The following is a 57241-nucleotide window of genomic DNA, read 5'->3' on the forward strand; positions in this document are numbered from 1 at the left end:
AGTGGCTTGAACACACTGAACGTTCAAACCAATCGCTGCTAGAAACAGTTGTTCGCGTCCCTGTGTGGTTCCCAGAAAACAACTGGGCTCCGCTATGAAGTGAATATCCGAGCTTTGACGGCTCGAACGAGACTTGCCAACCCGGTGTTTCAGGGTTGTGCGTTGATCGTTCGGTGGTTATGGCGAGGGGGAAACACCCGGTCCCATCCCGAACCCGGTAGTTAAGCCCCTCAGCGCCGATGGTACTGCATGGGAGACTGTGTGGGAGAGTAGGACGCCGCCGGACATATATTGGGTGAGGCCCCGCCAGAAATGGCGGGGCCTCACTACTTTTTTATGGGCCCCGCCACTTGTGGCGGGGCCCTTTTTGCTTGTGGGGCGTTCGGAGTTATTGGTAGGTGGGGATCAGCCAGCGGGCTCGGTAGTAGGCGGTCTTCGTCCTGTTCGGGGTGTACCGGACGGGACGCCAGCCGGGTGGGGAGTAGAGGGTCGCGTAGGGCGTCGTCCAGCTGTGGTAGCCAGGGGCCGAGGCCGGATAGGTGAGCAGGACGCGTCCGGTGGCGGGGTCGTTTCCGATGGATTTCGGTTGGCGGCGGTAGCTGCCCACGTGGTCCGGGGTCGGGTTACCGGCGTTCAGGGTGGCTGTGCCGGGGAAGTCGTTGCAGTAGCGGCGGCCCGCGCCGTCCAGGCCGGGACGGGGCCACTTCACCGCGGTGGGGACGAGTCGGCAGGGCTTGGCGGCGGTCTTGGAGAACTGGGTGATTCCGTTGCTCGTGACGATCCAGAGGCGGTCCTTGCGGCCGTAGACGGGCTGGACGTCGTGGCCGAAGGACGGGACGTTCCTGGACGCCGGATAGGCGGACGAGCGTGGGAGCTTGTAGACGACCGGGGCGCCGAGTCCGCCGGAGCGGTACGGGTACCTGGTCAGTCTGTCGCTGCCGATGGCCCACAGGGCGCGCAGGGACGGGTCGTAGAGCACCTCGTGTGCGCCCGGGAAGGTCCGTTGTGTGAGGACCTTGGCGGTCTTCCGGGCGAAGATCTTGATGCTGCCGCCGCCCGCGCCCGCGGAGTTGGCGATGGCGACGTTGCCGTCCGGCAGGAGTTCGACGCCGTGGACGTTGGCGGTGCGGGTGCCGCCGACGTACACCGACCACTTCCGCTGCAGGCCGGGGTAGGTGTAGATGCCGACATAGCCGGACGCGCCGTCGGCGATGGCCAGGACACGGCCGCCGTACGAACCGCCGGGACGGAGCCTGGCGTCCACCCCGCGGCCCCAGGACGAGACCGGACGCCAGCGCTTGGCCGGCTGCCACGCCCTGCCGGGCTGAGGGGACGGATAGAACTCGATCGACTTGGTGGCCTCGTTCACGGCCACGACGGGCGTGCCTGTGGCGTCCTCATTGAAAGGGGACGCCCAGGCCAGGCCGTCCACGGAGGCCAGGAACGAGGCGGAGAGGGTGGCGGTGATCGCGGCGCGGGCCAGCCCGCGTGGCGGACGGACGCCGCCGTGGCGGCCGAAAGAAGGGGGCATGGACGCTCCTCCCGAACGACGACGAGAGAGCGCCCATGGTCGCGATCAGCGGTGCGTGATGTCGAGCCTGTAGGGGTTTTTCCTCGACATCTGAAAAGGAGCGGGGGAAGGAATCGGCCTTAGATGTCCTCGCCTGACAAAACGGCGTCCGCGTCGACGATCCGGTAGGCGTATCCCTGCTCGGCGAGGAAGCGCTGGCGGTGCGCCGCGTAGTCCTGGTCGAGGGTGTCGCGGGCGACGACGGCGTAGAAGCGGGCGCCCGCGCCGGACGCCTTGGGCCGCAGGAGCCGTCCGAGGCGCTGGGCCTCCTCCTGCCGGGAGCCGTACGCGCCGGACACCTGGACGGCGACCGTGGCCTCGGGCAGGTCGATGGAGAAGTTGGCGACCTTGGACACGACCAGGACGTTCTGCTCGCCGGAACGGAACGCGTCGAAGAGCCGCTCGCGTTCCTTCACCCGGGTCTCGCCCTTGATGACCGGGGCGCCGAGGAGCTCGCCCAGCTCGTCCAGCTGGTCGATGTACTGGCCGATGACGAGCAGCTGCTCGCCCTCGTGCCGCTTGACCAGCGCCTGGACGAGGCGGGTCTTGGTGTCGGTGGTGGCGCAGAAGCGGTAGCGCTCCTCCGGTTCGGCGGTGGCGTAGGCGAGCCGCTCGGAGTCGGTGAGGGTGACGCGGACCTCGACGCAGTCGGCGGGGGCGATCCAGCCCTGGGACTCCATGTCGCGCCAGGGGGCGTCGTAGCGCTTGGGGCCGATCAGGGAGAAGACGTCACCCTCGCGGTTGTCCTCGCGGACGAGCGTGGCGGTGAGGCCGAGGCGGCGGCGCGCCTGGAGGTCGGCGGTCATCCGGAAGATCGGCGCGGGCAGCAGGTGCACCTCGTCGTAGACGACCAGGCCCCAGTCGCGGGCATCGAACAGCTCCAGGTGCGGGTACACGCCCTTCCGGCGGGTCGTCATGATCTGGTAGGTGGCGATGGTGACCGGGCGGATCTCCTTCTTCGCGCCGGTGTACTCGCCGATCTCGTCCTCGGTGAGGGTGGTGCGGCGGAGCAGCTCCTGCTTCCACTGGTGCGCGGAGACGGTGTTGGTGACCAGGATCAGCGTGGTCGCCTTGGCCTTCGCCATGGCCGCGGCGCCGACGGTGGTCTTGCCGGATCCGCAGGGCAGGACGACGACGCCGGAGCCGCCGTGCCAGAACGCGTCGGTGGCCTCGCGCTGGTAGGGGCGCAGCTCCCAGCCGTCCTCGTCCAGGTGGATGGGGTGGGCCTCGCCGTCCACGTAGCCGGCGAGGTCCTCGGCGGGCCAGCCGAGCTTGAGCAGGGCCTGCTTGAGGGCGCCGCGCTCGCTGGCGTGGACGGCCACCGCGTCGTCCCCGATCCGGTCGCCGATCATGCCCTTGATCTTCTTGGCGCGCAGCACCTCCTCCAGCACCGCGCGGTCGGACGAGGAGAGCACCAGGCCGTGGACGGGGTCCTTCTCCAGGCGGAGGCGGCCGTAGCGGGCCATGGTGTCGGCGACGTCCACGAGCAGGGCGTGGGGGACGGGGTAGCGGGAGAACTTCAGCAGCGCGTCCACGACCTGCTCGGCGTCGTGCCCGGCGGCGCGCGCGTTCCAGAGCGCGAGCGGGGTCACCCGGTAGGTGTGGACGTGCTCGGGCGCGCGTTCCAGCTCGGCGAACGGCGCGATCTCCTGCCGGCAGGCGTCGGCCAGCTCGTGGTCGACCTCCAGCAGCAGCGTCTTGTCGGACTGGACGATCAGCGGCCCATCGGTCACGAGAACGGTGCCCCCAAGCTCATCGGACGGCGGGTGGGACGGGGTCGGCGGGCGGACGCGTCGTCCGCGCCGCTGCCCGCGCGCATGGGACGTCCACGGCGGGACGGTCTGCGCACGTTACCCCGAGAACACAACGTTCCGGCACCTCCGGGCTCTTCCCGAGGGTGTCCGCTGTGACGTAGCGGACACCCCCGGTCGCCGAGGAGGCGCGCAGATCAGGCGCGCAGATCAGGCGGGCTTGATCAGGGACCCCTGCCCCAGGGGCTATTCGGGGGCGAGTTCGGTGACGCCGGTGATGCGGTGCAGGGCGAAGCGGTGGACGGCCGCGCGGGTCGCGTCGAAGCCGGTCAGGAAGCCGCCCTCGACGCGGATCGGCTCGACGATGCGGCTGGACGCCTGGCCCTGCTGGTCGAGGTAGCCGATCCAGACGCGGACGCCCTTCTCGACCGCGCCGCGCAGCAGCTCGACGGTCGCGACGGCGGGGGATCGGGGCGGCTCGCCGTCCGGGCGTCCGGCGGCCTGGCGGGCCGCGCCGAGCCGGGACGCCTCCTCGCCCGCGCGCAGCGCCCGGACGGTCGCGATGATCACCGAGTCCTCGGCGGCGTCGGCCGGACGCAGCCGGACGATCTCGGTGGACGGCGGGGGCTCCGCGCGCCGGGCGTCCGGGCGGGTGACGATCACGCCGCCGCCCGGGGACTCGGCGACCGGGGCGAGGCCGAGCCCGCGCAGCCCGGTCAGCAGGTCGGCGCGGCCCAGCCCGGACGCGAGGACGGTCGGCGCGAGCCGGTGCAGGCGCAGCGGGTCCGCGCGGCGGTCGGCGAGGATCTCGTCCAGCGTGGCCGGGTTGTCGGCGCGGACGTAGGAGACCAGGGACCCGACGCGGAGCTGGCCGTGCCTGCGCGCGACGTCCTCGACCAGGTAGGCCAGCGGCTGCGGGACGGGCGTCGCGGAGTGCCTGGTCAGCATGTCGAGCAGGTCGGCGGCGGAGCGTCCGGCGTCCAGGGCGCGGCGGACGGACTCGGCGGTGAACCGGTAGACCGTCGCGCCGCCGGTCGACTCGACGTCGGCGGTGAGCGCCAGCTCGCGGCCGAGGTCGGTGACGAGGGGGCCGGGCGCGACGGCCGTCAGGTCGGCCTGGATGAGCACCTTGTCGCCGGGCTCGGGGAGGTGCTTGGCGAGCGTGGGCTCGGGGTCGGCGCCGTCCAGCAGGTCGCGGGCGAAGGGGGCGAGGACGCCGTAGCCGGTGAGGCCGAGGACGGCGGCTTCGCGCAGCGTCCAGTCCACGAGCCGGTCGCGGAGCGGGCCGCCGCGGCGGGGCTGGAGCCAGTCGAGCCGTTCGCGGACGGCCGTCGGGGTGACCGGGATCCCGGCGGGGGCGTCCGCGAGGATCGCCAGGGCCGCGTGCCGGGTCGTGGGGGCGCTGCCGTGCCGGGCGGACTCGCTGAGCGCGTTGACCAGCCGGTCGCGGTCGTCGCGCTCGCCGACCAGGCCGGGGACGCGGTCGGTGCGCAGCCAGCCGTGCGCGAGCTCGGTCCAGCGGCCGGCGATGTCGCGGCGCAGCCACAGGTCGTAGGCGGGCGTCGGCAGCCACTCGCCGTCCAGGTCGCCGGACCGGGTGAGCAGGCCCGCGGCCTGGGCGATCTCGGCGAGCAGCGCGGCCCGCCACTCCGGGACGTCCAGCAGGGTGGCGGCGGCGCGCAGGTCGCGGACGGCGAGCCCGCCGCTGCGCAGTACCGGCGGCGGCTCCAGGCTCCAGCGCTCCAGCAGCTCCTCGATCTCCCGGACGACCGTGAACGCCTCGCCCGCCGCGCCGCGCACGACGGTGTCCTCGGCGCGGGCGCGCGCGTCCGCGCCGAGCGCGGGCGGGTCGGCGGCGAGGTCGCGGAACAGGTGGCCGCCGCGCAGGTGGAGGGCGACCTCGCGCGGGACGGTCACGGTGCGGTCGTCCTCGGCGGCGAGCAGGCCGCGCGCGAGGAGCCGTTCGACCGGGGTCTCGGCGGTGTCGAGGCGGACCGGACGGCGGGCGTCGGCGACGCGTCCGACCGGCGGGCCCCAGGCGAGCCGGTCGAGGGCGGCGCGGGCCTCGTCCCCGGCGTCCGCGATCAGGCCGGACGGGTCGGCGAGCCGTTCGGCGACCAGGGCGATCAGGCGGCCCGCGTCGGTGAAGCCGCGCGGGACGTCGCCGTCGAGGTCGGTGACCAGGGCGGTGAGCCGGTCGACCGGGTAGGAGGCGAACACCTCGGCGGCGGGCGGGCCGAGGCCCGCGGGGTGCGGCAGGGCCTGCCGGACGCCGGGCGCGGCCCGGGACGTCCGGGGGCCCCAGACCAGGGCGTCGCGGCGCAGCGTGGCGAGCGCGGCCGACACCGCGCGGCGCGGCGCGGGCAGCGCCGCCGCCAGGTCGGCGACGCGGACCGGGTCCGGCAGCACGAGGACCCCGGCGAGGACGGCCAGGGAGAACGCGTCGAGCCGGTCCAGGGCGCGGGACACCGCGGCGGGCGTCCCGGCCCGGGCGGCGAGCGCGGTCAGGTCGGCGGGGACGGGCGCGACCAGCTCCGGGCGCGCCGCGAGCAGGGCCCGCAGCTCGTCGTCGTCGCGGGAGCGCAGCCAGTCCGCGAAGCTGTCCACCATGGCCCGGGACGCGGCCTCAGGAGGAGGCGGGCGTGCGGTCCAGGTTGACCAGGCCGAGGCCGAGCCGGGCCCAGCCGTCCACGAACCGCTTCTCGTCGATCCGGGTCGGCGGCTCGTACATCGACTCGTTGGCCAGCCAGTAGTTCACCACCGCGCCGCCGAGGATCGAGGCGATCGCGGCCCAGTCCTCGTCGGAGTCCGCGAACTCGGGCTGCTGGGAGAGCCAGGTGGCGATGCCGTCGTAGAGCGGGTTGACGATGCCCTCGCGCATCTCCGCGACCAGGTTGGGGAACTGGTCCAGGTCGCGGAACAGGACGCGGATGAGGTCCTGCTCCTCGCGCATCTTGGCCAGCCCGGCCTGGCAGGTCATCCGGAGCCGGACCTCGAGCGGCCGTCCCTCGTACTGGATGGCCTGGTCGAGGACGTCGCTGACCTGCTGCCGGGTGCGCTCGATGTGCTCGCGGATCGCGGCCGAGAGCACCTCCTCCTTGGATCGGAAGTGCCGGTACAGCCCGCCCGCGCCGGGCGACAGGCCCGCCGCGGCCTCGATCTCGGCGACCGACGTCGCGGCGTAGCCCCGGTCGGCGAAGAGCCGGAGCGACTCGGCCACGATGCGCTCGCGCGTAGAAGTCGTCATGTTTGTGTGTTCCCCTCCGTAAGAAGGCTAAGGCATCCGGGAGCGGCCATGCCTCAGGCCCACTCGGCGCGCGCCCGAAAACCCGATCTCCGCGTTCGGCCGGGCCGCCTGGGGCTAGAGTCGTTGGCTTCGCGCCCGTCGCCGGGAGGGGCCGGAACCGGGAAGGGGCGTCGATGGCGATGTCGCCGCGGACGGGAGGCCGGGCGGCCTTCCTGCCCGAGGATTTCGTGGTCCCCACGCTGGTGGCCGGCCAGGGTTTCCGGATCCGTCCGATCACCGTGCACGACGCCATGCGCGACTACTTCGCGGTCATGGACAGCCTGGACGCGCTGCGCGAGCGCTTCCACGCCGAGTGGGGCTGGCCGCATCCGGACCTGACCGCCGAGCAGGCCCTGGTGGACGTGGCGTGGATGCAGAAGGAAGGGCAGCTGCGCCGCCAGTTCACCTACGTGGTGACCACCCCGGACGAGGAGCGCCAGCTCGGCCGCATCCACGTGCTGCCCGCCGAGCGGGACGCCGAGGACGGCGCGCAGGCCGTCCTGCTGTTCTGGGTCCGCTCCGGCGGTGACCATCCCGGCCTCGGCAAGGAGCTGGCCGAGTTCGTCCGGCACTGGGTGGACGCGTCGTGGCCGTTCGAGGCCGTGCGGATCCTGGACCCGGACGGCGGGCCGTCCGAGCTGGTCGAGTCGTCCCCGCTCGAGGCCTTCTGACGTTCCGGGGCGCCCTGGCCTTCGGGGCGCGGCTACCGGACGCGGCGGACGAGGGCGACCAGGATCCGGCCGATCACCAGGTAGACCACGGCGGCGAGGCCGTAGTTGACGGCCACCTCGGCCTTGTGGTTCTCCGGCTGGAAGACGTCCCTGAACTGCCAGGCGAGGTCGTCGGCCCAGCCGCTGATCCGGTGCACCAGCGCGTTGCCGGTGTTGGCGTCGAACGCCACGAAGACGATGTGGACGGCCAGGATCAGCACGACCACGGTCGTCACGATCGAGATCAGCGTCACGATCCAGGCGACCGCGCGCTGCCGGGCGGCCCCCAGCCCGCCGCCGTCGCCGGACGGCCCGAGGCGTCGGGTCCGGGACGTTCCGCCGGGCTCGGTGCGGGAGGCGGAGTCTCGCTCTTGCGTCATGGCACCCTCCTTGGGCCGCGCATGGGACTTTCGAGACCGGCGTTTTCCCTGGTGGCGAGGTTGGTGCAGGGGGCGGCGGGGATAACTCCACCAGGCACCGCCACAACACCGCACCGGAGTGACACCGGCCGCGTACACAGCTCCCGCGCTCTCCTACTCGGATCCCGTCGCATCGCCACTACCGGGAGAGCGCGGGTACGCGTGTTCCGGGTGCGTTGTGTCGGGCGGAAGGGTGGGCGGCCGGTGGCCGCCACCGGCGGAACCGTCATACCCTCCCCTTTACCCTTTGGGACGTGCCTTACCAAGAGCCCTTCGCCATCGGATTCGACCTCGACCTGACCCTGGCCGACACGCGGGAGGGGATCGCGGCCGTCTACCGGGCGCTCTCCGAGGAGACCGGCGTCCCGATCGACACCGGCGCGGTCGTCCGGCGGATCGGGCCCCCGCTGGAGGTGGAGATCGGCCACTGGTTCCCGCCGGAGCGGGTTCCGGAGATGGCCGCCCGGTACCGCGCCGTGTACGCGGACATCGCGATCCCGGCGACCGCCCTGATGGCTGGGGCGCGCGAGGCGATCGACGCCGTCCGGGCCCTCGGCGGACGGGTCGTCGTGGTGTCCGGCAAGAACCAGGCCGACACCGAGCGGACCGTCCGGTACCTCGCCCTGCCGGTGGACGCGGTGGTCGGCGGGCTCTTCGGCCCTGACAAGGGCGCGGCGCTGCGCGAACACCAGGCGTCCGCGTACGTGGGTGACCACATCGGCGACGTGGACGCCGCTCGCGCCGCGCAGATCACCTCGGTCGGCGTCGCCACGGGCTCGTTCGACGCCGCGGCGCTCGCCGACTACGGCGCGGACGTCGTCCTGCCCGACCTGCGCGCGTTCCCGGATTGGCTGACCCGCCGTTACGGGGACCGAAACCCGAACGGTCATCAGGAAGGGCGTCCGGACGGATATTCGGATGCCGTCCCGGACGTTCGCAGGTAGCTTCGGCCCGTGCCCCGCAAGGGTTTCCGGCGTCCCGCGCGTGTTCTCCGGCAGTCGGTGAGGCACTAATCTTGAGGGCCAACCAGAAGCGAGCTAGACGAGGTTCCCGTGCCCACTGGCAAGGTCAAGTGGTACGACGCCGACAAGGGATTCGGCTTCCTCACCCGCGATGACGGCGGCGAGGTGTTCGTGCACTCCTCGGCGCTCCCCGCCGGCGTGACGACGCTCAAGCCCGGCCAGCGCGTCGAGTTCGGCGTGGTCGAGGGCAGGCGCGGCCAGCAGGCCCACCAGCTGCGCGCGCTGGAGACCCTGCCCTCGGTGGAGAAGGCGATCGCCCGGCAGAAGCGCAAGAAGCCGGACGAGATGGTCATGATCACCGAGGACCTCATCAAGCTCCTGGACGGCATCTCCAACACCTACCGGCGCGGCAAGCACCCGTCCCCGGCGGAGGCCAAGAAGATCGCCACCGTGCTGCGCGCGGTGGCCGACGACCTGGCCGCCCCGTAGCCGGGTCCGCCCTCTAACCGGAGCGGCGGTGGGCCCTGGAACGGCGGATCAGCAGGACGGTCAGGGCCACCGCCAGCGCCGCCGCGACCAGCAGCAGCGCGACGCGGCCGTCCGCGACCAGGGACAGGGCGAGGCCGAGCAGCCCGCCCGCGACCCAGACCAGCTGGTGCAGGGTCTCCGACACCGCGAAGGTGGACGAGCGGACCTCCTCGCCGATCTCGCGCTGGACCACCGCGTCCAGGGAGAGCTTGCCGAGGGTCTGCCCGGCCGCGCCCGCGAACGCCACGGCGAGCGCCGCCCACAGCCCGAACAGGACGGCGCTCACCACGGCGACGGTCGTGGCGAACCCGAGCGTGGAGTACAGGATGACCTGCGGGGCGCGGGCCTTCATCCACGCGCCGAGCGCCGTCCCGGCGAGGCCGCCCGCGGCGGCGCACGCCGCGAGCAGCCCGAGCGCCACGGTGTGCGGGACGGGATCGAACCTCTCCTGCCGCAGCACGAAGGCCAGGTAGATGATCAGGAAGCCGGAGAACGCGCGGAGCACGGCGTTCGCCTGCATCGCCTCGGCGACGACCGGGCCGACCTTGAGGAGCGTCCGCCGGCGTCGCCGCACGGCGGTCCCGGTCGTGGACGGCGGGCGGGCCGCGTCCGGGTCGTCCACGTGGGCGGGCAGGCGCAGGACGAGGACGACGCCGAGTGCGAACACCAGCGGGGCGAGCCGCAGCAGCCAGTCCGCGCCGATCAGCAGGTTCAGGCCGGCGCCGACCGGGGCCGCGACGGCCGCCGCCAGCAGGCCCGCGAACGACAGCCGCGCGTTGGCCGTGACCAGGGTGATCGCCTCCGGCAGGACACGCGGTGTGACCGCCGCCCTCAACACCCCGAACGCCTTCGACAGCACCAGAACCCCGAACGCGGCGGGTCGCCCGAGCCACGCGGCGCGCCCGCGCCGACACGCCGGGCGGCGCGACGGGCCACGCTCCGGACGCGCTCCGCGCCGTCGTCGGCCGTCCGCGCGCCACGCCGGAGCCGTGCGAAGACTCCGGCCGGGCCCGCGCCGGGCGTCGCGTGCGCGCCGTCATCGGCCCTCCGCGCGACCCGCCGGAGTCGTGCGGAGATCCCGGGCGGGCCCGTGCTGGGCGTCGTGTCCGTGCTGCCGGGGGAGGTTGGTGCTGAGTTTGTGGCCGAGGTGTGACCCGCGTTCGCGCGTGTTGTCCGGGGGCCGCGCTGATCGCGGTCCTCAGCGGGATGACCTGCGGATTCGGACATCTGGGCCGGGCGCGCTCCTCGGTCATGGCCGATCGGCTGGGGGCCTGTGACGAGGGTATGTTCCCGGCGGGGCGGCGATTGACCCTCCGGGGGCCGGGCGCGTGCCCGGCCATGCCCTTCCATGGGCGAGAATTGGAGGGTGAGCCCAACCCGTCAGTCCAGCACCGCGCGTTCCACGGGGTCCCGGTCCGGCGCCGCAGCCGCCACCGGCGCCGCCGCGGGCGGGACGCGGCGCAGCCGTCCGCCCGCCCTCGACGCCGCCTGCGCCGAGGCGGTCGAGCTCGCCCGCGCCGCCGCCGAGGAGACCGCCGCGCCCGGCGGGGTCGGCGACCACCTGGGGCTGAGCCCCGATGCCGAGCGCGTCGTCACCCACTACTTCGCCTGCCTCGACCCCGGGTACAAGGGCTGGCACTGGGCGGTCACCGTCGCGCGCGCCTCCCGCGCCCGGACGGTCACGGTCGACGAGTGCGTGCTGCTGCCCGGCGACGACGCGCTGCTCGCCCCGGCCTGGGTGCCGTGGCTGGAGCGGCTGCGTCCGGGCGACCTCGGGCCGGGCGACCTGATGCCGACCGCGCCGGACGACCCGCGGCTCGCGCCGGGATTCACCGCCGTCGAGGACGAGGGCGAGCGGCAGGTCCAGTGGGAGCTGGGTCTCGGCCGTTCCCGCGTGCTGTCGGCCGAGGGGCGGGGCGACGCCGCCGAGCGCTGGTACGACGGTGTCGCCGGGCCGCGCGCCCCGATCGCCGCGTCCGCGCCCGCGCAGTGCGCGACCTGCGGTTTCTACGTGACGCTCGGGGGCGGGCTACGGCGGCTGTTCGGGGTCTGCGCGAACGAGTACGCGCCCGACGACGGCCGCGTCGTCTCGGCCGACCACGGCTGCGGCGCGCACTCCGAGGCGGTGAACCTCCCGGCGGCGTCCGAGCACGGCCCGCCCGTCCTGGACGAGCTGGACTTCGAGGTCGTCTCGGACGTCCCGGCCGAGCAGGACGAGCAGGCCGAGGCGGAGGACGGCGCGCACGTCGAGGCCGAGGTCACCGAGGTCGAGGCCGAGGTCGAGGAGACCAAGGTCAAGAAGGCGTCCGGCAAGCGGGCCCCCGCCAAGCGCGCCCCGGCCAAGCGCGGTGGCGCGAAGGGCAGGACGGCCAAGCGCGGCACGGCCAAGAGCAAGAAGGACGGCTCCGGGGACACCGAGGCCGGCGACGGCTGACGCGGCTGTGGACGATTCGTTCGGGACCGGCGAGCTGCGGGCGCGTGTCCTGCGGGCTTGGGCCGAGTCTCCGGCGCGGTTCCGCGCCGACGCCAACACCGAAGAGGACTTCGCCCTCGGCGGCTACCGCGACCGGGTCGTGGTCGAGCTGGCGCAGAACGCGGCCGACGCCGCGCTGCGCGCCGGCGTTCCCGGGAGGCTGCGGCTCACGCTGCGCGGGGACGTGCTGGCGGCGGCGAACACGGGCGCGCCGCTGACGGCGGACGGCGTGGAGGCCCTGTCCACGCTGCGCGCCTCGGCGAAGCGGGACGAAGCCGGATCCGTTGGGCGGTTCGGCGTCGGCTTCGCGGCCGTGGTTTCGGTCAGCGACGAGCCGTCCATCATGTCCGCTTCGGGCGGTGTCGCGTGGTCGCTGGAGCGTGCGCGCGCGGCGGTCGCGGACGTCCCGGAGCTGGCGTCGGAGCTGGCCGTCCGGTCGGGGCACGTGCCGCTGCTGCGGCTGCCCTTCGGCACGGCGGCCGACGGCGTTCCCGAGGGGTTCGCGACGGTCGTCCGGCTGCCGCTGCGGGACGGGACGGCGGTCGAGCGCGTCCGGGGGCAGCTCGGCGAGGTCGGACCGGCCCTGCTGCTCGCCCTGCCCGCGCTGGAGTCCGTCGAGATCGACGTGGACGGGGACGTCCGCGAGGTCCGGCTCGGGGAGTGGCGGACGGCCGAGGCGCACGGCGAGATCCCGGCCGAGCTGCTGGCGGATCGTCCGACCGAGGAGCGGCTGCGCACCGGCTGGCAGGTCCGCTGGGCGCTGCCCGCGGACGCCGGGCGCGTCCTGTCGGTGGAGAAGGTCGGGGTTCCGGCGGTGCTGCACGCGCCGACGCCCTCCGACGAGCGGATCGACCTGCCCGCGCTGCTGATCGCGTCCTTCCCGCTCGCCCCGGACCGGCGGCACGTCGCGCCCGGCCCGCTGACCGACTTCCTGGTCGAGCGCGCCGCCGACGCCTATGTCGACCTGCTGCGCGGCCTTCCCGTCGGGCCCGAGGTGCTCGGGCTCGTCCCGGGGCCGGTCGGGGCCGGGGAGCTGGACGCGAAGCTGCGTCGCGCGATCCTGGCCCGCCTGCCCGAAACCCCGCTGCTGCCCGGCCCGATACGCGGCCGGGACGCCGTCGCCGTGGACGCGCCGCCGCCGTTCCTCGACCTCATGGCCGACGTCATGCCCGGCCTGCTGCCGCCGGGCTGGCCGGTCCGGAGCCCGGCGCTCGACGCGCTCGGCGTCCGGCGCATGGAGCTGGCCGACGTCGTCGACGCGCTGGTCTCCCTCGAACGGCCGCCGAGCTGGTGGAAGTCGCTGTACGCGGCGCTGTCGGGGGCGTCCACGGACGGCCTGGGCGCGCTGCCCGTCCCGCTCGCCGACGGACGGCTCGCGCGCGGCCCGCGTGGCACGCTGATCACGACCGGGGACACCACGGCCCTGGAGCCGCTCGGCCTGCGGATCGTCCACCCCGAGGCCGTCCACGCGCTGCTGACCAGGCTGGGCGCGATCGAGGCGGGGCCGCGCCAGCTGCTCGCCGACGCGGCCGTCCGGGCGGCCGTCGAGGAGTCCTTCGACGACGACGACCCGGACGCGCTCGCGGGCGCCGTGCTGACACTGGTCCGCGAGTCCCGGCTCGACCCGGGCGACGAGCCGTGGCTGGAGCACCTGGCGCTGCCCGCCGACGACGGTGATCTCTACGCGGCAGGTGAGCTGCTGCTCCCGGACAGCCCGCTGCACACGATCATGGCGGACGACGCGCCGTTCGCGACCGTCGCCGCCGAGCTGGTCGAGCGGTTCGGCTCCGAGGCGCTCGCCGCCGTCGGTGTCCTCTCCGGCCTCGCGACCGTCCGCGCCGAGGACGTCAACGTGATCGGCCTCGCGGACGCCGCCGACACCCTCCACCTGGACGGCGAGGACCTCTGGGCCGAGGACGTCCTGCGCCGCACCGGCGACCAGGACCTGCCGCCCCTCGTGCCCGAGTTCACGGCCGTCCGCGACCTGGAGCTCGTGGACGACTGGCCCGCCGCCCTCGGTCTGCTGGCCCGCCCTCCGCTGCGGGCCGCCGTCGTCGAACCGGCCATGGTCAGCGTGGACGGCGGTCGCCGGGTGACCGCGCCGTCCTATACGGCGTGGTGGCTGCGGAGGCATCCCGTTCTGTCCGGCCGCCTGCCCGGCCAGTTCCGCATGCCGGACGGCTCGGACCTGCTGAGCGGTCTGTACGACGAGGCCCCGGACGGCCTGGACGAGGGGTTCCTGCTCGCGCTGGGCGTCCGCACCACCCTGGACGATCTTCTCGACGAGCCGGGCGGCGCGGCCGAACTGCTCGCCCGGATGGCCGATCCCGGCCGCGTGATCTCCCGCGAGCACCTCGGCGTCCTGTGGACGGCCCTGGCCGCCGCGGCTCGCGACGTCGAGCCGCCCGAGGCCGTGCGGGCGATCGTGGACGGCCGGGTCGAGGTCGTGGACGCCGCCGACGCGCTCGTCCTGGACCGTCCCGACCTGCTGCCGCTGCTGACGGGCCAGCCGCTGGTGATCGCCTCGGCGGACGCCGCGGGCGCGCTCGCCGAGCTGCTCGACCTGCCGCGCGCGAGCGAAGAGGTCACGGGCGAGGCGTCCGGGCCGGGGACGCCGACGGCGGTTCCCGAGGTGGTCAGGGCCGTCCTTCCGGACGCTCCGGACACCTACCTGGCGCACGACCGGCTGACCGTGGACGGCGTGGACGTCCCCTGGTGGGTGGGCGACGGGGAGATCCACGCGACCGGCCCGTCCGGGCTGGCGCGCGCCCTGGCCTGGACGTCCGGCGCATGGCCCGACCGGCACCTCGCCGAGGCCGTGCTGCGCGCCCCTGAGGACACGGCGACGCTCCTGGCCGAAGCCGACCTGGAGCACTGACCCTCTCCGACTGGGCGGTCCGCGGCAAACTCCGCGCGGCGGGCTATGGAAAGCGGGCTCGGGGCGATCTAGGATCCCGCCCAAACCCGTTCCGGAAGCGGGCTAGGAGCCCTGCTTGGCCGCGCGTTCGGCGGCGAGGCGGGCCCGGGACGCCTGGAGGCGCGGGACGTACCAGATCGCGAAGAGGCCGATGCCGGTGCCGACGGCGCACACCCCCAGCCACCAGCGTTCGTCCGACGGGAGGCCGACGAGCAGCAGCACGACCAGCGCGACCGCCCAGGCGACCGTCCCGGCGATCGCGATGTGGACGTCGTTGGTCGCGAGCGGCTGCGGATCGGGACGGCGCGGACGGCTCATGCGTTCAGCCTAAGCGCAGCGGGCCCCGCCTCGGCCGCCGCCCCCGGTTCGAAACCGGCGCCGACGTGGGACGATGGAGACAGGGACAGCAGGGGAAGGGCATCTGACGTTGGACACCACCACCGCCGGCCTGGCCGAGGAGCTGCGGATCTCCGTGGCACGCCTCTCGCGGCGCCTGCGCACCCTGCGTCCGGCCCGTCCGGAGGACGCCCGGCCGCCGCTCACCCTGACCCAGTTCGCCGCCCTCGCGGCCCTGGCCCGGCACGGTTCCATGACGCCGCGCGAGCTCGCCGACCATGAGAAGGTCCAGCCGCCGTCGATGACCCGGGTGATCGCGTTCCTGGAGGACCAGGGCCTGCTGGAGCGCACCCCGCACCCGACGGACGGGCGGCAGGCCGTCCTGGTCCCGACCGACGCCGGGCACACCCTGCTCGCCGAGGAGCGGCGGCGCAAGGAGCAGTGGCTCGCCCGCCGTCTGAACGAGCTGAGCGACGAGGAACGCGACATCCTGCACCGGGCCGCGCCCGTGCTGGACAAGCTCAGCCGCGCCTGAGGCCCGCTTCCCCCCGTACCACCACCTCTCGCCCGTATGGCGGAATACCGAACACGGGCATATCGTTAGCAATGTAAAAGACTTTGTGGTGGCGGAGGTGTGTCTGCGTGGGGGTGGCCCTCGGGACCGGAACGGCGACGGAGACGACGAACACGACAACGACGATCACGACGACGGAAGTAGAAGTAGAGGTCGAGACCGGGCGGACCGAGGGGCCCGGTGAGGAGGGCGAGGCGCGGAACGGCATGTTCCGGTCGCTGCGGAACAGGAACTACCGGCGGTACGCCGGCGGGCAGGTCGTGTCCAACACCGGCACCTGGATGCAGCGGGTGGCGCAGGACTGGCTCGTCCTCGAACTGGCGCACGGCACCGGCGGCACCGCCCTCGGGATCACGACCGGCCTCCAGTTCCTGCCGCTGCTGCTGTTCGGGCTGTGGGGCGGCGTCATCGCCGACCGGTACCCGAAGCGGCGCGTCCTGATGCTCACCCAGACCGCGATGGGGCTGCTCGCGCTGGTGCTCGGGGTGCTCGCCGTCACTGGGACGGCGCAGGTCTGGCACGTCTACGTGCTGGCGTTCCTGCTCGGCCTCGCGACCGTCGTGGACAACCCGACCCGGCAGGCGTTCGTGGTCGAGATGGTCGGACGCGAGGACCTGCCCAACGCGATCGCGCTCAACAGCGCCACGTTCAACGGCGCCCGGCTCATCGGGCCCGCGGTCGCCGGAGTGCTGATCGCGGCGATCGGCACCGGCCCGGTGTTCTTCGTCAACGCGGCCTCGTTCGGGGCCGTCCTGCTCAGCCTTTACCTGATGCGGACGGACGAGCTGAACACCGTGGCGCCCGTCGCGCGGGCCAAGGGCCAGCTGCGGGAGGGCCTGCGGTACGTCCGCGGACGCCCCGACCTGATGCTGGTCCTCGTCCTCATCGGGGTCGTGTCGATGTTCGCGATGAACTTCCAGATCACGGTCGCGCTGATCTCCCGGCAGGTGTTCCACTCCGGGGCGTCCACGTTCGGACTGGCGAGCACGATGATGGCGGTCGGCGCGCTCACCGGGGCGCTGCTGGCGGCCCGCCGCGCGGCCCGGCCGCGGTTCCGGATGCTGATCGGCGCCGCGCTGGTCTTCGCGGCCCTCGTCACGCTCGGCGGGCTCATGCCGACCTTCTGGTCCTACGTGCTGTCCCTGGTGCCCGCCGGGATCGCGATGATGACGTTCACGACGGCGGCGAACGCGACCATGCAGCTGGGCGTCGAGCCCGAGATGCGCGGCCGGGTCATGGGCCTCTACATGCTCGTCTTCCTCGGCACCAACCCGCTGGGCGCGCCGATGGTCGGCTGGATGTCGCAGACGTTCGGCCCGCGCGCCACCGTCGTCGTGGGCGGGCTCGTGGCCCTCGCCGCAACGCTCGCCGTCGCGGCCGTGGCCGTCCCGCGCGCGGAGATCCGGCCGCGGCTCACCAAGCTGATCGAGGCGACCGCGGGACGCTGACGTCGCACGTGGGAGGGCATCTGACGTGACAAGGACGGGTCCGGGCTGAGAGGCTGACGGACGTGGCACCCCGGACGTACGCATGAGATTGTTCGTCGCGCTGTTGCCCCCGCAGGAGGTCCTGGACGAGCTGGAGGCGTTCGTCGAACCGCTGCGGGGGATCGTGCCGGAGCTGCGCTGGACGCGCAGCGAGCTGCTGCACGTCACGCTCGCCTTCTTCGGCGACGTCGACGACCGGACCCTCGAGAAGCTCCTGCCCCGGCTCGAACGGGCCGCCGCGCGCCACGACCGGCTCTCGCTGTCGCTGGCGGGCGGCGGGGCGTTCCCGGACGGCGGCGCGCACGCGCGGGTCCTGTGGACGGGCCTCTACGGCGACCGCCGCGACCTGGCGGCGCTCGCGTCCTCGACCGCCGCCGCCGGACGCCGCGCCGGAACCCCGCCGGACCGCCACAGCACGTTCCGCCCGCACCTCACGCTCGCCCGCAGCCGCCACCCCGTGGACGTCCGGCCGCTGCTGGAGCCGATGTCGTCGTTCGCGGGCCAGCCGTGGACGGCCGAGGCCGTCCACCTCGTCCAGAGCCGGCTGCCCGCCAAGGGGCGCACGCAGGTCGAGTACGAGTCCCTGGAGTCCTGGCCCCTGCGCGCGCCCCGCCCGGAGGCCGGGCGCCCGGACGGCGGGCGCTTGGACGGCGGGGGTTAGAGCTCCGGGGGCGGGGGCGTGGGGTGGTCGGCGTCCGGCGGGCCCCAGGGGAGGCCGTAGCGTTCGCAGGCGCGGCGCAGCTCGGCGAGGTCGGGCGGGAAGGTGACCTGGCGCAGGACGCGTCCGGTCGGGCTCCACACGACCAGGCGGGGCATGCGCTCGGCGGCGTGGTCGATGCCGACGCCCGCCACGCGGTCGCGCGCCAGCTCCCAGCGGACGCGTCCGCGCCGCGTGACGACGGCCAGGCCCGCCGGGGACACGCGCAGGCGCGGCCGGTCGCGGTCGTGCAGCCAGTAGCCGCCCACGCCGACCAGAAGCCCCGCCGGGACGGACCAGCTCGCCGTCGCGGCGAAGCCGCCGAGGTCCGGGCCGAGCCAGGCGGCGCCGACGAGCGCGACGATCTCGGCCAGCAGCAGGCTCATCCCATAGGTGCCGAGCCGGGACCGGCGCGTCGCGTCCAGCAGGACGCCGGGCGCGTCGGCGGGGGACGGCGTGGCGAGCCCACCGTGGACCGTCCCGGGCTCGACGCCGGAGGTCAGGGCCAGCGCGCCGTCGGCGTCCGCGTCCGCATCGGCGTCCGCGTCGGTGTCCGCATCTGTGTCCGCGGTGCTCGCGGGGAGCGTCAGCGTGGAGACCGCCGAGTGGAACGCGGCGCTCAGGTACGCGTCGTACTCGGCATCGTTCACCGGCAGGCCCTCGCGGCGGGCGGACTCGCGCAGGTCGGTGCGCGAGATGCGCAGCGCCGACAGCGGCGCGGCGAAGAACTCGTCCCCGTCGGAGTCGTAGAGCCGGACCCAGGCGTGCCCGGCGATGGTGAGCAGCTCGATGCCGCCGAGCCGGTCCTCGGGCATCCGCAGGACGACCTCACCGGCGGCGTCGGCCCAGCCGAGCCCGCCGTCCTCGACGACCAGGCGTCCGCCGGGCACCCGCGCGAAGATCTCCGGCAGCCCCTCCAGGCCGTACTCGGGGGAGCGCGGGGCCCGCGCGCCCGGGGTGACGACGCGGTAGCCGCGGTCGGCGAGGGCGTGCGCGAGCTGGAAGGCGTCCAGGCCGTGGGCGGGCAGCCGGGCCACCAGCCGCAGCCGGTGGTCGAACGCCAGCACGGACAGCTCGCTGCGCCGGGGCCGTCCGGTGAGCGAGTCGGCGCGGAGACCGGGCCCGAGGACGAGCGCCGCGATCGCGGACGCCGGGACGCTCAGCGCCCCGCGCGCCGGGACCACGCCGCGCTCCTCCGCGCCCGGCACGTCGCCGCGGGCTTCGGATTTCGAGGTCCAGGACTCGGCGAGGGCCTCGGCGGCGCGGTGCGGGCGCTGCGCGCGCCTCCGGCGCGGACGGCGCGAGACCTCGATGACGTCGCGGTCGATCGTCCAGACCGTCCGGGTGGAGACCGTGGAACGGCGGCGGGACGCGTGGACGGCGGTCAGCGACGCCAGCACCCAGCACGCCGCCGCGACCCGGACGCCGAACCCGGCGGACCCGTCGACCGCCAGCCGCACCACCATGACCACGCCGAGCGCGCCGGAGAGCCAGCCCAGCAGCAGGAGGCGGCGGCGGGACGGCACCGGGTCGGCGGACGCGAGCACGGCCGGCCCAGGCGCCGGGGACGCGGCCTCGGCGGCGTCCTCGTGCGCGGCGGCGAGCAGCGCGGCCTCCTGGTCGAGCAGCCGCCGCTCGGCCGCGAGGTCGCGGGACGGGCCGAGCGGGATGACCAGCTCGGCGTCCTCGTCCCCGGGCTCGCCCGGTGGAGGGCCCGGCTCGTCCAGCGCGGGGTCGAGCAGGTCGGAGACCTCGCCGTGCACCAGCCGGATCGGGACGCCGAGCCGCCGCGCGGTCACGAACAGCGCCAGCGGCTCCAGGCCGAGCTGCGGCAGCGGCCCGATCGCCGCGGTGCCGAACTTGTGCTGGACGACGAGCACGCCGTCCGCGGTGGTGACGCCGAGGCCCTCGATACGGTCGCGCTCGTAGCTGGACAGGACGGCGCCGTCCGGGCCGATCTGCTCCAGGCCGCGTTCGGACAGCCGCCAGTAGGCCGGGTCGCGGTGCCGCGCCGCCCAGGGCAGGACGGCCGCGACCGCGCCCGCGAGCCACGGCCCGGAGCCGAGGACGAGCACCAGCGCCGCCCACAGCCAGCCGGGACGCACCGGCGCGAGCGCCGCCGCCACCGTCAGCAGGACGAACGGCCCCGGCGCGACCGGGCGAAACCGGCCGCCGAACCCGTGCAGGCCGACCAGCTCATGTTCCACAGACCGCATCCTCTCGCGGGAACCGCCGGGCACGTAGCCTCCTTTTGCCATCCGCTGGCCGTTCTGACGGTCGTGGGGGTTTTGCGGGTTTCACCGGCGGGGGTTCACCGGTGGGAGTTCAGCGTCGCCGCCGGACCAGCCCGTAGCCGACGAGCCCGGCGATCCCCAGGACCAGGACCAGCGCCACCCGCCGTCCGCCGGTGTGTCTCAGATGACCCTGGTCATGATCGTCCTTGCCCGGAGGGGTGCTGGTGAGTCCCTTCGGGTCGGGCGGCGGGGACGCGCCGGTCACGGCGTCCGCACCGGTCAGCGGGACCTGGAACACCGCCTGCGCGTCGCCCTCCGAGCCCGTCAGCAGGGACGATCCGTCCGGCGTGAAGGTGATCGACTCGCCCTGCTCCTGCGAGGGCAGCGGGATCGAGTGGGAGTCGCCGGGGGTGCCGTCCGGCTTCATGGCGTAGACGCGCGCGCCGAAGTAGGTGCGGATGACGAAGTGCCGGCCGTCGGGGGCGAACGCGCCGTCGGTGGCGAAGGGCGGGGCGTCGCCGATCTTGCGCAGCTTGTTGAACCCGCTGGTGGAGAGCTTGGCGGGCGCCTCGTACAGCGCTCCGGAGAACAGCTTGCTCGCGACGTAGAGCCGGTTCGTGCGCGGGTCGATCATCATCGTCTCGGCGTTGCGCGGGCCGCCCGCGTACTTGAACCGGAACGCGGTGGGCTCGACGGTCTGGCTGCGCAGGACGTCCGGCTCGGTGATCCGGTACACGGTCGCGTAGGGCCAGGCCCCGCCGAGGTTGTCGCCGATGTCGGCCACGAAGATCGCCGGACGGCCCCGGTCGTCCCGGCCCATCGCGACGGCCTCCCAGTCGCGGTTCTTCGCGCCCGCGAGGGTCAGCACGGCCCGCACGCCGCCGTCCGGCCCGACCGCGAAGATCTGCGCGGTGCCGCCGGAGTCGTTGTGGGTGTAGATGACGCCGGGATGCGCGGCGCTGGCCGCCAATCCGCTCGACTCGGTGATCCGATCATCGTCGATCTTGAACGCGACCCTGGCTCCGGCTGTTCCCGGCGAACCGGACGGAACGGGAGAGGGGGACGGGGCGGCGGTGGCCGGAAGCGGCCAGAGGGCGAACGCGACGGCGAGCGCCAGGGCCAGCGCGGCGACCCGGCTCAACGCAGCACGGAGCCGACGACCACGGCGAGCACGAGCGCGGTCAGCACGGTCGGGAGCAGCCATCGGGGCGCGCGGTTCACGTTCCGAGCTTATTCGGCTCCGGAGCGGGCTCGAACCGGCCGGTCATGAGATACGTCTCATCGAGCATGTGCGGATTGTTCGGGCTGCTGCGCGCGCCCGACGCGGCCCATCCGGACCGCGCCTCGGACGTCGTGGTCACCCTGGGAACGCTCGCGGAGGAACGCGGCACCGACTCGGCCGGCCTGGCCCTGCTGACGGGCCGTCCCGCCGGACGGGACGCGGCCCCGCTCTCGGGCGTGGCGGACGACCGGAGCAGCGACCTCGTCCACGACGGCTGCCGCGTGGTCAAGGGACGCGGCACGTTCTCGGCCGTGTGGCGTCCCGACCTGCTGTCCGAGCTGGACGGCGCGCCCGTCGTCCTCGGCCACACGCGCTGGGCCACGCAGGGCACCCCGCACTCCCTGGACAACGCCAGCCCGCTGGTCATCGGGGGCGGCGAGGCCGTCGGCCCGCACGCCCTCCTCGCCGCCGGGATCGTCGCCACCCACAACGGCGACATCGAGGCCGGGGCCCTGCGCGCCCGCTTCGCCCCGCCGGACGCGACGGGCGGCACCGACTCCGAGCCGGTCTTCCAGGTCCTCGCGGGCCGGGCGTCGGTGCCCGACGTCCTCGCCGTCCTCACCGCCCTGGTCGGACGCGCCGCCCTCGCCTGGGTCGACCGGGCCCGTCCGGACGTCGTCCATCTCGCGCGCGCCGCCTGCAGCCCCCTCACGGTCGCCGTCGACGACGAGCAGAACCTCTACTGGGCGTCCAACCCCAAGTGGTTCCGCCTCGCCGAACGCCACACCAGCGTCCGCTTCGCGACGATCGTCATGCTCCGCGAGGGCACCTACCTGCGGCTCGGCCCGCCCCGCCCCGGCGCCCGTCCCGAGGTCCTCACCGGAGCCGGGTTCACCCCCACCGCCCGCGCCTACGACCTCGACGACCGCGTCTGGACCGGTTTCACCCCGTCCGACGCCGCCCGCGACCGGGCCGCCCTCCGCCACCGCGTCGCCCCGCTCCTCCCGTCCGCGCCCGCGGGCCGCGCCCCGACCCCGCCCGCCACCGTCGCCTGACCCGGAACGCGAAAGGGCGGGACACGTGCTCGTGTCCCGCCCTTTCAGCGTCAGGTCAGAGGTGCTCGACCACGTACTCGATGCAGTGCGTCAGAGCCTCGACGTCCGCCGGGTCGATGGCCGGGAACATGCCGATGCGCAGCTGGTTCTTGCCCAGCTTGCGGTAGGGCTCGGTGTCCACGATGCCGTTGGCGCGCAGCGCCTTGGCGACCGCCGCGGCGTCGACCTCGTCGGTGAAGTCGATCGTGCCGACGACCTGGGAGCGCTGGGCCGGGTCGGCGACGAACGGCGTCGTGTAGGAGGTCTTCTCCGCCCAGGTGTAGAGGCGCTGGGACGAGTCGGCGGTGCGGGCGGTGGTCCAGGCCAGGCCGCCGTTGGCGTTCATCCACTCGATCTGCTCGGCGAGGAGCAGCAGGGTGCCGACGGCGGGGGTGTTGTAGGTCTGGTCCTTGGCGGAGTTGTCCGCGACCGTCTTCAGGTTGAAGAACTCCGGGATGTACCGGTCGGACGCGGCGATCTCCTCGATGCGGGCCAGCGCCGCCGGGGAGGCGAGGCCGATCCACAGGCCGCCGTCGGCCGCGAAGCACTTCTGCGGCGCGAAGTAGTAGACGTCGGTCTCGCTGACGTCCACGGGCAGGCCGCCCGCGCCGGACGTGGCGTCCACCAGGACGAGCGCCTCGTCGGCCGAGGTGCCCGCGGGACGCGCGATCGGCATCGCGACGCCGGTGGAGGTCTCGTTGTGGGTGAGGGCGTAGACGTCGATCCCGTCCTCGGCGCGGGCCGTGGGGTGGGAACCCGGGTCGGCGGAGATCACCGACGGGTCGTCCAGCCAGGGCGCGCCCTTGGTGACCTTGGCGAACTTGCTGGAGAACTCGCCGAACGCCAGGTGCTGCGACCGGTTCCGGACGAGCCCGAACGCGGCGGCGTCCCAGAAGCAGGTGGTGCCGCCGTTGCTGAGCAGCACCTCGTAGCCGTCGGGCAGGGAGAACAGGTCGGAAAGGCCCGAGCGGACGCGTCCGACCAGGGACTTCACCGGCTTCTGGCGGTGCGAGGTGCCGAAGTAGGTGTCGCCGGACTCGGCGAGGGCGGCGAGCTGCTCGGGACGGACCTTGGACGGCCCGCAGCCGAACCGGCCGTCGGCGGGCTTCAGGTCGGCGGGAATGACAAGGGAAGGATTCGCGCTCTCGGTCACCTCACGAAGGGTACCGACCGCCCTCCCAAGATCGCCGGTCGGACCACATGCCGAGACGCTTCTCACCTGTGGGGGAGCGCGATCACCGGCCGCGGCCCCGGTCCTGGCCCCGGTCCTGGCCCCGGTCCTGGCTCCGGCCCCGGCGGCGTCGCCGGAGGGCCAGGGAGACCAGGAGCACGACGCCCAGCGCGCACAGCCCGGCGTTCACGGCGGGCGGGTAGACCCAGTCGTCGCCGCGCTGCCGCGCCTCGTGCGCCGTCCGGGCCGAGTCGTAGGCCAGGAACGCCAGGAAGAGCGACAGCAGCCAGAACGCGACGCGTCCGGCCGCCGCGTTCGTGCGGCGCCGCCGCTCCTCGCGCTCGTCCTCCAGCCGCCGCAGTTCGGAGGCGACCGTCATCGGCCCGCCGGACGCGCCGGGGCGCGGCCCGTCCGGCTCGGGCGCGTCCCTGAGGACGGGCGCCGCCGGGCCGATGTCGCCGTCGAGGGGTTCGTCGTCCATGGACGGAGAGGGTAGGCACGAACAAGGCCCCTGGAGAACCAGGGGCCTCACGTGTCGTGCGATCCGTCCGCGATCCGACGTCTGATCCGCTGGGGATCCGACGTGCGATCAGGGTGTGCGGGTCAGGCCGCGTAACGCTTCTGGGCGTCGGCGGCGCCGGTCACGTCGTTGATCGAGCGGGTGCCGGGGCCGGTGTAGCGGGCCGAGGGGCGGACCAGGCGGCCGGTGCGCTTCTGCTCCAGGATGTGCGCGGCCCAGCCGGCGGTGCGTCCGCAGGTGAACATCGCGGGCATCATCGCGGTCGGGACCTCGGCGAAGTCCAGGATGACCGCGGCCCAGAACTCGACGTTGGTCTCGATCGCGCGGTCCGGACGGCGCTCGCGGAGCACGGCCAGGGCGGCGTCCTCCAGCGACTTGGCGGCCTCGAAGCGCGGCGCGTCCAGCTCCTTGGCCGTGCGGCGCAGCACGCGGGCGCGCGGGTCCTCGGCGCGGTAGACGCGGTGGCCGAAGCCCATCAGCCGCTCGCCCGAGTCGAGGATGCCCTCGACCACGCGGCGGGCGTCGCCGAGCTGCTCGACCTGCTCGATCATCGGCAGCACGCGGGCCGGGGCCCCGCCGTGCAGCGGACCGGACATCGCGCCGATCGCGCCCGAGATGGACGCGGCCACGTCCGCGCCGGTGGAGGCGATGACGCGGGCGGTGAAGGTGGAGGCGTTCATGCCGTGCTCGGCGGCGGAGACCCAGTAGGCGTCGATGGCCTGGACGTGCCGCGGATCGGGCTCACCGCGCCACTGGATCATGAACCGCTCGGTGATCGTCTTCGCCTCGTCCACCCGGGACTGCGGGACGACCGGTACTCCCACGCCGCGCGCGGACTGGGCGACGAACGACAGCGCGTTCGCCGAGACCAGCGCGAGGTCGGCGCGGGCCTGCTCGTCGGAGATGTCGAGCAGCGGCTTGAGGCCGTAGCGCGGCGCGAGGGCCGGGAGGCCGGCCTGGGCGTCCACGCGGACGTCGCCGGAGACGACCGGGAGCGCCAGCGCCGGGGCCGGGGTCAGGCCCGGGTCGAAGGCGTCGTCGACCAGGAGGCCCCAGGCGTCGCCGAAGGAGACGCGCCCGACGAGTTCCTCGATGTCGACGCCCCGGTACCGGAGGGCGCCGCCCTCTTTATCCGGTTCGGCGATCTCGGTCTCGAAGGCGACGACCCCCTCAAGACCGGGTTTGAAGTCGGACATGTCGTCCTGCCTTTCGTCCCCATGAGTGATAAGGCGGTGCCGTGCCATTGAACCCTGTCCGCCCTACTGGCTAGTACCCAGGCCCCTGTGAGTTGCACAATGCCCAGGTGAGAGGCTCGAACGATGTGAGTGCGCCCGATCCCGCACGGCTCCGGGAATCCTACGCAGCCGGAGAGTTGGCGGAGGAGGGCCTCCCCGCCGAGCCGTTTCTGCTGTTCGCCGAGTGGTTCTCCGCCGCCGCCTCGGTGGGGCTCCCGGAGCCCAACGCGATGATCGTCGCGACCGCGACGCCGGACGGCGTGCCGTCCGCGCGGACCGTCCTGCTGAAGGGCTTCGGCTCCGACGGCTTCCGGTTCTTCACCAACCTGGTGTCCCGCAAGGGACGCGAGCTGGCCGCGAACCCGCGCGCCGCGCTCGTCTTCCCCTGGCATCCGATGCAACGCCAGGTCCGGGTGGAGGGGACGGTCTCGGAGCTGTCCCGCGAGGACGTCCGCGCGTACTTCGACAGCCGCCCGCACGGGTCCCGGATCGGGGCCTGGGCGAGCCGCCAGTCCACGGTGGTCGAGGACCGGTCGGAGTTCGAGGAGCGGTACGCGGCGTTGGAGGACGAGTGGCCGGACGGCGTGCCCCTCCCCGACTTCTGGGGCGGCTACCTCGTCGTCCCCGAGGCGGTCGAGTTCTGGCAGGGACGCCGGAACCGGCTGCACGACAGAATCCGGTACCGCCGTGAAGGCGACGCATGGAAGGTCGAGAGACTCTCCCCGTGAGCTCCCCCGAACAACAGCAGGTCCAACCCCAGGAACCGATCCCCTCGTCCGCCCCGTCCGACGACGCCCCCGCCGAACCCGAGAGAACCGGAACGCCCGGCCCCGCCGCGGCGGAGAGCGGCTCGCGCTGGCGGCGGATCGCGATCGACACCCGTCCCCTCGCCCACCCCGCCTACCGGCGCCTCTGGCTCGGCCAGGGCGTGTCGTTCGTCGGGTTCCAGGTGACGTCGGTCGCCGTGCCCGTCCAGGTGTACGACATGACCCACTCGTCGCTGTGGGTGGGCGTGCTGGGCGTCGCCAACCTCGTCCCGCTGATCGTCTTCGGGCTGTGGGGCGGGGCGGTCGCCGACCACATGGACCGGCGCAGGCTGCTGCTCATGGCGTCCGCCGTGTCCTGGGCGGCGACGCTGGTGCTGGTGCTCCAGGCGCTGCTGCACGCGGGCAGCATGGCGCTGATCCTGGCGGCGGTCGCGGTGCAGTCGGTCGGGTTCGCGGTGTCCTCGCCGACCCGCGGCGCGATCATCCCCCGGCTGCTGGACGAGTCGCTCGTGCCCGCCGCGAACACGCTGAACTTCACCGTCCAGACCGTGGGGACGCTGTGCGGGCCGCTGCTCGCCGGGCTGATCCTGACGCACTGGAGCTACCCGGCCGCCTACGCGCTGGACGCCGTCCTGTTCACCGTCGGCCTGTACGCGGCGGTGCGGCTGCCCTCGATCCCGCCGCTCGGCGTCGCGGGCGCGCTCGGGCTGCGCTCGGTCGTGGACGGCCTGCGGTTCATCGTCACCCAGCCCGTCCTGCTGATGTCGTTCGTCGTGGACCTGATCGCGATGGTGGTCGCGATGCCCCGCGCGCTGTTCCCGGAGATGGCCGAGACCCGGTTCGGCACCGAGGCGGCGGTCGGCTGGCTGGTCGCCGCGATCGGCTTCGGGGCGCTGCTCGGCGGCCTGGTGTCCGGCTGGATCGGCCGGATCCACCGGCAGGGCGCGGCGCTGGTCGGGGCCATCGCGGTCTGGGGCGTCGCGGTCGCCGCCGCCGGGCTGGCGCACCAGGTCTGGCTGGCGTTCCTCCTGCTCGCCGTGGGTGGAGCGGCCGACCTGGTGTCCTCGGTGTTCCGCCAGTCGATCCTGCAGACCTACGCCCCGGACGAGATGCGCGGACGCCTCCAGGGCGTGTTCACCGTGGTCGTCGCGGGCGGTCCGAGGCTGGGCGACCTGCGCGCCGGGGCCGTGGCGTCCGTGGCGGGCGCGGGCACGTCGTGGGTCGGCGGCGGAGTGGCCTGCGCCGTCCTGGTGGTGATCGTCGGACTGGCCGTCCCGTCCCTGATGACCTACGACACACGGGGCTGAAGGTGCGGGAAGAGGGGACGGCCTCCCGGTGTTGTTCGGTGTCCGCGCCCCGGAGGGATCTTGCTTCGCCCCGGCCGTGACCGGTCGCAGCAAGTAGACTCGATGGTCACAACACTGGAGGGAGCTCGTGACCTCACACGGCCTGATCGACACCACGGAGATGTACCTCCGGACGGTGTTCGAGCTCGAAGAGGAGGGGATCGTCCCCCTCCGCGCGCGCATCGCCGAGCGCCTCTCGCAGAGCGGCCCGACGGTGAGCCAGACGGTCGCCCGCATGGAGCGGGACGGCCTGCTCAGGGTCGAGGGGGATCGGCACCTGGAACTGACCGACTCCGGCCGGAGCCTGGCGGTGTCGGTGATGCGCAAGCACCGGCTGGCCGAATGCCTGCTGGTGAACGTGATCGGCCTGCCCTGGGAGGACGTCCACATCGAGGCGTGCCGCTGGGAGCACGTGATGAGCGAGGACGTCGAGCGCCGGCTGGTCGCGCTGCTCGACAACCCGACCATCTGCCCGCACGGCAACCCGATCCCCGGACTCTCCGATCTCGGCGGCGGCGCCGAGGCCGACGAGCCGCCCGTCCTCCCCATGGCGGCGGCGGCCACGGAATCCGGGACAAAAGCGATTGTTCGGCGTATTTCCGAACAGGTGCAGAGTGACAGCGATCTGATGCTTAGACTCAAGCAGATCGGGATACAACCGGGACGAGAGGTGACTCTTCGGACGACCGACGACGGGGTGCGGGTGGTCTGTGACGACGAGACCGACGGCCCGGAGACCGACCTGCCGGCCGACATCGCCGGACACGTGTTCGTCAGCCGCCGCTGACGTCTCCGCCCATGCCCCCATGGGCGGAGTCACACCAAAGATCTCCGTTCCGTCGCCACGAACCGGCGTGTCCGGGGCGCCGGATCGTCGTTCAATACCTCAAGTGGCGTCCGGCGCGGGTCGGCCAGTCCGTCCGCCCCGGGACGCGTCGCGCGGAAGGGCTGTGGTGAGCGGACGAGCGGAGACCGGCGAGGTCGGAACGGGTACCGGGGCGCGCCCCGCCCCGGGCCGGCACGTCGCCCCCGGGGAGCGTGGCGGATCATGAAGCGTTGGGGTGAGCCGCCGTTCGAGGCGCTCCTGCCGCCGGAGACCGTCCTCGCCCAGATGGAGATGGCGGTCGTGGTGTGCGACCGGTTCTCCAACGTGATCTACGGCAACCACTTCGCGCGGCAGCTGTTCGGGTTCGGCGGGGACGAGGTCATCGGGCACTCGATCCTGTCCCTCGGCATCGCCGAGGAGGACCACGAGCAGGCCACCGAGCTGGCCAAGCACGTGCTCAAGGGCGGCGTCTGGGAGGGCACCTTCTGCAACCAGCGCGCCGACGGCTCGACCGTCTACACCCGCGCGCACGCCGTCCCGCTGCGGCATCCGTCCGGTGCGGTGGACGGCATCGTGATCTTCGCCCGCGAGGCGCTCCGCTCCAACCAGCGCGAGCAGGACCGGTACGGCCTGCTCGAGCGCATCGGCGAACGGCTGTCGGCGTCCCTGGAGCTGGCCGCCACCCTGCAGCGGGTCGCCGAGACGCTCGTCCCGCAGTTCGCCGACCACTGCTTCATCGACCTGTTCGGGGGCGACCGGCTGTACCGGCGCGTGTCGGCGCACGCGGGCGGCTGGGAGCCGCCGCCCGGCACCTGGGCCGAGGTCGGCGAGCCGGTGTCCTACCCGCCCGGCCACTTCGCCACCCGCGCGATGAACCGGCGCGACGCCGTCCTGGTCGAGGACATGCTGCAGCACCGGTTCTCCGCGCCGACCCAGGAGTCCCAGCGGCTCGGCGACGCGATGGGGATCACCTCGGTGATCGCCGCGCCGCTCATCGCGCGCGGCGAGCTGCTCGGCGTGATGTCGCTGGCGCTGTCGAACCTGTCCCGCCGTCCGGACCCGCACTACGACGGCTTCGACCGCGACCTGATCGGCGCCATCGCGTCCCGGATCGCGCTCGCCGTCGACAACGCGCTGCTGTTCGAGGAGGAGCGCGAGACCGCGCTCGCCTTCCAGAAGCACCTGCTTCCCGGCGAGCGCCCGCCCAAGCTGGACGGCCTCCAGATCGCCTGGCGGTACGAGCCCGCCCGTCCGCTGGAGTCGCACGGCCACGGCATCCAGACCCAGGTCGGCGGCGACTGGTACGACGTCATCCCGCTCTCGGCCGGACGCGTCGGCCTCGTCATCGGCGACGTCGAGGGCCGGGGCGCGCGGGCCGCCGCCGTGATGGGCCAGCTCCGCGCGGCGCTGCGCGCGTTCGCGCAGGACGACAAGCCCCCCGCCGACATCCTGCGCAAGCTGGACGAGTGGGTCCGCACGATGACCCGGCCGTCGCGGATCACGTCCGGCTGGAGCAACGACGACCTCGTCCGCCCGCCGCTGGTGTCGTGCACCTACTTCGTCTACGACGCGTGGTCGCGGGTGCTGGAGTTCGCCAACGCCGGGCACGACCCGCCCCTGCTGGTCGTCGACGGCGAGGTGCGCGACCTGGAGTTCGAGAGCGAGGGCGCGATGCTGGGCGTCCGCGCCCAGGGCATCGGCGGCGAGATCCTGTTCAACGAGGAGACCGCCGAGCTGAAGCCCGGCTCCACCCTCGTCCTGTACACCGACGGGCTGATCGACCGGCGTCCGCGCGACGACGGCGGCTACCACACCCGCGAGCAGGCGCGCGAGGCGGTCCGCAAGGCCGTCGCGGACGTCGCCCGCAAGGACGTGGAGGCGATCGCCGGGGCGGCCTACGACGCCATCCCCGGCGACATCGCCGACGACGTGGCGATCGTGGTGATCCGCACCGCGCCGGACGAGCTGGCCGTCGCCGACCGCACCTTCCCGGCCGAGCCGATCATGGTGTCGGAGGCGCGCCGGATGGCCTCCGACGCGTTCGCCGCCTGGGGCATGCCCGCCGAGCAGGCCGAACTCGCGTGCCTGCTGGTCTCCGAGGTCGTCACCAACGTCGTCCTGCACGCCACCACGACCCCCGCGCCCCGGCGCGAACTGGTGCTGGACGGCGGCCCCCAGGTGCACTTCAACCTGGACGAGGACGACTGGAGCCTCGACCCCGATCCGCTGGGCGCCGACCTCGGCCGCCGCGAACCCCCCACCAAGGAGTTCCGGGTCCGCCTCCGCAGGGGCGGGGACGCCGTGTGGGTCGAGGTCTTCGACACCGACATGAGGCTGCCGCGCATCCGCAGCGCGGGCGAGACCGACGAGGGCGGCCGCGGCCTGTACCTGGTCGACCAGCTCGCCACCCGCTGGGGAGCCCGCCCCACCCAGAACGGCAAGGCGGTCTGGTTCCAGCTCCCGTTGCGGTAGCGGCGGCTCGGGGGAGACACGCCCTAGGGGATCAGGACGGCGGCTCCGGCGAAGCGGTCGGCGCGCAGGTCGTCGAGCGCCCGGTCGGCCTCGTCCAGCGGGTACTCGTGCGTGGTGACCCGCAGGTTCAGGCGGGCGGCGAGGGTGAGGAACTCCTCGCCGTCCGCGCGGGTGTTGGCCGTGACCGAGCGCAGCTGGCGTTCCTGGAACAGGTGGCGCCGGTAGTTCAGCGACGGGACGTCCGAGAGGTGGATGCCCGCGACGGCCAGCGTGCCGCCGCGGTCGAGCCGTTCGAGCGCGGCCGGGACGAGTTCCCCAGCGGGCGCGAAGCAGATGGCGGCGTCCAGCGGGGACGGGCCGACGTCGAACGAGTCGCCCACCCACGCCGCGCCGAGTTCGAGCGCGAGGTCGCGGTCCTCCTCGCTGCGCGTGTAGACGTGCAGCTCGGCGCCTTCGGAGAGGGCGATCTGGGCGGTCAGGTGGGCTGAGCCCCCGAAACCCCAGATGCCGAGCCGTCCGCCGGGCGGGAGCTCGGCGCGGCGCAGCGCCCGGTAGCCGATGATCCCCGCGCAGAGCAGCGGCGCGGTGGTGACGATGTCGAGGCCCTCGGGCAGCGGGTAGGCGAACGCGTCGACGCCGATCGCGAAGCCGGCGTAGCCGCCGTCGGCGTCCCAGCCGGTGTAGACCGAGCGCTCGCACAGGTTCTCCCTGCCCCGGCGGCAGAACCGGCAGGCCCCGCACGTCCCGCGCAGCCAGGCGACGCCGACGCGGTCGCCGGGTCGGCGCAGGCAGTCCGGGCCGACCGCCACGACCTCGCCGACGATCTCGTGGCCGGGGACGACGCCGGGGCGGTGGACGGGCAGATCGCCGTCCAGGACGTGCAGGTCGGTGCGGCACACGCCGCACGCCAGGACCCGCACGAGCAGTTCGCCGGGGCCCGGTTCGGGCGTCTCCCGCTCGGTTCGCTGCAGCGTTCCCGGTTCGGGAACCGTCCACGCGCGCATGGCTCCACGCTACGCCGCGTCCCGCCGGGCAACCTGACCTGGGCGGCGTGGAGCGGCCGAAGGCCCTAGATCGGCTGGACGGCCAGGTGCGCCCAGGACTGGGTGAACCAGAGCTCGCCGCCGATGATGCGCGGCTTGGCGCCGGTGCGGGGGCCGCCGTCCACCTCGTCCAGCAGCTCGGTGCGGATCACGTCGGCGGCGTCGGGATCGGACGCCCCGGCGAGCCACGGCTCCAGCGGGCGCTCGATGGTGAACACGTCCAGCCGCTGGATGTTCGCGCCCGCCGACACGATCAGCTCGGTGAGGCCCGCGATGGACGGCGTCCCGGGATGGTTCGGGTCGCGCAGCCGCTCGATCCGGTCGCGGTCGGTCCCGGCGGTGTTGCCGCGCACGAGATCGGCGATCACGACCCGCCCGTCCCGGCGGCAGACCCGCAGCAGCTCCCGGAGCATCCGCTCGGGACAGCCCAGGTGGAACAGCGCGAACCTGGTCGTGACCAGGGAGAACGAGCGGTCCTGGTAGGGCAGCGCGCACGCGTCGGCGCGGACGGCGCCGCGCGGCAGCCGGCGCACCTCCAGCGGCGACCCGGCGGACGGCGGGACGGCGTCGAGCGGCCCGTCGAGGAGCGGCCCGTCGAGGTCGGCGATGCGCACCGGGCCGGTCGCGAAGGTCGTCGTGGGCGTCCGGGGGGTCCGGGGACGCCGCGGGGACGCCGCGTCCACGGCCGTGACCTGCCGCACGAGTCCGGCGAGCGCCGCGGGCAGCGGGCCCGGCCCGCGCGCGACGTCCAGGCAGACGTCGTCGGCGCGGGGCTCGGCGAACTCGAGCAGCCGCCGCAGGTGGGGCGCGACGGCGCGGCCGGGCTCGTGGAGTGTGGTCGCCGGATGCGGCACGTCAGGACTCTCCCTCGGCTCGGGGGCGGCGAAGCGGCGGGGTCCCCCCAGGTCCGCCGCCGGTCGAGGACGTCCGGCGGCGGTGTGGAGAGCTGAAGCCGGTTTCGTCAGTTATGACTCCGTGACACGTCGATAGGTTCGACTTCGATGTAGAACATCTCCGCACGGTGTCCGCCGGGGCGGCCGTCCGGCCGGGCGGTGGAGTCGGCGACAGGTCGGCTAGTTGCCGAGCTGGTGGCCGTAGAGGGCGAGCGCGACCAGCATGAACACGACGATGACGGCCATCCGCGTCGGCGCGCCCAGCTTCAGCCGCGCCGCGACCCACCGCACACCGAACGCGACCAGCAGCCCCGTGACGATCAGGGCGAGCAGTGCTTGCATGGACGGCCACCTTCGGCTCGGGGGACTGGCCTTCACCCCCGACGATAACCCGGTCAGAGGTGGGTTACCGGCCGGTCGCCCCGGGGGATAACCTCCCGCTTGTGGCTGAAGTGACGGAAACCAAGAACAAGGGCGTCGCCGAGCGGCTCGACGCGGTCATGCTGAACGTCGCCCGCGGCCGGGTCGCGCTGGGCCTCGCCGCGTTCGCCGCCCCGAAACTGACCGTGAAGGTCATGGGCCTCGGCAAGGACGCGAACCCGGGACGCGACTATGTCACCCGCATGTTCGCAGCCCGCGAGATCGCCCTCGGCGCGGGCTACCTGCTGAGCCGCGGCCCCGCCCGCAAGACCTGGGCCCGCCTCGGCCTCGTCGTGGACGGCCTGGACACAGTGAACGGCCTCCGCAGCCGTCCGGGCCTGCCCCTGTGGGTCTCCGCGGGCGCCATCGGCATCGCGGGCGGCACCGCCGCCCTGGGCGCCGCCAAGGTCACCCGCGACCTCGTCTCCTGACCCCCCGGGCCCCCGGCGGCCCGCCGTCATGTGATCTTTGAGTTGCCGCGGGTAGGTCCCTCCGAGAGATCGGACGGTTCGGGGGGACCGGAATGTCCACAGTTGCGGTAGAACCCGCCAGGCAGATGCCCAGAGGCAGGGAGCTGGCCGTCGTCCTCGGCGCGCTCATGCTCTCGATGCTGCTGGCGGCCCTGGACCAGACGATCGTGTCGACGGCGCTGCCGACGATCGTCGGGGACCTCGGCGGGCTGAACCACCTGTCGTGGGTGGTGACGGCGTACCTGCTGTCGTCGACGGCGTGCACGCCGCTGTGGGGGAAGCTCGGCGACCAGTACGGGCGCAAGCGGCTCTTCCAGGCGTCCATCGTGATCTTCCTGGTGGGGTCGGCGCTGTGCGGCCTCTCGGCGAGCATGGAGCAGCTGATCGCGTTCCGGGCGATCCAGGGCGTGGGCGGCGGCGGCCTGATGGTGCTGGCGATCGCGATCGTCGGGGACGTGGTGCCGCCCCGCGACCGCGGCCGGTACCAGGGCCTGTTCGGCGCGGTGTTCGGGGTGTCGAGCGTCTGCGGGCCGCTGCTCGGCGGCTGGTTCGTGGACAACCTGTCCTGGCACTGGGTCTTCTACATCAACCTGCCGGTCGGGCTGCTCGCCCTGGTCGCGATCGCGTTCGCGCTGCACGCGCCGTCCGAGCGGCACCGGCACCGGATCGACTACCTGGGCACGGTCCTGATCATCGGCTGGTCGGTGGCCCTGGTGCTGATGACGACCTGGGGCGGGACGCAGTACCCCTGGTCGTCGCCGCAGATCATCGGGCTCGGCGTGCTCGCGGTCGTGCTGATCGTGGCGTGGGTGTGGGCCGAGCACCGCGCGTCCGAGCCGATCATCCCGCTGCGGCTGTTCCGCGACCGGACGTTCAACCTGTCCTCGGCGATCGGGTTCGTGATCGGCTTCGCGATGTTCGGCGCGATGGTCTACATCCCGCTGTTCCTGCAGGTCGTGCACGGTGTGTCGCCGACGATGTCGGGCGTCCACCTGCTTCCGATGATGCTCGGGCTGCTGGTCGCGTCGATCGGGTCCGGGCAGATGATCAGCCGGACGGGCAAGTACCGGATCTACCCGATCGTGGGCACGCCGATCGTCGCGGTGGCGCTGTACCTGCTGTCGCTGCTCGGGGTCGGGTCGTCCACTCTGACGATGAGCCTGCGGTTCGCGCTGCTCGGCTTCGGCCTCGGCCTGGTCATGCAGGTGCTGGTCATCGCCGTGCAGAACCGGGTGGCCTACGCCGACCTCGGCGCGGCGACGTCCGGCGTGACGTTCTTCCGGCAGATCGGCGGGTCGTTCGGCGTCGCCGCGTTCGGGACGGTCTTCGCCAACCGGCTCGCGGACAACATCGGCGAGCTGGCCCGCAAGGGGGAGCTGCCGCGCGGGTTCGACCTGACGGCCGTCCAGGGCGATCCGAAGCTCATGAACAGGCTGCCGCCGAACGTCCGGGACGACCTCCTGCACGCCTACTCGGACGCGATCTCCACGGTGTTCCTGTGGGCGGTGCCGGTGGCGCTCGTCGCGTGCGTGCTGACCTGGTTCATGAAGGAGACGCCGCTGCGCGCGGGCGCGGCGTCGGCCGAGACCGTCACGGCCCCCGGGGACGGGTCGTCGCGGCACGAGGCCGAGCGCGCGCTCAGCGAGCTCATCCGGCACGACCCGGAGGCGCTGGAGCTGTACGCGCGGCTCGCGCAGGCCGCCGGGGTGGAGATGCCGCCCGCCGAGATGTGGGCGCTGTGCCGGATCGCCCGGGAGCGTTCGGTGTCCGGCGAGGAGCTGGCCGCACGGGCCGGGGTGACGGTCGAGGAGGGGCGTCCGCACGTCCGGCGGCTGGTGGACCAGGGGCTGGTGACGTCCGAGGAGGGCGTCCTAGCCCCGACCGCGCGGGGACGGGAGGTCGCCTCGCGGCTGGTCGACGCGCGGCGCGCGGGGCTGGCCCGGCAGATCTCCGACTGGTCCCCGGACGAGAACCCGGAGCTCGCCGACGTCCTCACCCGGCTCACCCGCGCCACGCTGGGCGACGACGCCGAGGGACGCGCCGTCCACGGCACCGGCGGACGCCACCGCGCCCCGCGCCGCCACCGCTCTCACTAGCCCCTCCCCGCTAGCCTGACCGGCAGGCGGACCCGGCCGTCCGGGCCCGGGGATCCGAGACCCAGGTCACACGGGATTGCGTCAGGGGCGCGGTAATCTCATACTGACTGACCGAATCTCACTCGGTTTCGGGACGGAACCCACAACCCCTGGTTTTTGGAGGCGCAGTGGCCGAGGCGTACATCGTCGGCGCGGTCCGTACCCCCGTCGGTACCAAGAAGGGCGCACTCAAGGACGTTCACCCCGCCGACCTCGGCGCGCACGTCCTCAAGGAGCTGGTGAACCGCACCGGCGTCGACCCGTCCGAGGTCGAGGACAACATCATGGGCTGCGTCATGCAGGCCGGTCCCCAGGCCCTCGACATCGCGCGCACCGCGTGGCTGTCGGCCGGGCTCCCGGAGAACGTGCCCGGCGTGACCATCGACCGGCAGTGCGGCTCGTCCCAGCAGGCGATCCACTTCGCCGCGCAGGGCGTGCTGTCCGGCACCCAGGACCTGGTCGTCGCGTCCGGCGTCGAGCACATGGCCAAGGTGCCGATGGGCGCGTCCATCGTGCAGGGCCTCGACTTCCCGTACGGCGAGGGCTGGGCCGAGCGCTACGGCATGCAGGAGATCTCGCAGTTCCGCGGCGCGGAGCTGATGGCCGAGAAGTGGGGCTACACCCGCGAGGACCTGGAGCGGTTCGCGCTGGAGTCGCACCGGCGCGCGGCCAAGGCGATCGAGGCGGGGCACTTCGACCGCGAGATCGCCCCGATCGCCGGGCTCGCCAAGGACGAGGGCGCCCGCCCCGACACCACCCTGGAGAAGATGGCGTCGCTGAAGACGCTGCGCGAGGGCGGCGTCATCACCGCGGCCGTGTCGTCGCAGATCTCCATCGGCGCGTCCGCGCTGCTCATCGCGTCCGAGGAGGCCGTCCGGCGGCACAACCTCACCCCGCGCGCCCGCATCCACACCCTGGCCGTCACCGGCTCGGACCCGGTCTACATGCTGACCGGCCCGATCCCGGCGACCGAGAAGGCCCTCGCCAGGGGCGGCCTGTCCATCGGCGACATCGACGTGTTCGAGGTCAACGAGGCGTTCGCGCCGGTGCCGATGGCGTGGGCGCACGAGACCGGCGCGTCCCTGGAGAAGACCAACCCGAACGGCGGCGCGATCGCCCTCGGGCACCCGCTGGGCGCGACCGGCGGCATCCTGATGACCAAGCTGCTGCACGAGCTGGAGCGCACCGGCGCCCGCTACGGCCTCCAGACGATGTGCGAGGGCGGCGGCCAGGCCAACGCCACCATCATCGAGCGCCTCTGACGGTCGGCTTCCCGGGGCTCGGCCTCTGAGACCCGGTTCTGGCATCGTTCGGGCGGGACCACGCGCGTGGTCCCGCCCGTTCTTCTTGGGAGGGCCTGTGTACTCGACGATTCTGTACTCGGTGTCCGAGCGGATCGCGCGCATCACGCTGAACCGTCCGGACGCGCGGAACTCGCTGAACGACACGATGGTGGACGAGCTGCTCGACGCCTTCGCGCGCGCACGAGACGACGACGAGGCGCGGGTCATCGTCCTCACCGGGGCGGGTGACCGGGCGTTCTGCGCCGGGGCCGACCTGGGCGGGCTGGCGGCGTCCGGGGTGGCGGCGACGCGCGAGGAGCTGCGGGCGAGCGCTCCGTTCCGCCTGTTCACCGCGTTCCCCACGCTCGGCAAGCCGGTGATCGCGCGGCTCGCCGGGCACGCCGTCGCGGGCGGGCTCGGCCTCGCCGCGGCCTGCGACCTGGTGGTCGCGGCGGACGACGTGAAGCTCGCGACGCCCGAGGTCAACGTCGGGCTCTGGCCCATGATGATCATGGCGATCATCAACCGGAACGTCGCGCCCAAGCACGCGTTCAGGCTCTACTACACGGGCGAGCGGATCACGGCCGCCGAGGGCCGCGAGATCGGCCTGGTCACCGACGTCGTCCCGCGCGCCGAGCTGGACGCCCGCGTGGACGCGCTGGCCCGCACGATCGCGGCGAAGTCGCCGGTCGGGCTGCGGCGCGGACGGGAGGCCTTCTTCGCCATCGAGGGCCGCCCGCTGGACGACGCCGTCGAGCACCTCCTCGGCGAACTGGTCGAACTGGCCGCGACCGAGGACGCCAAGGAGGGCATCACCGCCTTCCTCGAACGCCGCGAACCCGACTTCAAGGGCCGCTGACCCCGGCCCGTCCAGAGGCCGCTGGCCGGACGCCCGGGGCGACGGACGTCCGGCCAGCGACCGGCCAGCGACCGGCCGGCGACCGGACCGCCCGGCGTCAGGAAGCGGACGGACCGACGTTCGCGCTGGTCAGCGGCACTCGCGCGACAGGAAGAGCGGAGAGTTCGTCGGCGCCGATGTCGGCGGTGCCGGTGGCGGGCTGGCCGTCGATGTCCGTCCCGGTGCCCGGGAACGCGCTCTTCGCGGCGTTCACGGCCGGGCTGCCCTTGACCAGATGCTGAAGGCCGCCGCTGAGCTTCAGCTTCGGGTCCGCGAACCGGTAGCCGGACCCCGGGACGCCCGGCGCGCCGGTTGCGGGCGCGAAGAACAGGTTGCCCGCGAAACTCGACTTCACCACGTTCAGCTTCACGGCAGGGGCCTTCGCCGCCCGGACGATGTTGTCGGCAAAGGCCAGGTCATGCGCCTTGCCGCCGCCCGAGTGGTCGCTCGTCACCTGGCCCAGGACGGTGTTGTGCGTGAATCGGACGTGGTCGGCGGGCCAGTAGGCATTCGGGTCGGACGTGCCGCCGCCCACGGTCACCCCACCCTCCACGTAGTTGGTGTGGATGTCGTGGCCGCGCCCATAGAAACGGATGCCGGACGTCCCGAACAGGTCGTTTCCGTAGACCTGTGAGTCGTTGCTGAAGCGCAGCACGATCCAGCCCTTGCTGCTTCGGATCGTGTTGTACCGGACGACGTTGTTGGACGACTTCACCGAGATGCCCTCGACGTCGCCGTTCGCGCGGTCCAGCAGGTTGCCCTCGATGACCGCGTGCGCCGGGACCGCGCCCTTGTCGCCGTACCCGAGGCGGATGCACTCGCCGCCGTTCGACCCGCCGAACCCGTGGTCGGTGAACAGGTTGGCGCTCACGCGCGTCCGCTGGGCCATGGTCTTCCCGGGCCCGTTGATCTGCAGGAACACGCCCTGGGACCGCTTGTGCGCGAACGTGTTGCGGTCGATCCGGACGTCGTCGGCCTCGACGCTCACCCAGTTGTTCTTGGACGCGGGCTCGGCCAGCCGGAAGGTGTTGCGCGTGAACCGGACGCCCGGGGAGTCGGCGGGCACGCCCGGAGCCTCCCGCGTGTGGAACACGAACCCGGCGACGGTCACGTTGGGCGAGCGGGAGAGCGTGATCCCGGCCGTCCCGGTCAGGACGACCTTGCCGGTGTGCTGCGCGCCGACCGTGATCCGCGCCTGCTTCGTCCCGGCCCGTCCGGTGATCGCCACGGGCTTGGCCAGGGCGTACGTGCCGTCCCGGAGCAGGACGGTGTCGCCCGGACGCGCCGCGTCGACCTTCTTCTGCAGGTCGGACGGCGAGGACGCCAGGACGGTCCGTCCGGCCACGGCCGAGACCTCCGTCCCGTGCCCGCCGCCGGAGAAGCCGGCGGCGACGGCCGCCGTGGCCCCGCAGGCGAGCACGCCCGCGCCCGCCGTGAGTGCCGAGATCCGTGCCGTCCGTCGCATGTCGAGTGACCTCCGTGATCGCCTGGGCTCGCGGCAGTGTAGAAGCGGAGCACGCGGGCGCGGGGACGAAAGCACCAACTGCGACACGACTGTTCAACCCGCGTACATCAGCTCAATCCTGGAGAGCGGGGACCGGCTCCGCGCGAACGGCCCCTTCGTCCGGCGAGACGTCCGGCAATAGCGGACGAACAAGGACGAACTGGAGCACCGCGAGGACGAGGCAGAGCGCGGCGGTGCTCGTCCAGAGCGCGGCCACTCCCGCGTGCTGCAGGATCTGCGTCGCCGTGACCGGCGCCGCGATCCCGGCGAAACCCCAGCTCAGGCCGTACACCGACAGGTACTGGCCGCGTCCGTCCGGCGGGGCGATCCCGGCGACGGCGGCGTACACGCGTCCGAAGATGAGCAGGTCGCCGAGGCTCCACACGACGGTCGCCACCGCGAGCGGCACGAGCCCCCGCGCGAACGCGTACCCGGTGAACCCGGCCGCCAGCAGGACGCACCCGGACGCGAGCATCACCGGCGTGGACAGCGCGGCCAGCCGTCCGAGGCGCAGCAGCGGCTGGCCCGCGACCGTCGTGACGGCCGAGACGGTGAACAGGATCCCGGCGTCGGCGGCGGACCGTCCGCTGTGCGTCATCGACAGCGGCAGCGCGACCGTGACCTGGGTGAAGACCAGGGCGTAGAACGTGCCCGTGCCGAGCAGGACGAGCAGCGCCCGATCGCGCCACGGCGACGGGCCGTCCCGCCGCGTCCCGCTGCGCAGCGGCCGGTCGAGCGGCAGGACGCGTCGCACCACCACCGCGCAGGCCAGGCAGGACGCGGCGTCGATCACGAACAGCCAGCGCAGGTCCCAGCGCCCGACCGCCGCCGCGATCAGCCCGGCGCCCGTGCCCCCGGCGGCGAGCGCGGCGCTGAACAGGCTGTAGGCGCGCGCCCGGTCGGCCGGGGCGACGGCGTCGGCGATCAGCGCCTGGCTCGCCGGTTCGTAGATCTCGTAGACCAGGCCGAGCAGCACCGCGAACGCCAGCACCTGCCAGGTCGTCCCGGCGGCGGCGATGGCGAGCTGCGCGACCGCGCACCCCGCAAGGCCGAGGACGATCGAGCGGCGGCGGCCGATCCGGTCGGCGAGCCGTCCGCCGAGCAGCCGGGACGGTATCGTCGCCACCCCGAACGCCGCCGTGACCAGCCCGGCCGTCACCGGGCTCGCGCCGAACCGGGCGACGGTGAGCGCCGCCAGGAACGGCACCGAGAACGCGCCCAGCCGGTTCACGGCCCGCGCCACGGCCAGCAGCCAGACGCCGCGAGGCAGCCGGTTCCGCGTCACCACGACCTCCGTCACTGTCATAACAAAAAACGACAGTGACGAAACTAGGCCGTCAAGGCGTAACTCGTCAACACCGTTTCGACGGTTACGAATGTCTCAGAGGGTGAGGCTGAGCGTGCGCTGGATCCGCGCCGCCGTCGCCTGCATGTGGTGCACCCGCGCCTCGACCTTCGGCAGCTTCGTCGAGCGGCACGAGATCGCGAGCGCGCCGACGACGCTGCCCGTGGCGTCGGTGACCGGGACGGCCGCGCAGCCGGTGCCGAGCGCGTACTCCTCGTGGTCGAGGGTCAGGCCCGCCTGCGTGTTCAGCAGCTGCATCAGGCGGCGCGGCTCGGTGATCGTGTGCGGGGTCAGGTCGACCAGCGGGTGCCTGGCCAGGTAGTCGCGGCGCCGGTCCTCGTCGAGCTGGCCGAGCATGCACTTGCCGATCGCGGTCGCGTGCGCGGCCTCGTCGAAGCCGACCCACAGGTCCACGCGCGGGGCGCGCGGGCCGTCCGCGATGTCCACGATGCGGATCTCGTCGTCCACGTGCATGCCGAAGTAGGACGCGACGCCGAGCTCGTCCCGCAGGGCGACCAGCGCCGGGCGGATCCGGGTCAGCAGCTGCTGCGCCCGCGCCTGGCCCTGCAGCGAGTGGACGCGGTCGCCGAGCACCCAGGCGCCGTCGGTCATGCGGAGCGCGTAACCCTCGTGCGCGAGGGTACGGAGCAGGTGGTAGGTGGTGGCGAGCGGCAGTCCGGCCTCGCGGGACAGCTGCTTCGCGGGCGCTCCGTTCGGGTGTGAGGCGACGGCCTCCATGAGACGCAGCGCGCGCTGCACCGAGGAGATGAGAGTAGGTCTCCGTGTCTCATCCATCACGCACAGCGAACCCCTCCGGCCGGGCAGTGGCCAAGACATGGGCGGTACGCGACCATTGGATCACCTTCCGTGGCGGCGGGAGGCGGTTTTCGTCAAGACGGTCTCGTCCGGGGCCCTACTCAGCGGTTTCGCCCGGGAGTAATTTCACGGGGAGAGCCCCCGGAAGCACGCTCGAGGAGTCGGCATGAACCAGCCGGACCACTCCGCACAGACCGGAAAGCGGCCGGACCCCGCGGCTCAGCGCGAGGCTCAGGGCGCGGCTCACGTGGACGAGCGGACCGCGCGGAGGGTCGCCGAAGAGGCGCGCGAGACGGAATGGCGGCTGCCGAGCTTCGCCAAGCAGCTCTTCCTGGGGGACCTCCGTCTCGATCTGATCCACCCGCACCCGCGTCCGGACGCCGAGGCCCGCCGGAAGGGTGACGAGTTCCTGGCCCGGCTGCGAGAGTTCTGTGCCACCCGCGTGGACCCGGCGCAGATCGAGCGGCAGGCCCGCATCCCGGACGAGGTGGTCAAGGGGCTGCGCGAGCTCGGCGCGCTCGGCATGAAGATCCCCGAACGGCACGGCGGGCTCGGGCTCAGCCAGTACCACTACGGACGGGCCCTGATGATCATCGGGTCGTGCAGCCCGGCGGTCGGGGCGCTGGTCTCGGCGCACCAGTCCATCGGCGTCCCGCAGCCGGTCAAGCTGTTCGGCTCCGCCGACCAGAAGGCCGCCTGGCTGCCGGTCAGCGCGCGCTCGGTCACCGCGTTCCTGCTCACCGAGCCGGACGTCGGGTCCGACCCGGCGCGGCTGCGATGCTCCGCCGTCCCGGACGGCGACGAGTACGTCCTCAACGGTGTGAAGCTGTGGACGACCAACGGCGTCATCGCCGACCTCGTCGTGGTGATGGCGCGCGTCCCGAAGGGCGAGGGGCACCACGGCGGCATCTCGGCCTTCGTCGTGGACATGCGCAGCCCCGGCATCACCGTCGAAAACCGCAACGCCTTCATGGGGCTGCGCGGCATCGAGAACGGCGTGACCCGGTTCCACGACGTCCGCGTTCCGGCCGGGAACCTGATCGGGCCCGAGGGCGCGGGCCTGAAGATCGCGCTGACCACGCTGAACACCGGACGGCTCTCGCTCCCCGCGGTGTGCGCGGCGGCCGGGAAGTGGGCCACGAAGATCGCCCGAGAATGGACGGCCGAGCGCGTCCAGTGGGGACGTCCCGTCGGGGAGCACGAGGCGATCGCGAAGAAGGTGGCGTTCATCGCCGCGACCGCCTACGCGCTGGAGGCCATGGTCGACCTGTCGGGCCAGCTCGCCGACGACGAGCGCAACGACATCCGGATCGAGGCGGCGCTGGCCAAGCTCTGGGCGTCCGAGATGGCGTGCCGGATCGCCGACGACCTCGTCCAGCTGCGCGGCGGACGCGGCTACGAGACCGCCGAGTCGCTGGCGGCGCGCGGTGAGCGCGGCGTCCCGGCCGAGCAGGTGCTGCGCGACCTGCGGATCAACCGGATCTTCGAGGGTTCGACCGAGATCATGCACCTGCTGATCGCGCGCGAGGCCGTGGACGCGCACCTGTCGGTGGCCGGCGACATCATCGACCCGGACGCCTCCACCGGCGACAAGGCGCGGGCGGCGGCGCGCGCCGGGGGCTTCTACGCGCGCTGGCTGCCGACGCTGGTCACCGGGTCCGGGCGGCGTCCCGGCGCGTACGGCCAGTTCGGGCCGCTGGCCAGGCATCTGCGCTACGTCGAGCGCGCCTCGCGCAAGCTCGCCCGCTCCACGTTCTACGCGGCGGCGCGCTGGCAGGGCGGGCTGGAGCGGCGGCAGGGCTTCCTCGGACGCATGGTCGACATCGGCGCCGAGCTGTACGCGATGAGCGCGGTCTGCGTGCGCGCCCACGCCGACGCCCACCCCGAGGGCGATCCCATCGGCGGTGACGTCGAACCCGGGACGTCGGCGATCCGGCTGGCGGACGTGTTCTGCCGGCAGGCGCGGGTGCGGGTGGACGAGCTGTTCGACGGCCTGTGGCGCAACACCGACGCGGAGGACGGACGTCTCGCCCGCGAGGTGCTGAACGGCGACTTCACCTGGCTGGAGGAAGGCGTGCTCGACCCGTCCCTGCCCGGCCCGTGGATCGCGCCCGCCGAACCCGGCCCGAGCGGGCGGGACGACGTGCACCGCTTCATCGGCTGACCGTCCGCCGGTTCCCGGGCCCGACTACCTGCGGATCATTGCACAGTGTCACCATATGAAAACTCTCCGACTGTCATCGGCCCGGTGGGTCGATATGTTTCAGCCACCCGGCGGTGGTGCGGTCGCCGGGCTGCCCCGGCGGCCAGCTCGGCCGAGACGGCCGACACGGAGGCGAGCGGAGGGACGGCGGGATGCTCAGCATGATCGTCGACGACGTTCGGGAACCGGCGTGGAACCTCGCGCTGGACGAGGCCCTGGCGCGGGTGCCCGGGCCGCGCGGGCGGCGGGCCGTCCGCCGCAGGGGGAGACCCGTGGGCCCGGGGACGGTGCCGCCGCCCCGGCCGGGGGTGGCGTCGCCCGGCGCGCCCTCCGGGGGGACGGCGGCGGAACGGATGCCAGTGCTGCGGGTGTGGCAGAACGCCCCGAGCGTCGTGATCGGCCGGTTCCAGAACGTCGAGGAGGCGGTGGACCTCGCCGCCTGCGCGCGGGACGGGGTCCGGGTCGTCCGGCGGGCGAGCGGGGGCAGGGCGGTCTACACCGACTCCGGAACCCTGCTGTTCTCGCTGGTCAGACGGCCTCGGCCGGGGGAGCGCCGGTTCCCCGCGCAGTGGCCCGACCTGGACGTCCTCGTCGGGACGGCCCTCGGACGGCTCGGGTACCCGCACGAGATCCTCGTCGGAGGGGGCATCGTCCAGACGGCGCGGCTGCGGACGCGCGACGCCGTCCTCACCCACCTCGCGGTGCACGTCACGCCGATCAACGCCTACGGGCCCGCCTATCTGCTGCCGTCCGGCGGGGGCGAGCGGCACACGCTCGCCGACCTCGGGATGCCGATCACGCTGGACGCGGTCCGCGCGGCCGTGCTGAGTGAGATCATGGACGTGTACGGGATCGCGCGCACCCGACGTCCGGATCCGGGCGAGCAGGCCGTCCGCGACCATCTGTACAGCGTCCGGTACGGGGACGTGACCTGGAACCTGTCGGGGCCCGCGGGCCCTAGGCGGGCCGCCTGGGAGTTCACCGGCGGCTGACCCGAGGCCGACCAGGGGAGGGGCGGCGTTAACCGCCCGTTGACCTGGTGATTTCCCCGGCCGGACGCGCGATCGTCGCGGGACCGTCCGGGTCGCCTGCTGTGGGTAGACTGACCCGACCTTTGTGCCCGAGATCGGCATCGGCCCAGTCCGAACAGCATCCGAGCGAGCGGGAAAGTATGCAGTCACCAGGTCAGAAGAAGAGCATCATGGGCGGCGTCCTCAGCCTGCTGAGCAGCGGCCCGAAGCAATCCGCAGGGCCGGTCGCGCCGCCCGCCGCGGGCGAGGACGTCGTCCAGCCCGCCGCCGGCGAGGGCGCGCTGGAGAACCACCTCGGCGGCGACGAGGCGCGCAACTACCGCCAGTACGAGTACGACATGGTCGCGCCGCACGTGGGCCGCAAGCTCCTGGAGATCGGCTCCGGGCTCGGGCACTTCTCGGAGCAGTTCGCGGGCCGGCTCGACTACCTGGTCGTCAGCGACAACGACCCCTACTGCGTCGGCGAGCTGCGCAAGCGCTACGACGGCAACGACGACGTCGAGGTCCTCGACCTCGAGCTGCCCGCGACGATCGACATCCGGCAGAAGGTCGACACCGTCGTGATGATGAACGTCCTGGAGCACATCAAGGACGACGTCCAGGCCCTCCGCGACCTCGCCGCCGTGACCGAGCCCGGCGGGCGCATCGTCATCTGGGTCCCCGGCTACATGCAGCTGTACGGCGACTTCGACCGCAAGGTCGGCCACGTCCAGCGGTACACCCCGGCCACGCTGGGGAAGGCCGTCCGCGAGGCGGGCCTGGTGCCGGACGTGCTCAAGCCGATCAACTTCCTCGGCGGCATCGCCTGGTGGGCGGCCGTCCGGCGCGGCGGGGCGGGCTACCCCGACCCGCGCCTCGTCAAGATCTACGACCGGACGGTCATCCCGGCCACCCGGGCCATCGAGCGGGTCGTCCGGCCGCCGTTCGGGCAGACGGTCCTCTGCGTGGCCCGCGTCCCGAAGTAGGCGCATCGCTCAGCGGGCAGGACCCGGTCTCCTTGTGGGGGCCGGGTCCTGTTCGTGTCACGGCCTCGGTAGGGGTGGACGGCATCCGTATCGGGATTTAGGTACCCGGTTCGGGAGGTTGGCCGATGTCCGGCGCGGGCGCCGGGCGGCAGACTCGGTGACGTCCGAGCGGCCCGGGGCGCGCCCCTCCCGGCGGTGGAGCTCCGCGAGATCCCGCGTGCCGCGCGTCGCGAGGACGGCCACTGAAGTTCCCGTGTGGTCCGACGGCCCGGGGCGGGTGTCCGGGAGGGGAGACGCCCGTCACCGGGCTCGGACCGGGGCCGGAACGGGAACTCGGCGGCGACCGCCGGAGCGAGCCGTCGGCGGGACGATCCCTGGGGTGGCGTCCCGCCGGCGGCGGCCATCCCGCCGGTCCGGTCGCGCCACTCCCACGGCGCGGCCGGACCGGCGGCCTCGCGGAGCCACTGCTCGGTGGCCCGAGTTCGACGGCGCGGGTTCGGTGGTCGCGTCTGGACAGGGCGGCCCGGTCACCCGGAGGGGGGTCGGGCCGCCCGCGCGGCGTGGACGGGTGGACGGTCAGTGCGCGGCGGTGAAGAGGGAGAGGCGGTGCGCCGTCGCGGCGGCCTCGCCCCGGCTCGCGACGTCCAGCTTGGCCAGGATGTTGGAGACGTGCACGCTCGCCGTCTTCGCGGAGATGAACAGCGTCCCGGCGATCTCGCGGTTGCTCCGGCCTTCGGCGACCAGGCGCAGCACCTCGAACTCGCGCGGGGTGAGGCCGAACGGCGCGGCGGCCGGGTCGGCCTGCGCGCCGAGCCGGGCCCGCTGGGTCAGCCCGGACAGCCGGTCCAGCAGGGGGACGGCGCCGAGGTCGCGGGCGAGGTCGGTCGCGCGGGCGAGGCGGTGGCGGGCGGCGTCCCGGTCCCCGGCGTGCAGGGCGGCCTGTCCGGCCCAGGACAGGGCCAGGGCCTCCTGGTAAGGGTTCGCCAGCGCCTTCCAGGCTGCGGCGGCCTCGTCCCAGGCGTCCAGGTTGAGGTCGCCTCGTGCGCGCGCGGCGGACGCGTCGTAGGTGCTCTTCCACGCCTGTTGGAGCGCGCCCAGGACGAGCGTCGCCTGCGCGCGCTTCTCCACACGTTCGAACTCGGGCGATCCGCCGAGTTCCGCGCAGGCCGTCGCCGCGAGGACGAGGACGGGCCACGCGTAACGCGAATCGTCCGGAAGCGACTCGTCGGGATCGCCGAGGACGGGCTCGGCGGCGACGAGCGCCGCGTCCGGACGGCCCTGGGCGAGCCGGATCCCCGCCTCCAGGCGGCGGGTGGCGAACAGGTCCTGCACCTTCGGCCAGGTCACCTCGCGGGCGTAGCCGAGCATCCGCACCGCGCGGGCGAGGTCGCCGCGCGCGGTCGCGATCTCCCCGGCGATCGCGAACAGCGAGGTGCGGACCTTGCGCGGGGGACGCTGGTCGATGGTGCGGCGGAGCAGCGTGTCCGCCTCGTCCCAGCGGCCGAGGGAGACCAGCGGCTCGGCCTGGTTGATCGCCAGGAACGCGCCCTGGGTGCGGGCCACCCCGGTCGCCTGCGCCTTCTGCACCCCGTCGCGGGCGATCTCGACGGCCTCGGCGTGCCGTCCGGACCCCTCCAGGAAGTGCGACCGGTTGACCGCGACGCGCAGGCGCAGCCGGTCGTCGCCCTCGGCGTCGGCGAGCCGCCGCATCTCCTCCAGCAGCCGCTCGGTCGGGCCCTCCTCGCTGTAGCCCGCGCCGTAGTCGAAGTCCAGGCAGGACAGGGCGAGCAGCGCCTCCACCTCGGCGTGCCGGTCGTTGACGGCGCGCCCGATCTCCAGGGCGGCGTGCGCGGCCTGGCGGGGCTCGTCGGAGTTCTGCAGCAGGCGGCCGACCGTCGCGAGCGTGTTCAGCGCCCGCGCGCGCTGCGACGTGGGCTCGTCGGCGGGCAGCAGCCGGACGGCCTCGCGCAGGTCGTCCACGGCCCCGGGCAGTGTCTGGTCGAACAGCATGCGGCCACGGCGTTCCAGCAGCTCGGAGCGGCGGAAGGCGTTCTCCGGGACGTCCGGGAGCATCCGCAGCGCGCCGGTCGCGTACTTCACGCCCCGGTCGAGCTCCCCGGCGCTCTCGGCGGCCTGGACGGCCTGCTCGAACACCTCGATCTGGGACGCGCCGATGCGCTCGGCGGCGTCCGGCACCCGGTCCCAGAGTTCGAGGACGCGGGCGAGCATGTCGAGGCACTCGGCGTACGCGACGCGGCGGCGGGCCTCACCGGCGGCCTTCCAGGACGCGACCAGCGCCCACAGCGCGTCGTGCGCGGCGTGCCAGTGGTGGCTCAGCTCGTGCCAGAGACGGTCGGCGGGGACGAGGTCCGGGTCGTCCTCGAGGGCCTCGGCGTACCGGGTGTGCAGGCGGGTGTGCTCGCCGGGCAGCAGGTCGTCGTGCACGGCCTCGCGGATCAGCGCGTGCCGGAACGCGTATCCCTCGCCGTCCACCTCCAGGACGTTCGCGGCGACCGCCGGGCGCAGCACCCGGGTCAGCGCCGCGTCGTCCAGCCTGGTCACCGCCGCGAGCAGCCGGTGGTCGATCCGGGTGCCGCCGCCGGAGGCGTCGCGCAGCGCCTCCTGGGTCTCCTCCGGCAGCCGCTCGACCCCGGCGAGCAGCAGGTCGCGCAGGGTCTCCGGCAGCTCGCACACCAGCCGTCCGTCGCAGCCGACCAGCGTCTCCACGAACAGCGGGTTCCCCTCGCTGCGGGACTGCACGGTGTCGACCAGCTCGGGGTCGGGCGTGCGGCCGAGGATGTCGGCGACCAGCTCGCCCACCTCGTCCCGGGTCAGCCGGGGCAGGTCCAGCCGCTGGACGCGCTCCACGCGGCCGAGCTCGGCGAGCAGCGGGCGCAGCGGATGGGAGCGGTGCAGCTCGTCCGACCGGTAGGTCACCACGATCAGCAGCGGCGCCGTCCCGACGTTGCGCACCAGGAACGACAGCAGGTCGCGGGTGGACCGGTCGGCCCAGTGCGCGTCCTCGATCACCAGCGCGACCGGGGACCGCTCGGCGAGGTGCTCCAGGAGGGTCAGCATCGTCTCGAAGAGCCGGGCCCGCTCCTCGCCGGACGCCGCGTCCGACTCCGGCTCGCCGAACTCCGGCAGCAGCCGCGCGAGCCCCGACGTCGCGCCGCGCGGCAGCAGCTCCGCCACGCCGTCCACGCCGACGTCCCGGACGAGCCCCCGCAGCACGGTCGTGAACGGCGCGAACGGCAGGCCGTCCGAGCCGAGCTCCAGGCAGCCGCCGACCAGCAGGCGCGCGCCGTCCTTGACGGCCGCGCCGAACTCGCGGATCAGCCGGGACTTGCCGAGGCCCGCCTCACCGCCCACGAGCACCGCGCCGGGCGCGGCGGCCAGGGCCTCGGTCAGCCGGCCGAGCTGTCCCGCCCGGCCGACCATGATGGGGGACGTCCCGTATGCGCTCACGCTCCCAGCATGCCAGTCGTTTTCCGGACTTTCTCCCCCTTTTCAGGCGTCCCAGGACTGGTCGCGGTGCTCGTCCAGCTCGGGTGTCCGGCCAGGTGGCGAGGGGGGTGTCACCGTCGTCCGGACCGGGCTGCCGACCGTCCCGTCCACGACGACGCCGCGCGCGGCGAAGTGCGGGTGCGCCATCATCTCCGCCCTTCCCAGGACCGGCGCCACGGGCGCGCCCTCGGCGCTCAGCCGCCGCAACGCCTCGTCCGCGTCCAGTTCGCCGATGGCTTGCGCGATCCTCTTGTCCAGGTCGCGAACCTGCTTGACGCGTTCGACGAAGGGGACGTGCGCGATGTCGTCCAGGTCCAGCGCGTGGCACACGGCCGTCCAGAGCCTGTCCTCGGAGACCACGCCGAGGGTGATCCTGCGGTCGTCGGCCGTCCGGTACACGCCGTATCCGGCCACCGGCCCTGCCCGGTGGGTTCTCGTCGCCGCCTCCGGGACGGTCGCGACCCAGTTGGCGAGGACGTCCGCCATCCCCAGATCGACGCGCTCGCCGATCCCGGTCGTCCGCGCGTGGAGGACGGCCGCCGTGATCGCGAACGCCGCCATCGTCGCCGCCGCCATGTCCGCCACGGGAAGGTCGTCCGCCGCGGGCGACACCGCGTCCGGGGGAAGGGCGCCCGCGTAGGCCCGGTAGTTCACGTCATGGCCCGGTGTGTTCGCCAGGGGTCCTTCGGCGCCGTACCCGGACAACGAGCAGTACACGAGCGCCGGGTTCGCCTTCCGGACGTCCGCGTGCCCCACTCCGAGCCGCTCCGCCACCCCCGGCCGGAACCCCTCGACGAACACCTCGGCCCCTGCGGCCAGCTCAAGGCATCGCGCCCGGCCGTCCTGCGTTTTGAGATCCAGCGCCACGCTCCGCTTGTGCTGGTTCAACAGGTCGAAATGCGATCGGAACGCCCGCATGGGCTCGCCGCCGGGCGGCTCCACCTTGATGACGTCCGCCCCCAGCTGCGCCAGCAGTTGCGTCGCGTACGGCCCAGGCCGCCATGTCGTCAGGTCCAGCACCCGCAGCCCGTCCAGCAGCCCCATGGCTCACCCCTCCTGTGGGTCGACGGCGTCACCGTCCCGCTGAAGTGGAGGCGACGTCAAGCGAGCGCTTGTTAGACGCGGAGTGTTGACGGCGAGGCCGGGCGGGGGTGACCCTGGACCGGGGCAGTACGTGTTCGCCGGGTCGTCGTGCCTGGTCAGGACGGTGGAGGTGGTTGGGATCCGATTCTCGCTCTTCTACGAACACCAGCTGCCGCGACCCTGGGACGACGGGCAGGAGCTGCGGCTCTATCAGGACGCGCTCGAGCAGATCGAGATCGCGGACCGGGTCGGCTTCGACGCGATCTGGGAGGTGGAACACCACTTCCTCGAGGAGTACAGCCACTCGTCCGCGCCCGAGGTGTTCCTCGCGGCGGCGTCGCAGCGGACGAAGCGGATCCGGCTCGGGCACGGGATCGTCCAGCTGCCGCCCGGCGTCAACCATCCCGCGCGGATCGCCGAGCGGATCGCCACGCTCGACCTGGTGTCGAACGGACGCGTCGAGTTCGGGACGGGGGAGTCGTCCTCCAGCGCCGAACTGGGCGGATTCGGAATCCGGCGCGCCGAGAAGCGGGCGCAGTGGCAGGACGCGATCGACGCCGTCACGCGCATGTTCGTGGAGGAGCCGTTCGCGGGCTGGAACTCGCCGCACCTGCGGATGCCGCCGCGCAACGTGATCCCGAAGCCCGTGCAGAAGCCGCATCCGCCGCTGTGGGTGGCGTGTTCGCGACGCGAGACCATCCAGTTCGCCGCCCGGAACGGCATCGGCGCGCTCTCGTTCTCGTTCGTCGAGCCGGAGGACGCCGCCAAATGGGTGGACGAGTACTACCGCATCATCGAGTCGGACGAGTGCGTTCCGGCGGGTTTCGCCGTGAATCCCAACGTGTGCGTCGTCCTGCCCATGATGCTGCACGAGGACGAGGCGACCGCGATCGATCGCGGCATCGATGGCGCGCACTTCTTCGGATTCGCCCTGGCGCACTACTACGGGACGACACCGCACGACCCGGGCCGCACCAATGTGTGGGAGGCGTTCGAAGAGCGCCGCGCCGCGCAAGGGTTCGACCGTGATCAGATCATCGCCAATTCCCAAGCGCTCCGGGTGAACGTCGGATCGTTGCGCGGAGCGATCGGAACACCGGATCAGGTGGCCGATCTCATCCGTCGCTACGAGAATGTCGGCGTCGACCAGATCGGCTTCGTCCTCCAAGCCGGGACGAACAGACACGAGCACATCTGTGAGGCACTCGAACTGTTCGGGAAATCCGTTCTCCCGCGCTTTACCGAGGGACGCGAGGAGCGTGAGGCGGAGAAGGCCGCACGATTGGCCCCGGCCGTGGAGCGCGCTCTGGAACGGCGTGAGCCCGCGCGTTCGCTGCCGGTCGGATACCGGATGGACGAGGACGCCGAGGTGGCCCGTGCGCACCGGGGGCCGCGTCTGCGCCGTCCGACGCTGGCGGACGTCCGGCACGAGGCCCGGCGACGCGTCCAGAAGGGGCTGTTCCGGATCGTCCACAACGCCTCGGACGAGGCCATCGAGCGTCGCTTCGGCCCGCGCGCCCAGCGCGCCTTCTTCGGCGGCATGGCCCGCGCGTACGACCCGTCCATGGCGGGCGGCTTCAAGGGTGACATCGACTTCCGCCTGACCACCGCCGACGGCTCCGCCACCACCTGGACGATGACGATCACCGGCGAACGCGCGTACGCGGGCCCGGGCCCCTCACGCGCGCCCGCGCTCACCCTCACGGCGTCCACACCCGACTTTCTGCGCATTCTGGTCGGCGACGCCAACCCCGCCAGCCTCATGATGGACGGCCGCCTCAAAATCCGCGGCGAGTTCGAACTGGCCCCTCGCCTAAGCGAAATGTTCGGAGGCCCGTCCCCATACTGATTCCCTAGGCGACCCAACCTGCCACCCCAAACTAGTCCTCCCCCATAGGGAGGCCGAACGTGAATGCCCACCCATCCCCTCCCCAAACGGACAACCAGCCTGATCACTTGAAGCCATAAATCCGCAATGATCCGTGATCAAGCAAGCGTGAACCGTAGCTTCAAGCCATGGCCACACCAAGACACGAAGCGCTCCATCGGCTGGAGCGAAAGAAACCGAGGCCGTGCTTTGGAGGCAGTTCATGAAGACCTACAACCCGCGCTACGTGTCCGTCCTCCGCGAGGAGGGCCGCGCAGAGGGGCTCAGCGAGGGCCGTGCGGAAGGGCTCAGCGAGGGCCGGGCCGAAGGGCGGGCGCAGGGGCAGGGAGAGGCGCTGCTCGTTGTCCTGGAGGGGCGCGGGGTCGCGGTGTCCGACAAGGCCCGGGAGCGGGTTCACGAGTGCGTGGACCCCGACGTTCTGCGTGGGTGGCTGTTGCGTGCGGTGACGGCCTTGACGGAGGAGGACGTCTTCGGGTGACGGCGAACGTCTTCCGGTACGTGTCCGAGGCGCGTGCCAGGGGAGTCCGTGACGGCCGTAACGAAGGGCAGGCCGAGGGTGTTCTCCTCGTCCTGCAGGGACGCGGCCTGACGGTGTCGACCGACGTCTGCGAACACATCCTGGCGTGCACGGATCCGGAGCGGCTCCGGGCCTGGCTCATGCGCGCCGGCACGGTCGGAACGCCGGACGAACTGTTCAAGTGACGGACGCAAGGGCGTGCCGCAGACAATGCGGCACGCCCAACGCCCTTAGAGACGCGGCGTCAGAGCCGCCACGAGTTGCTCATGCAAGCGGCCGTTGGTGAACCGAGCCAGGTCGGCGAGGCCGAGCGCCACGGCGAGATCGGTCATGCTGGACAACCCTGGCATGGGTGACCACCGGGCGGATCTTGTGCCCGGGGATGTGCAGGTGGTGGGGGCGGAGTGGTGATCAAGGGTCCGGTTTGTGCCGGTGGGATTCGTGCGTGATCCTGGGGTGGTGTCAACGGAGACTATGCCCACCGGGGCCGAGCTGCGGGCGTTCCTGCACGGACTGCCCGGCGTCGACCAGGTCGGGGCGGACGAGCGGGCCGCGCGCCTCGGCGCGCGGTCGATCAAGACGACGGCCAAGGCCCGGGCGATCGACCTGGCGATCTCCATGGTGGACCTGACCACCCTGGAGGGCGCGGACACCGCCGGGAAGGTCCGGGCGCTGTGCGCCAAGGCCGTCCGGCCGGATCCGGCGCAGCCGGACGCGCCGAAGGTCGGGGCGGTGTGCGTGTACCCGGACCTCGTCGAGGTCGCGGTGGACGCGCTCCAGGGCTCCGGGATCGGGGTCGCCTCGGTGGCGACGGCGTTCCCGGCCGGACGCGCGCCGCTGGAGGCCAAGCTCGCGGACACGCGGGCGGCCGTCGCGGCCGGGGCGTCCGAGATCGACATGGTGATCGACCGGGGCGCGTTCCTGGCGGGCGACTACCTGAAGGTCCACGAGGAGATCGTCGAGACCAGGCGGGCGTGCGGCGACGCGCACCTGAAGGTGATCCTCGAGACCGGTGAGCTGCGCACCTACGACAACGTGCGGCGCGCGTCCTGGCTGGCGATGCGGGCCGGGGCCGACTTCATCAAGACCTCCACGGGCAAGATCTCGCCGGCCGCGACCCTGCCGGTCACGATGATCATGCTGGAGGCCGTGCGGGACTTCCGCGACGCCACCGGGCGGACGGTCGGGGTGAAGCCCGCGGGCGGCATCCGCACCACCAAGGACGCGATCAAGTACCTGGTCATGGTCAACGAGGTCGCCGGGCCCGACTGGCTGACCCCGGACCTGTTCCGGCTCGGCGCGTCCAGCCTGCTCAACGACCTGCTGATGCAGCGCCGCAAGCTCGCCACCGGGGTCTACTCCGGTCCCGACCACTTCACCCTGGACTGACCCGATGGATGAGAAACTGTTCGAGTACGCACCGGCGCCCGAGTCGCGAAGCGTCGTCGACATCAAGCCTGCGTACGGGCTCTTCATCGACGGAGAGTGGGTCGACGGTTCGGGCGAGGATCGCAACAAGACGATCGATCCGTCGAACGAGGAACCGCTCGCGGAGATCGCGGTGGCCACGGCTGAGGACGTCGACCGGGCCGTGGCCGCCGCGCGGCGCGCCCACGAGAAGGTCTGGGGCCCGATGCCGGGCCGCGAGCGCGCCAAGTACCTGTACCGGATCGCCCGGATCATCCAGGAGCGGTCGCGGGAGCTGGCCGTCCTGGAGTCGATCGACAACGGCAAGCCGATCCGCGAGTCGCGCGACGTGGACGTCCCGCTGGTCGCCGCCCACTTCTTCTACTACGCGGGCTGGGCCGACAAGCTCGGCCACGCGGGGTTCGGCGCGAACCCGCGGTCCCTCGGCGTCGCGGGCCAGGTCATCCCGTGGAACTTCCCGCTGATGATGCTGGCCTGGAAGATCGCCCCGGCGCTCGCGACGGGCAACACGGTCGTCCTGAAGCCCGCCGAGACGACGCCGCTGACGGCGCTGCTGTTCGCCGAGATCTGCCAGCAGGCCGAGCTGCCGAACGGCGTGGTCAACATCGTCACCGGCGCGGGCGGGACGGGCCGCCTGCTCGTCGGGCACGACGGGATCGACAAGGTCGCGTTCACCGGGTCCACCGAGGTGGGCAAGGAGATCGCGCGGGCCGTCGCGGGCACCCGCAAGCGGCTGACGCTGGAGCTCGGCGGCAAGGCGGCGAACATCGTGTTCGACGACGCGCCGCTCGACCAGGCCGTCGAGGGCATCGTCAACGCGATCTTCTTCAACCAGGGCCACGTGTGCTGCGCCGGGTCGCGGCTGCTCGTCCAGGAGTCGGTCGCCGGCGAGCTGCTCGACCGGCTGAAGCGGCGGATGGCCACCCTGCGCGTGGGCGACCCGCTGGACAAGAACACCGACATCGGCGCGATCAACAGCGGCGAGCAGCTCGCGAAGATCCGCGAGCTGGCCGACAGCGGCGAGGACGAGGGCGCCGAGCGCTGGTCGCCGCCGTGCGAGCTGCCGCAGCGCGGGTTCTGGTTCGCGCCGACGGTGTTCACCGGCGTCGCGCAGTCGCACCGCATCGCGCGCGAGGAGATCTTCGGCCCGGTGCTGTCCGTGCTGACCTTCCGCACGCCGGACGAGGCCATCGAGAAGGCCAACAACACCCCGTACGGCCTGTCCGCGGGTGTCTGGACGGAGAAGGGCTCGCGCATCCTGTGGGCGGCCGAGCGGCTCCGCGCGGGCGTCGTGTGGGCCAACACCTTCAACAAGTTCGACCCGGCGTCGCCGTTCGGCGGCTACAAGGAGTCCGGTTTCGGCCGCGAGGGCGGACGGCACGGCCTGGAGGCGTACCTCGATGTCTGAGCGGCTGAGTGTTCGCAAGACCTACAAGCTGTACATCGGGGGCGCGTTCCCCCGCTCGGAGTCCGGACGGTCGTACGTGGTGAACGACGCCAAGGGGCGGTTCCTCGCCAACGCGTCGCAGGCGTCCCGCAAGGACGTCCGGGACGCGGTCGTCGCGGCGCGCAAGGCGTTCGGCGGCTGGTCGTCCAGGACGCCCTACAACCGCGGCCAGATCCTCTACCGGGTCGCGGAGATGCTGGAGGGCCGCCGGACGCAGTTCGTGGACGAGCTGCGCGCCGGAGGGGCCGCCAAGACCGCCGCCTCGGCCGAGGTGGACGCGGCGATCGACCGCTGGGTCTGGTACGCGGGCTGGGCGGACAAGATCGGCGCGGTCGCCGGGAACGCGAACCCGGTCGCCGGGCCGTTCTTCAACCTGTCCACGCCCGAGCCGTCCGGCGTCGTCGGGATCGTCGCGCCCGACAGCGCGCTGCTCGGCCTGGTCTCGGTGGTCGCGCCCGCGATCGTCACGGGCAACACGGCGGTCGTCGTCGCGTCCGAGCCCGCGCCGCTGCCCGCGATCACGCTCGCGGAGGTGCTCGCCACGTCCGACCTGCCGGGCGGCGTGGTCAACCTGCTGACCGGACGGCGGGCCGAGCTCGCGCCGTGGCTGGCGTCCCACATGGACGTGAACGCGATCGACCTCGCGGGCGTGTCCGAGGAGGCCGTCACCGACCTGGAGAAGGCCGCCGCCGACAACCTCAAACGCGTGCTGCGTCCGGGCATCGGCGACTGGTCCGCGGAGCCCGGCACGGACCGGATGACGGCGTTCCTGGAGACCAAGACGGTGTGGCATCCGGTGGGTGTGTAACGTCCGTTTCGCGCGTCCGGTGTGTAGATCGTCGCGAAGTGTGGAATAGATCTCTCCGTAGCTGATCATGCACGGGGGGTAGATCAGGTGCCTACCAGGACCACATCGCGCACGACGAGCCGAAGCACGGCCGGGCGCGCGAGGAAAACGACAGGGAAGGCCACGACCGCCGGCAGGGCGGCGTCCAAGCGGACCAGCGCCGCCGTGAGGTCGACGGCGTCCAGGTCCACGGTCTCGGCACGCGCCGGGACGGCCAGGAAATCTACGGCGAAGCGGGCGACCGCGTCGCGGGGCACGGCCGCCAAGAAGGCGACCGGAACCCGGCGCGCGTCGGCCACCAAGCGGACGACGGCGAAGAGGACGACCGCGAAGCGGGCGACCACGGCGCGGACGACCGCTGCCCGGAAGACGACGGCGAAACGCGCGTCGACGGCCGCCAAGCGGACGACCGCGGCGCGCCGCACCGTCGCCGCGGCGTCGTCCCGCGGGTCGGCCGCCGCCGCCAAGAAGGCGACGACCGCGGCGACGCAGGCCAAGTCCGCCGCCACCAAGATGAAGTCGGTGGCGACCAAGGCGAACGCCTCGGTGCGGGCCATGACGGCGATGACCAAGGCGATGACCACCGCGACCAAGGCGATGGCGGACGCCGCCAAGGCGATGAACGCCGCCGCCAAGGCCGTCGGCAGCGCCCGCGCCACCGCCGGGACCACCGCGCGCAAGGCGTCGGCGACCAGGAAGAAGGCCGCGGCACGCAAGACGACGGCGAAGAAGGCCACCACGCGCAAGACGGCGGCCCGCAAGACCACCGCGAGGAAGGCGGCCGCCAAGAAGGCGACCACGGCCCGCAAGACCACCGCCAAGAAGGCGACCGCGCGCAAGGCCACCGCCAAGAAGGCGACGGCCAAGCGGGCGACCGCCGCGTCCGGCAGGACGAAGACGGCGGCGACGGCGAAGCGGGCC

Annotated in this window: 47 protein-coding genes, 1 rRNA gene and 1 pseudogene (1 of these 49 cut by a window edge); 28 read left to right on the forward strand and 21 right to left on the reverse strand. The window is 73.2% G+C overall.

Going from position 1 to position 57241, the window contains the following annotated elements; genetic code table 11:
• Positions 1-169: 169 nt before the first annotated feature.
• A 5S ribosomal RNA gene (gene rrf, locus P696_RS0129150) occupies positions 170-286 on the forward strand.
• A 102-nt stretch (positions 287-388) separates the two neighbouring features.
• On the opposite strand, the gene P696_RS53070 is transcribed toward rrf, so the two are convergent.
• The 4 genes from P696_RS53070 to P696_RS0129170 all read right to left on the reverse strand — a co-directional run bounded on the left by P696_RS53070 (position 389) and on the right by P696_RS0129170 (position 6568).
• Positions 389-1531: a DUF6528 family protein gene (locus P696_RS53070; RefSeq protein WP_051468329.1), complete on the reverse strand. Its 1143-nt coding sequence runs from the start codon at positions 1529-1531 to the stop codon at positions 389-391.
• A gap of 119 nt (positions 1532-1650) precedes the next feature.
• A complete protein-coding gene (locus P696_RS0129160; protein WP_026415096.1) occupies positions 1651-3303 on the reverse strand; it encodes a DNA repair helicase XPB in 1653 nt (550 codons plus the stop codon).
• 264 nt (positions 3304-3567) lie between these two features.
• Positions 3568-5931 carry a helicase-associated domain-containing protein gene (locus P696_RS0129165; RefSeq protein WP_245627852.1) on the reverse strand — a complete coding sequence of 788 codons (2364 nt, stop codon included), beginning with the start codon at positions 5929-5931 and terminating at the stop codon, positions 3568-3570.
• A 16-nt stretch (positions 5932-5947) separates the two neighbouring features.
• Positions 5948-6568, reverse strand: coding sequence for a TetR/AcrR family transcriptional regulator (locus P696_RS0129170; protein ID WP_026415098.1), 621 nt, complete (start codon positions 6566-6568; stop codon positions 5948-5950).
• A gap of 173 nt (positions 6569-6741) precedes the next feature.
• On the opposite strand from P696_RS0129170, the gene P696_RS48885 reads away from it, so the two are divergent.
• Positions 6742-7278, forward strand: a complete 537-nt coding sequence (locus tag P696_RS48885) for a hypothetical protein (protein ID WP_064744147.1) — start codon at positions 6742-6744, stop codon at positions 7276-7278.
• A gap of 32 nt (positions 7279-7310) precedes the next feature.
• Here P696_RS48885 and P696_RS57585 read toward each other — a convergent pair whose 3' ends face one another.
• Positions 7311-7697, reverse strand: coding sequence for a hypothetical protein (locus P696_RS57585; RefSeq protein WP_157429983.1), 387 nt, complete (start codon positions 7695-7697; stop codon positions 7311-7313).
• Positions 7698-7990: 293 nt separating this feature from the next.
• Here P696_RS57585 and P696_RS48890 point away from each other — a divergent pair, with 293 nt between their 5' ends.
• Together P696_RS48890 and P696_RS58885 are read left to right on the forward strand one after the other, a co-directional pair.
• Positions 7991-8680: an HAD family hydrolase gene (locus P696_RS48890; protein ID WP_245627853.1), complete on the forward strand. Its 690-nt coding sequence runs from the start codon at positions 7991-7993 to the stop codon at positions 8678-8680.
• A gap of 108 nt (positions 8681-8788) precedes the next feature.
• Positions 8789-9187 carry a cold-shock protein gene (locus P696_RS58885; protein WP_026415100.1) on the forward strand — a complete coding sequence of 133 codons (399 nt, stop codon included), beginning with the start codon at positions 8789-8791 and terminating at the stop codon, positions 9185-9187.
• Positions 9188-9200: 13 nt separating this feature from the next.
• Here P696_RS58885 and P696_RS48895 read toward each other — a convergent pair whose 3' ends face one another.
• A complete protein-coding gene (locus P696_RS48895; RefSeq protein WP_051468330.1) occupies positions 9201-10085 on the reverse strand; it encodes an MFS transporter in 885 nt (294 codons plus the stop codon).
• A gap of 702 nt (positions 10086-10787) precedes the next feature.
• On the opposite strand from P696_RS48895, the pseudogene P696_RS58405 reads away from it, so the two are divergent.
• Positions 10788-11435, forward strand: a pseudogene (locus P696_RS58405) (DUF3027 domain-containing protein); the annotation flags it as partial.
• 232 nt (positions 11436-11667) lie between these two features.
• The gene (locus tag P696_RS0129205) at positions 11668-14577 is read left to right on the forward strand and encodes a sacsin N-terminal ATP-binding-like domain-containing protein (RefSeq protein ID WP_026415101.1); all 2910 of its coding nucleotides are present in this window, start codon (positions 11668-11670) and stop codon (positions 14575-14577) included.
• A 102-nt stretch (positions 14578-14679) separates the two neighbouring features.
• Here P696_RS0129205 and P696_RS0129210 read toward each other — a convergent pair whose 3' ends face one another.
• Positions 14680-14934: a DUF2530 domain-containing protein gene (locus P696_RS0129210; protein ID WP_026415102.1), complete on the reverse strand. Its 255-nt coding sequence runs from the start codon at positions 14932-14934 to the stop codon at positions 14680-14682.
• A gap of 73 nt (positions 14935-15007) precedes the next feature.
• Here P696_RS0129210 and P696_RS0129215 point away from each other — a divergent pair, with 73 nt between their 5' ends.
• The 3 genes from P696_RS0129215 to thpR all read left to right on the forward strand — a co-directional run bounded on the left by P696_RS0129215 (position 15008) and on the right by thpR (position 17674).
• Complete coding sequence (locus P696_RS0129215) at positions 15008-15487, forward strand: MarR family transcriptional regulator (RefSeq protein WP_051468331.1); 480 nt, start codon at positions 15008-15010, stop codon at positions 15485-15487.
• 245 nt (positions 15488-15732) lie between these two features.
• Positions 15733-16974: an MFS transporter gene (locus P696_RS0129220; protein ID WP_026415104.1), complete on the forward strand. Its 1242-nt coding sequence runs from the start codon at positions 15733-15735 to the stop codon at positions 16972-16974.
• Positions 16975-17056: 82 nt separating this feature from the next.
• The gene (gene thpR, locus P696_RS48905; protein WP_051468332.1) at positions 17057-17674 is read left to right on the forward strand and encodes an RNA 2',3'-cyclic phosphodiesterase; all 618 of its coding nucleotides are present in this window, start codon (positions 17057-17059) and stop codon (positions 17672-17674) included.
• On the opposite strand, the gene P696_RS0129230 is transcribed toward thpR, so the two are convergent.
• Both P696_RS0129230 and P696_RS0129235 read right to left on the reverse strand, forming a co-directional pair.
• Positions 17671-19917, reverse strand: coding sequence for a hypothetical protein (locus P696_RS0129230; RefSeq protein ID WP_026415105.1), 2247 nt, complete (start codon positions 19915-19917; stop codon positions 17671-17673). The genes thpR and P696_RS0129230 overlap by 4 nt on opposite strands.
• A 118-nt stretch (positions 19918-20035) precedes the next feature.
• Complete coding sequence (locus P696_RS0129235; RefSeq protein ID WP_026415106.1) at positions 20036-21085, reverse strand: hypothetical protein; 1050 nt, start codon at positions 21083-21085, stop codon at positions 20036-20038.
• Positions 21086-21210: 125 nt separating this feature from the next.
• Here P696_RS0129235 and P696_RS0129245 point away from each other — a divergent pair, with 125 nt between their 5' ends.
• Positions 21211-22221 (forward strand): class II glutamine amidotransferase, encoded by a 1011-nt coding sequence (locus tag P696_RS0129245; protein ID WP_084338352.1) that lies wholly within the window; start codon positions 21211-21213, stop codon positions 22219-22221.
• Positions 22222-22276: 55 nt separating this feature from the next.
• Here the strand turns inward: P696_RS0129245 and serC are convergent, their stop codons facing one another.
• The 3 genes from serC to P696_RS0129260 all read right to left on the reverse strand — a co-directional run bounded on the left by serC (position 22277) and on the right by P696_RS0129260 (position 25147).
• Complete coding sequence (gene serC / locus P696_RS0129250) at positions 22277-23413, reverse strand: phosphoserine transaminase (protein WP_026415108.1); 1137 nt, start codon at positions 23411-23413, stop codon at positions 22277-22279.
• Between the two features lie 82 nt (positions 23414-23495).
• Positions 23496-23912 (reverse strand): hypothetical protein, encoded by a 417-nt coding sequence (locus P696_RS0129255; RefSeq protein ID WP_026415109.1) that lies wholly within the window; start codon positions 23910-23912, stop codon positions 23496-23498.
• 122 nt (positions 23913-24034) lie between these two features.
• Positions 24035-25147 (reverse strand): citrate synthase 2, encoded by a 1113-nt coding sequence (locus P696_RS0129260; RefSeq protein ID WP_026415110.1) that lies wholly within the window; start codon positions 25145-25147, stop codon positions 24035-24037.
• Between the two features lie 176 nt (positions 25148-25323).
• On the opposite strand from P696_RS0129260, the gene pdxH reads away from it, so the two are divergent.
• The 4 genes from pdxH (at position 25324) to P696_RS0129280 (ending at position 30597) form a co-directional block, all read left to right on the forward strand.
• Positions 25324-25914 carry a pyridoxamine 5'-phosphate oxidase gene (pdxH, locus tag P696_RS0129265; RefSeq protein ID WP_245627854.1) on the forward strand — a complete coding sequence of 197 codons (591 nt, stop codon included), beginning with the start codon at positions 25324-25326 and terminating at the stop codon, positions 25912-25914.
• Positions 25911-27260: an MFS transporter gene (locus tag P696_RS48910; protein WP_245627855.1), complete on the forward strand. Its 1350-nt coding sequence runs from the start codon at positions 25911-25913 to the stop codon at positions 27258-27260. The genes pdxH and P696_RS48910 overlap by 4 nt, the downstream gene beginning before the upstream one ends.
• Before the next feature lie 127 nt (positions 27261-27387).
• Positions 27388-28086, forward strand: coding sequence for an iron-dependent transcriptional repressor DtxR (locus P696_RS0129275; protein ID WP_026415112.1), 699 nt, complete (start codon positions 27388-27390; stop codon positions 28084-28086).
• A 261-nt stretch (positions 28087-28347) separates the two neighbouring features.
• Entirely contained in the window at positions 28348-30597 is a 2250-nt protein-coding gene (locus P696_RS0129280; protein ID WP_026415113.1) for an ATP-binding SpoIIE family protein phosphatase, read from the forward strand.
• 23 nt (positions 30598-30620) lie between these two features.
• Here P696_RS0129280 and P696_RS0129285 read toward each other — a convergent pair whose 3' ends face one another.
• From P696_RS0129285 to P696_RS57045, 3 genes are all read right to left on the reverse strand, one after another.
• On the reverse strand, positions 30621-31601 hold the full coding sequence (locus P696_RS0129285; protein WP_026415114.1) for a zinc-dependent alcohol dehydrogenase family protein: 981 nt from the start codon (positions 31599-31601) through the stop codon (positions 30621-30623).
• Between the two features lie 65 nt (positions 31602-31666).
• Positions 31667-32494 carry a class I SAM-dependent methyltransferase gene (locus P696_RS0129290; RefSeq protein WP_026415115.1) on the reverse strand — a complete coding sequence of 276 codons (828 nt, stop codon included), beginning with the start codon at positions 32492-32494 and terminating at the stop codon, positions 31667-31669.
• 219 nt (positions 32495-32713) lie between these two features.
• Positions 32714-32875, reverse strand: a complete 162-nt coding sequence (locus tag P696_RS57045) for a hypothetical protein (RefSeq protein ID WP_170026605.1) — start codon at positions 32873-32875, stop codon at positions 32714-32716.
• A 101-nt stretch (positions 32876-32976) separates the two neighbouring features.
• On the opposite strand from P696_RS57045, the gene P696_RS0129300 reads away from it, so the two are divergent.
• The 4 genes from P696_RS0129300 (at position 32977) to P696_RS0129315 (ending at position 37700) form a co-directional block, all read left to right on the forward strand.
• Positions 32977-33384 carry a hypothetical protein gene (locus P696_RS0129300; protein ID WP_245627856.1) on the forward strand — a complete coding sequence of 136 codons (408 nt, stop codon included), beginning with the start codon at positions 32977-32979 and terminating at the stop codon, positions 33382-33384.
• Positions 33385-33509: 125 nt separating this feature from the next.
• Positions 33510-35519: an MFS transporter gene (locus tag P696_RS48915; RefSeq protein ID WP_051468334.1), complete on the forward strand. Its 2010-nt coding sequence runs from the start codon at positions 33510-33512 to the stop codon at positions 35517-35519.
• A 167-nt stretch (positions 35520-35686) separates the two neighbouring features.
• A complete protein-coding gene (locus tag P696_RS0129310) occupies positions 35687-36820 on the forward strand; it encodes an acetyl-CoA C-acetyltransferase (RefSeq protein WP_026415117.1) in 1134 nt (377 codons plus the stop codon).
• A 97-nt stretch (positions 36821-36917) separates the two neighbouring features.
• On the forward strand, positions 36918-37700 hold the full coding sequence (locus P696_RS0129315) for an enoyl-CoA hydratase/isomerase family protein (RefSeq protein WP_064744149.1): 783 nt from the start codon (positions 36918-36920) through the stop codon (positions 37698-37700).
• A 97-nt stretch (positions 37701-37797) separates the two neighbouring features.
• Here the strand turns inward: P696_RS0129315 and P696_RS48920 are convergent, their stop codons facing one another.
• The 3 genes from P696_RS48920 to P696_RS0129330 all read right to left on the reverse strand — a co-directional run bounded on the left by P696_RS48920 (position 37798) and on the right by P696_RS0129330 (position 41383).
• Entirely contained in the window at positions 37798-39204 is a 1407-nt protein-coding gene (locus P696_RS48920) for a polysaccharide lyase 6 family protein (protein ID WP_034487622.1), read from the reverse strand.
• A gap of 112 nt (positions 39205-39316) precedes the next feature.
• Complete coding sequence (locus P696_RS0129325; protein ID WP_211245888.1) at positions 39317-40549, reverse strand: MFS transporter; 1233 nt, start codon at positions 40547-40549, stop codon at positions 39317-39319.
• A 75-nt stretch (positions 40550-40624) separates the two neighbouring features.
• On the reverse strand, positions 40625-41383 hold the full coding sequence (locus tag P696_RS0129330) for an IclR family transcriptional regulator (protein ID WP_026415120.1): 759 nt from the start codon (positions 41381-41383) through the stop codon (positions 40625-40627).
• 187 nt (positions 41384-41570) lie between these two features.
• Here P696_RS0129330 and P696_RS0129335 point away from each other — a divergent pair, with 187 nt between their 5' ends.
• From P696_RS0129335 to P696_RS48930, 3 genes are all read left to right on the forward strand, one after another.
• Positions 41571-43568, forward strand: coding sequence for an acyl-CoA dehydrogenase family protein (locus P696_RS0129335; protein WP_084338356.1), 1998 nt, complete (start codon positions 41571-41573; stop codon positions 43566-43568).
• A gap of 191 nt (positions 43569-43759) precedes the next feature.
• The gene (locus P696_RS53075; RefSeq protein ID WP_051468335.1) at positions 43760-44599 is read left to right on the forward strand and encodes a lipoate--protein ligase family protein; all 840 of its coding nucleotides are present in this window, start codon (positions 43760-43762) and stop codon (positions 44597-44599) included.
• Between the two features lie 209 nt (positions 44600-44808).
• The gene (locus P696_RS48930; protein ID WP_245627857.1) at positions 44809-45603 is read left to right on the forward strand and encodes a class I SAM-dependent methyltransferase; all 795 of its coding nucleotides are present in this window, start codon (positions 44809-44811) and stop codon (positions 45601-45603) included.
• 576 nt (positions 45604-46179) lie between these two features.
• Here the strand turns inward: P696_RS48930 and P696_RS58890 are convergent.
• Positions 46180-49071, reverse strand: a complete 2892-nt coding sequence (locus tag P696_RS58890) for a helix-turn-helix transcriptional regulator (protein ID WP_026415122.1) — start codon at positions 49069-49071, stop codon at positions 46180-46182.
• Positions 49072-49113: 42 nt separating this feature from the next.
• Positions 49114-50154 (reverse strand): CaiB/BaiF CoA transferase family protein, encoded by a 1041-nt coding sequence (locus P696_RS48935; RefSeq protein WP_051468336.1) that lies wholly within the window; start codon positions 50152-50154, stop codon positions 49114-49116.
• 169 nt (positions 50155-50323) lie between these two features.
• On the opposite strand from P696_RS48935, the gene P696_RS48940 reads away from it, so the two are divergent.
• From P696_RS48940 to P696_RS0129390, 6 genes are all read left to right on the forward strand, one after another.
• Positions 50324-52042 carry an LLM class flavin-dependent oxidoreductase gene (locus tag P696_RS48940; RefSeq protein ID WP_157429986.1) on the forward strand — a complete coding sequence of 573 codons (1719 nt, stop codon included), beginning with the start codon at positions 50324-50326 and terminating at the stop codon, positions 52040-52042.
• Positions 52043-52283: 241 nt separating this feature from the next.
• The gene (locus tag P696_RS0129365; protein ID WP_026415123.1) at positions 52284-52559 is read left to right on the forward strand and encodes a hypothetical protein; all 276 of its coding nucleotides are present in this window, start codon (positions 52284-52286) and stop codon (positions 52557-52559) included.
• Positions 52556-52783, forward strand: a complete 228-nt coding sequence (locus P696_RS0129370; protein WP_026415124.1) for a hypothetical protein — start codon at positions 52556-52558, stop codon at positions 52781-52783. Before P696_RS0129365 ends, P696_RS0129370 begins: the two co-directional genes overlap by 4 nt.
• A gap of 289 nt (positions 52784-53072) precedes the next feature.
• Entirely contained in the window at positions 53073-53987 is a 915-nt protein-coding gene (gene deoC, locus P696_RS0129380; protein ID WP_034487627.1) for a deoxyribose-phosphate aldolase, read from the forward strand.
• 4 nt (positions 53988-53991) lie between these two features.
• Positions 53992-55434, forward strand: a complete 1443-nt coding sequence (locus P696_RS0129385; RefSeq protein WP_211245889.1) for an aldehyde dehydrogenase family protein — start codon at positions 53992-53994, stop codon at positions 55432-55434.
• Positions 55427-56281 carry an aldehyde dehydrogenase family protein gene (locus tag P696_RS0129390; protein WP_026415127.1) on the forward strand — a complete coding sequence of 285 codons (855 nt, stop codon included), beginning with the start codon at positions 55427-55429 and terminating at the stop codon, positions 56279-56281. The genes P696_RS0129385 and P696_RS0129390 overlap by 8 nt, the downstream gene beginning before the upstream one ends.
• 83 nt (positions 56282-56364) lie before the next feature.
• Here P696_RS0129390 and P696_RS56320 read toward each other — a convergent pair whose 3' ends face one another.
• On the reverse strand, positions 56365-56877 hold the full coding sequence (locus P696_RS56320; RefSeq protein ID WP_157429987.1) for a hypothetical protein: 513 nt from the start codon (positions 56875-56877) through the stop codon (positions 56365-56367).
• Here P696_RS56320 and P696_RS56325 point away from each other — a divergent pair.
• Positions 56843-57241, forward strand: partial view of a histone H1-like repetitive region-containing protein gene (locus P696_RS56325; RefSeq protein ID WP_157429988.1) — the 5' portion only. The gene runs 324 nt beyond the window's last position; only the first 399 of its 723 coding nucleotides appear in the window; it begins with the start codon at positions 56843-56845; its stop codon lies off the right edge, out of view. The genes P696_RS56320 and P696_RS56325 overlap by 35 nt on opposite strands.

Origin of the sequence: Actinomadura oligospora ATCC 43269, from assembly GCF_000518265.1 — a bacterium.
Classification (GTDB): Bacteria; Actinomycetota; Actinomycetes; order Streptosporangiales; family Streptosporangiaceae; genus Spirillospora; species Spirillospora oligospora.

What these genes read in the sequence shown, in the direction of transcription:
- P696_RS53070 (WP_051468329.1), bottom strand. Translation starts at nt 1,531, where the DNA reads ATGCCCCCTTCTTTCGGCCGCCACGGCGGCGTCCGTCCGCCACGCGGG.
- P696_RS0129165 (WP_245627852.1), bottom strand. Translation starts at nt 5,931, where the DNA reads ATGGTGGACAGCTTCGCGGACTGGCTGCGCTCCCGCGACGACGACGAG.
- P696_RS0129170 (WP_026415098.1), bottom strand. Translation starts at nt 6,568, where the DNA reads ATGACGACTTCTACGCGCGAGCGCATCGTGGCCGAGTCGCTCCGGCTC.
- P696_RS48885 (WP_064744147.1), top strand. Translation starts at nt 6,742, where the DNA reads ATGGCGATGTCGCCGCGGACGGGAGGCCGGGCGGCCTTCCTGCCCGAG.
- P696_RS57585 (WP_157429983.1), bottom strand. Translation starts at nt 7,697, where the DNA reads ATGACGCAAGAGCGAGACTCCGCCTCCCGCACCGAGCCCGGCGGAACG.
- P696_RS0129210 (WP_026415102.1), bottom strand. Translation starts at nt 14,934, where the DNA reads ATGAGCCGTCCGCGCCGTCCCGATCCGCAGCCGCTCGCGACCAACGAC.
- P696_RS0129215 (WP_051468331.1), top strand. Translation starts at nt 15,008, where the DNA reads ATGGAGACAGGGACAGCAGGGGAAGGGCATCTGACGTTGGACACCACC.
- P696_RS0129220 (WP_026415104.1), top strand. Translation starts at nt 15,733, where the DNA reads ATGTTCCGGTCGCTGCGGAACAGGAACTACCGGCGGTACGCCGGCGGG.
- thpR (WP_051468332.1), top strand. Translation starts at nt 17,057, where the DNA reads ATGAGATTGTTCGTCGCGCTGTTGCCCCCGCAGGAGGTCCTGGACGAG.
- P696_RS0129245 (WP_084338352.1), top strand. Translation starts at nt 21,211, where the DNA reads ATGAGATACGTCTCATCGAGCATGTGCGGATTGTTCGGGCTGCTGCGC.
- P696_RS0129255 (WP_026415109.1), bottom strand. Translation starts at nt 23,912, where the DNA reads ATGGACGACGAACCCCTCGACGGCGACATCGGCCCGGCGGCGCCCGTC.
- P696_RS0129260 (WP_026415110.1), bottom strand. Translation starts at nt 25,147, where the DNA reads ATGTCCGACTTCAAACCCGGTCTTGAGGGGGTCGTCGCCTTCGAGACC.
- P696_RS0129280 (WP_026415113.1), top strand. Translation starts at nt 28,348, where the DNA reads ATGAAGCGTTGGGGTGAGCCGCCGTTCGAGGCGCTCCTGCCGCCGGAG.
- P696_RS0129285 (WP_026415114.1), bottom strand. Translation starts at nt 31,601, where the DNA reads ATGCGCGCGTGGACGGTTCCCGAACCGGGAACGCTGCAGCGAACCGAG.
- P696_RS57045 (WP_170026605.1), bottom strand. Translation starts at nt 32,875, where the DNA reads ATGCAAGCACTGCTCGCCCTGATCGTCACGGGGCTGCTGGTCGCGTTC.
- P696_RS48915 (WP_051468334.1), top strand. Translation starts at nt 33,510, where the DNA reads ATGCCCAGAGGCAGGGAGCTGGCCGTCGTCCTCGGCGCGCTCATGCTC.
- P696_RS48920 (WP_034487622.1), bottom strand. Translation starts at nt 39,204, where the DNA reads ATGCGACGGACGGCACGGATCTCGGCACTCACGGCGGGCGCGGGCGTG.
- P696_RS0129325 (WP_211245888.1), bottom strand. Translation starts at nt 40,549, where the DNA reads ATGACAGTGACGGAGGTCGTGGTGACGCGGAACCGGCTGCCTCGCGGC.
- P696_RS0129330 (WP_026415120.1), bottom strand. Translation starts at nt 41,383, where the DNA reads ATGGATGAGACACGGAGACCTACTCTCATCTCCTCGGTGCAGCGCGCG.
- P696_RS0129335 (WP_084338356.1), top strand. Translation starts at nt 41,571, where the DNA reads ATGAACCAGCCGGACCACTCCGCACAGACCGGAAAGCGGCCGGACCCC.
- P696_RS53075 (WP_051468335.1), top strand. Translation starts at nt 43,760, where the DNA reads ATGCTCAGCATGATCGTCGACGACGTTCGGGAACCGGCGTGGAACCTC.
- P696_RS48930 (WP_245627857.1), top strand. Translation starts at nt 44,809, where the DNA reads ATGGGCGGCGTCCTCAGCCTGCTGAGCAGCGGCCCGAAGCAATCCGCA.
- P696_RS48935 (WP_051468336.1), bottom strand. Translation starts at nt 50,154, where the DNA reads ATGGGGCTGCTGGACGGGCTGCGGGTGCTGGACCTGACGACATGGCGG.
- P696_RS0129365 (WP_026415123.1), top strand. Translation starts at nt 52,284, where the DNA reads ATGAAGACCTACAACCCGCGCTACGTGTCCGTCCTCCGCGAGGAGGGC.
- deoC (WP_034487627.1), top strand. Translation starts at nt 53,073, where the DNA reads ATGCCCACCGGGGCCGAGCTGCGGGCGTTCCTGCACGGACTGCCCGGC.
- P696_RS0129385 (WP_211245889.1), top strand. Translation starts at nt 53,992, where the DNA reads ATGGATGAGAAACTGTTCGAGTACGCACCGGCGCCCGAGTCGCGAAGC.
- P696_RS0129390 (WP_026415127.1), top strand. Translation starts at nt 55,427, where the DNA reads ATGTCTGAGCGGCTGAGTGTTCGCAAGACCTACAAGCTGTACATCGGG.
- P696_RS56320 (WP_157429987.1), bottom strand. Translation starts at nt 56,877, where the DNA reads ATGGCCCGCACCGAGGCGTTCGCCTTGGTCGCCACCGACTTCATCTTG.